Origin of the sequence: Pseudomonas sp. CJQ_9, from assembly GCF_043106615.1 — a bacterium.
In the GTDB taxonomy this organism is placed as follows: domain Bacteria; phylum Pseudomonadota; class Gammaproteobacteria; order Pseudomonadales; family Pseudomonadaceae; genus Aquipseudomonas; species Aquipseudomonas juntendi.
In genome coordinates, this window is the sequence record NZ_JBICMS010000031.1 from 1 (window position 1) to 56,456 (window position 56,456).

A 56,456-nucleotide genomic window follows, 5' to 3' on the forward strand; every position below is an offset into this window, starting at 1 on the left:
CCGACATCGATCGATAATGCCGGCCCGGCCCCGCAGAACTACCAGCCGCCCCCGCCCGTTGTAGGAGCGGGTTCACCCGCGAAAGGGCCGGCCCTGCGGACCGATTTCTGCCAGGCATTGTGCATTGTCGGCACCACCGTATTCGCGGGTGAACCCGCCCCGACATCGATCGACAATGCCGGCCCAACCCCGCAAAACTACCGGCCACCCCAGCCCGTTGTAGGAGCGGGTTTACCCGCGAAAGGGCCGGGCCTGCGGACCGATTTCTGCCAGGCATTGTGCATTGCCGGCGCCACCGTATTCGCGGGTGAACCCGCTCCTACATCGATCGATGATGCCGGCCCGGCCCCGCAGGGCTGCCGGCCACCCCAGCCCGTTGTAGGAGCGGGTTTACCCGCGAAAGGACCGGGCCTGCTAGCCGATTTCTGCCAGGTATTGTGCGTTGCCGGCACCACCGTATTCGCGGGTGAACCCGCTCCTACATCGATCAATGATGCCGGCCCGGCCCCGCAGGGCTACCGGCCACCCCGCCTGCTGTAGGAGCGGTCTTCAGTCGCGAATTGGGCGCGCAGTGCCCCAGGTATTTTTCGTGGTTAGACTGAGGCCCTGGGGCCGCTGCGCGGCCCTTTCGCCACACAAGGCCGCTCCTTCAGAATCAGTCGCGCAGATCCGACTCATGAATCGGGTTGGCCCGGCTGGTAGCGCGCTGGTACTGCGCCGGCCAGGTGGCCTTGTTACCGCCCAGGTCGTCGTCGGCATGCAGCGGCCAGTAAGGGTCGCGCAGCAGTTCGCGGGCAAGGAAGATGAGGTCGGCCTGGCCGGTACGCAGGATATGCTCGGCTTGCGCCGGTTCGGTGATCATGCCCACGGTGCCGGTGGCAATTTCAGACTCTTTGCGCACGCGCTCGGCGAAACGGGTCTGGTAGCCGGGGCCGGTAGGTATTTCGGCGTTTACCGAAGTGCCGCCAGAGGACACGTCGATCAAATCGACGCCCAGGTTACGCAGGCGCCGGGCCAGTTCGACGGTTTCATCCGGGTTCCAGCCGTCTTCCACCCAATCGGTTGCCGATACCCGCACGAACAGGGGCAATTCGGCAGGCCATACCTTGCGCACCGCTTCCACCACTTGCAGGGTCAGGCGGATGCGGTTTTCGAAGCAACTGCCGTATTCGTCACGCCGCTGGTTGCTCAGCGGTGACAGGAACTGGTGCAGCAGGTAGCCATGGGCGGCGTGAACCTCGAGCACTTTGAAGCCGGCCTGCAACGCGCGCTCGGCTGAGGCAACGAAGGCACCGACCACCTCCTGGATATCGCCCGGGGTCAGCTCGCGTGGCGCTGTATGTTGCGGGTCGAAGGCAATCTTCGAGGGCCCCACCGGCTGCCAGCCACCCTCCTCGGGTTTGACGCTGCCGTGCTTGCCCAGCCAGGGGCGGTAGGTGCTGGCCTTGCGCCCGGCGTGCGCCAGCTGGATGCCGGGCACGGCGCCCTGGGCGGTGATGAAGCGGGTGATGCGTTGCAGCGGGGCGATCTGTGCGTCCTCCCACAACCCAAGGTCTTCGGCGGTGATGCGGCCATCGGCGGTAACCGCCACGGCCTCGGTGATCACCAGGCCCGCGCCACCCACGGCGCGGCTGCCCAGGTGAACGAGGTGCCAGTCGTTGGCCAGGCCATCGACTGCAGAATACTGGCACATCGGCGAAACGGCGATGCGGTTGGGCAACGTCAGTTGACGCAGGGTGTAAGGCTCGAGCAGCAGGCTCATGAGGGCACCTCCCAAGAACTCCAATGGTGATCCGGCCCGGACACTCAATAGCACGTCCCTGGCCTGGGTCCGGTCATACTTCAGACTAGACCAGAATGTCTGGGGGGAAGGTTCCATGGGATTTTGGGCAAGTTGTTCACAGACACCTGTGGCCAGCCGCTGCCGCCTTCATGGGGCGCACCTCAGGATTGCGGTCAACGCGGCTCCATGTGGGCAATCATCAACTGCACACTTTCATTGCCACGAAACTCGTTCACATCCAGCTTGTACGCCAACTCGACCCAGCGCACCGTCGGGTTCGGCCATATTTCACGGTCGATGCCGAAGGCAATGCCATCCAGCCGCACCGAGCCACACTCGCTCTTCAGTACCACTTTCAAGTGCCGTTCGCCCACCACGCGCTGCTCCACCAATTGGAACACGCCATGAAACAGCGGCTCAGGGAAATGCTGGCCCCATGGCCCGGCATTGCGTAGCGCCTTGGCCAGATCGAGGTGGAATTCTTCCACCGCCAGGCTGCCATCGGACAGCAAGCGCCCGGTCAGGTCGTCTTCACGCAGCTGGCGCCGTACCTCTTCGTCGAAGGCTTCGGCAAAGGCCGCGAAATTTCCCTCTGGCAACGACAAGCCAGCGGCCATGGCGTGGCCGCCGAACTTGCTGATCAATTGCGGGTGGCGCGCCGCCACGGCATCCAGCGCATCGCGAATATGGAACCCTGGCACAGAACGCGCCGAGCCCTTCAGCATGCCAGCGCCCGCATCGGCGAAGGCAATGGTCGGCCGGTGGTAACGCTCCTTCAGCCGCGACGCCAGGATACCGATCACGCCCTGGTGCCAGTCGGCATCGAACAGGCACAAGCCGTAAGGCATCGACTCGACCGGCAGGTCCTTGAGCTGGGCCAACGCCTCGCGCTGCATGCCTTGCTCGATGGACTTGCGGTCCTGGTTCAGGTCATCCAGCTGCTGCGCCATGTCCTGGGCCAGCGCCGGGTCTTCGCACAGCAGGCATTCGATGCCCAGGCTCATGTCGTCCAGGCGCCCGGCAGCATTCAGGCGTGGGCCAAGAATGAAACCCAGGTCGGTGGAGGTGATGCGCCGGTGATCGCGGCGGGCCACCTCAAGAATGGCCTTCAAGCCCGGGCGGGCACGGCCGGCACGGATGCGCTCCAGGCCCTGGTGCACCAGGATGCGGTTGTTGGCATCCAGCGGCACCACATCGGCCACACTGCCCAGGGCGACCAGGTCGAGCAGTTCACCGATGTTTGGCTGGGGTTGTGTCGCGTAGCGGCCCAGGCTGCGCAACCGCGCGCGCAGGGCCATCAGCACATAGAAGATGACCCCGACCCCGGCCAATGCCTTGCTCGGGAAGCTGCAACCCGGCTGGTTGGGGTTGATGATGGCGTCGGCATCGGGCAGCTGTTCGCCCGGCAGGTGATGGTCGGTCACCAGCACTTTCAGCCCAGCGGCCTTGGCAGCGGCCACCCCGTCGACACTGGAAATGCCGTTGTCCACGGTAATCAGCAACTGCGGCTGGCGCTGCAGGGCAACTTCGACGATTTCCGGGGTCAGGCCGTAACCGTATTCAAAACGGTTGGGCACAAGGTAGTCGACATGGGCAGCCCCCAGCAAACGCAAGCCCAGCACCCCAACCGTACTTGCGGTGGCACCGTCGGCGTCGAAGTCGCCGACAATGAGAATGCGCTGGCGCTGGTCTATGGCAGCGACCAGCAGGTCGACGCCGGCCTCGATGCCCTTGAGCTGCTGGTAGGGCAACAGCCGCGCAAGGCTTTTGTCCAGCTCGGCCTCGCTTAGCACGCCGCGTGCGGCATACAAACGGGTGAGCAAGGGTGGCAGGTTACCCAGAAAAGGCAGGGGCGCAGGCAGGGGGCGAGGTTCGATACGCATGGGTTGCTTCAGCCACGCTCACCCAGTAACCACTGCAGTTGCACTTCGTGCTGGCCACGGTCGTCGGTGACGAAGACCGTACCTTCGCTGATCATCACATCCCACTTGATGGCGCGCGGCATGTCGGCGGCCAGGGTTTCCAGCACCTCCTGCGGCACTGCGGCGATGTTCAGGTTCTTGAGGTTCCTGACCGCGCTGACCACCTTGCCTTCCCACACGCGCAGGCTGCCATAGGCCAGCAGGCTGGTGCGTTCGGTGCGCCGCGAGCACCAGGTCAGGCGCTCGGCATCGGGTTGGCCCACTTCGATCCAGTGCAGCACGCGGTCGTCCAGGCTCTTTTCCCACAGTGCCGGCTCATCCACATCCGACAGGCCACGGCCGAACGACAGGTTCTCGTTGTACCAGAGCGCGTAGGCCAACAACCGCACCGCCATGCGCTCTTCGGTTTCCGAGGGGTGGCGCGCGATGGTCTGCTTGACGCTTTCGTAGACGTTACGGTCAAGATCGGTGAGATTCAGTTCGAACTTGTAGGTGGTGGACGGCTGGGCCATGGTCGACGGGCTTCGTGCAAAAGAAAAGTCGCACAGTCTAACCCATCCGCACTCGCCATGCGCCGCAGCAGTACCCGGCGAAACCGCCGTGTGATAAAACCACCGCTCTGCCCAACTGCCACGGATGCCTCATGTCGACGCCCAGCAAACCCCTCGCCGGCCTCAAAGTTGTCGAACTCGGCACACTGATCGCCGGGCCATTCGCCTCTCGCATCTGCGCCGAATTCGGTGCTGAGGTGGTCAAGGTCGAATCGCCCGATGGCGGCGACCCGCTGCGCAAGTGGCGCAAGCTGTACGAAGGCACCTCCCTGTGGTGGTTCGTGCAGGCGCGCAACAAAAAGTCGCTGACCCTCAACCTGAAGCACCCCGAAGGCCGTGAGGTATTGCAAAGGCTGCTGTCCGACGCCGATATCCTGATCGAGAATTTCCGCCCGGGCGTGCTCGAAAAACTTGGCCTGGGCTGGGATGTGCTGCATGCGCTCAACCCGGGGCTGGTCATGGTGCGCCTGTCGGGCTTTGGCCAGACCGGGCCGATGAAGGACCAACCAGGTTTTGGTGCCGTAGGCGAGTCGATGGGCGGCCTGCGCTACATCACCGGCTTCGACGACCGGCCGCCGGTGCGCACCGGCATTTCGATCGGCGACTCGATCGCCGCCTTGTGGGGCGTTATCGGTGCGCTGATGGCGCTGCGCCACAGGGAGGTCAACGGCGGCCAGGGCCAGGTGGTGGACGTCGCGCTGTACGAAGCCATCTTCGCCATGATGGAAAGCATGGTCCCGGAATTCGATGTATTCGGTTTTATCCGTGAACGCACCGGCAACATCATGCCCGGCATTACCCCCTCCTCCATCCACACCAGCGCCGACGGCAAGCATGTACAGATCGGCGCCAACGGCGATGCGATCTTCAAGCGCTTCATGCAGGCCATCGGGCGTGCCGACCTGGCCGACGACCCAGGCCTGGCCAGCAACGATGGCCGTGACCTTCGCCGTGATGAACTGTACGGGGTGATCGACCGCTGGGCCAACAGCCTGCCGCTGGACACGCTGATGCAGGTGCTGACCGCCGCCGAGGTCCCGGCCAGCCGGATCTACTCCGCCGAGGACATGTTCAGCGACCCGCAGTACCTGGCACGGGAAATGTTCCTCCAGGCCAAGCTGCCCGACGGCAAACCATTCAAGATGCCTGGCATCGTGCCCAAGCTGTCGGAAACCCCAGGTTCCAGCGAATGGGTAGGTCCGGCCCTGGGCGAGCACACCGAGGCACTGCTGGCCAGCCTTGGCTATGACGCGGCAGCCATCGCCAGCCTGCGCGCCGCAGGCACGGTCTGAACCAGGCGCAGCCCGGCCGCATGCGCGCCGCCCGCCACCTACGCCCGGTGGTCCTGCTTTGCGGGCTGATGGCCGCATTGCTGGTGCACCCTGCCAGTGCCAAGGAGCGCCTGACCTGGCTGGTGCGTGACCTGCCGCCATTCACCATTTTCGACGGCCCGGAGCAAGGCCGAGGGGTGATCGACCAACTGCTGCCCCTGTTGATTGCGCAGATGCCCGAGTACGATCACATCATCCAGCGCGTCAACCGTGCCCGCGGAATCCAGATGCTGCAGGACCGCAACACCTTCACCTGCGACCCGACGCTGCTGTGGACACCCCAACGTGAGGAATATGTGCGGTTCTCCCTGCCCTTCCTGGGCGTGCTCAGTGGCGGCCTGGTGGTCCGCAAGGAAAACCAGGCACTGCTGCGCCTCTATCTGCACGGCCAGCAGGTGGACCTGCATGGCGTGCTGAGCAACACCGCACTGAAACTGGGAGTCGTTGCCGAACGCAGTTATGGCGTGCAGATCGACAGCATTCTGCATCAGCTGCCAGACACTGCGCTCAGCCGCCATTACGGTAACGAAGCCACCGCCAACCTGCTGCAGATGCAGCAGTTGGGGCGCCTGCGCCTGGTGCTCGGCTACTGGCCTGAGGTGCGTTACCTGATCCAGCAGCAAGGCGCCGCGCTGGCCGATTATCAGTTCTATCCAGTGCAGGGGGTGGAGCGCTACCAGTTTCTGCACGTGGGGTGCTCGGACAGCGAACTGGGGCGCGCTGCAGTGGCGCATATCGACCAGTTGCTGCCTGCGTTGCGACGGGACGTGCTGCCTGGGCTGTATGCCCACTGGCTGGATCCGATCTCGCGCAAGAACTACCTGGAAGAAAGCCAGCGGTTCTTTGAAGCACATTAAACGCCTGCACCGGCCCTATCGCCGGCAAACTAGCCGTTATAGGCAATGCATCACTTATTGATCTAGCAGGGACTTTGTGGGAGCGGGCATGCCCGCGAAAAATCCAGCGCGGTGGCTGGCACCGGCTACGCCGGTGTTCGCTGGCACGCCCGCTCCCACACAGGCCGCGTCGCGCTTACGAATTGAGTCCGCGGCGACAGGGCCGGTAGAGAACCCAGAAAAAAGAAACCCCGGGCGCTGGGGAAGGACGCCCGGGGTCAAGCGAAAGCCCTTGAGGACTTCCCGTGGCAGCTTTGCCAACGCCGGAGCAAAGCGCTGGCTGGCTGCCCCTACTGTGTCAGATGAATCCTTTAGGCAAAGGTTCCCTGCGGTTGCTGGCGTTGTTGCAGCGCAGCGATCACGCAAGGCTGCAACCGCCCTTCGGCGATCTGCAGGTCACGGTGCAAACCGTCCACCAGGTCGATCAACAGCCGGTGTTCCTGTAACTGGCGCTCGCTGACAGTACGCTGCAAGGTCACCCCTGTGAGGCCGCCTTGAACCGTGAGCTGGCGATTACCGTTGGCATCGGCAACGCCGAGGTGGGTCTGATAAGGGCTCAGTGCATCGTTGAGCAGGCTGCAGATTCTTTCCATCCGGTTCACTCGCTGCGTGGTGGGATATAGAGCAACTGACCCGCGCGAACAGCGGAAAGTTCGCCATGCTGTGGCTGTTGACCGAATGCCCGCGCTAGAGGCGTGGCTGCAGCGTTTGCAGGGCGCGCTGCAGGCGCGGCATCGACAACGGCCAGGGCAGCTCGGCGAGTACCCATAGGCCTTGCTTGCGCGCCTCTTGGGCCAGGTCGAAACGCTGCGGCGCAGGCTGGCCGACGAACAACAGGGCACGGGCCTGGGGCGGCCGGGCAAGCAAGGCACGGCCGGCCCTGGTTGGCATGGCATGGTCGAGGATCAGCAGATCCGGGCGGCGTTCGGCGCCAAGGCCGGCATCCAGTTCAGCCGTGGTCGCGCTGATGCGCACAGCGAACACGCCTTGGGCGTTGAGGGCCTGGTGCAGCAGGATCTGGTGCGATGGGCGTGCTTGATGAATCAACACGACGGTCTGGTGCATGAGCCGCTCCTGATGGGAGGACCGGCTAATTTAGGCGCTGGTGAATGCCGCCTGAATAGGATGATTCTGATTAAGCTGCGGGAACTGGCTATACCGCGTCAGCTAAAGCCAACGCGGTCGCCTGCAGGAGCGGGCTTGTATCGCGATGGGGCTGCGCAGCAGCCCCAGGCACACCCATTACAATGGCTTGCCGCGGTTGCCATGCTGGCTGACAAAGCCCTGTACCGCTTTCAGGTCATTGGCCAGTACCGTGCAACGCTCTTCACGGCTGAACAGGTCGCTGAGGTGCGCCGGCAGCTCGAGTGCCTTGCCCACACCGGCCTTTTCTACCGCTTCAGGGAACTTGACCGGGTGCGCGGTACCCAGCACCACCATCGGCGTGTCCAGGCTGCGGCGGCACTCACGGGCGGCCTTGACGCCGATCGCGGTGTGCGGGTCGAGGACCTCGCCCGTGGCGGCGAACACCTCGGCGATGGTTTCGCAAGTCTGCTCGTCGCTGACGGCCAACGAATCGAACAGCTTGCGGGCTTCGGTCCAGCGGTCCTGCTCGACGCTGAAGCCGCCACCCTGCTTGAAGTTGGCCATCAGTTCGGCAATGGCGCCACCGTTGCGGCCGTGCAGGTCGAACAGCAGGCGCTCGAAGTTGGACGACACCATGATGTCCATCGACGGCGACAAGGTAGCGTGCAGGGTTTCCTTGACGTACTGGTTGCCGCTCATGAAGCGGTGCAGGATGTCGTTGCGGTTGGTGGCGACGATCAGCTGGCTGACCGGCAGGCCCATGTTGCGCGCCAGGTAGCCGGCAAAAATGTCGCCAAAGTTGCCGGTCGGCACCGAGAACGCCACGGAACGCGACGGCCCACCCAACTGCAGGGCGGCATGGAAGTAGTAGACGATCTGGGCCATGATGCGCGCCCAGTTGATCGAGTTCACGGCCACCAGGCGGGTGCCCTTGAGGAACGACTGGTCGGCGAAGCTGGCCTTGACCATTTCCTGGCAATCGTCGAAGTTGCCTTCGATGGCGATGTTGTGGATGTTGTCACCGAAAATGGTGGTCATCTGCCGGCGCTGTACTTCCGACACGCGCTGGTGCGGGTGCAGGATGAAGATGTCGACGTTGTCGCAACGGCGGCAGCCTTCGATGGCCGCGGAGCCGGTGTCACCACTGGTGGCGCCGATGATCACCACGCGCTCGTTGCGCTTGGCCAGCACGTGGTCGAGCAGGCGCCCGAGCAGTTGCAAGGCAAAGTCCTTGAACGCCAGGGTTGGGCCGTGGAACAGCTCGAGTACCCATTCGTTGCTGTTCAGCTGGCGCAGCGGGGCCACCGCTGCGTGGGCGAACTCGCCGTAGGTTTCTTCGAGGATCTTCTTGAAGTCGGCGTCGGCGATGCTGCCTTCAACGAACGGGCGCATGACCCGGAAGGCCAGTTCGTGGTACGGCAGGCCGGCCCACGAAGCGATTTCTTCCTGGGTGAAACGTGGCAGGTTTTCCGGCACATACAGGCCGCCGTCACTGGCCAGGCCAGCCAGCAGCACGTCTTCGAAATTCAGGGCCGGTGCCTGGCCGCGGGTACTGATATAGCGCATGGGTGCAAACCTTTGATTTGAGCGGCAAGCTGCGAGCGGCAAGCTACAAGAAAAGCCGGCTGGCCTTGCTCTTGTGCTCTGCATCTCGCTGTTGCCGCGAATTTACTCTGTTCGAAGCCTCAAAACTGCACTGCCCTCACTTGCACCTTGCAGCTTGAGGCTTGCCGCTTAGTTGAGCTGCTCGACGCGAATGCGCACAACCTTGCCGACCACGTCCTGCAGGGCTTCCAGGGCGACGATGGCGTCATTGATGCGCTGCTCGACCACACCGTGGGTGACCAGGATCATCGGTACCAGGCCGTCCTGTTCCTCGGCTTCCTTCTGCATGATCGACTCGATGTTGATACCACGCTCGGAAAGGATGCTGGCGACCTGGGCCAGCACGCCTGGGTGATCCTTGGCCTGGATACGCAGGTAGTAGGCGCTCTCGCAGGCTTCGATCGGCAGGATCGGGTGGGCCGACAGCGAATCGGGCTGGAAGGCCAGGTGCGGTACGCGGTTTTCCGGGTCGGAGGTCATGGCACGAACCACGTCGACCAGGTCGCCAACCACCGACGAGGCGGTTGGCTCCATGCCGGCACCGGCACCGTAATACAGGGTCGAACCGGCGGCGTCACCGTTGACCATCACGGCGTTCATCACGCCGTTGACGTTGGCGATCAGGCGGTCGGCAGGGATCAAGGTCGGGTGCACGCGCAACTCGATGCCTTCAGCGGTGCGCCGAGCCACGCCCAGGTGCTTGATGCGGTAGCCGAGGGCCTCGGCGTAGTTCACGTCAGCGGTGGTCAGCTGGGTGATGCCTTCGGTGTAGGCCTTGTCGAACTGCAGCGGAATACCGAACGCGATGGAGGCGAGGATGGTCAGCTTGTGCGCAGCATCGATGCCTTCGACGTCGAAGGTAGGGTCGGCTTCGGCGTAGCCCAGCGCCTGGGCTTCGGCTAGCACGTCGGGGAAGGCCCGGCCCTTCTCGCGCATTTCGGTGAGGATGAAGTTGCCGGTACCGTTGATGATGCCGGCCAGCCAGTTGATGCGGTTGGCTGACAGGCCTTCACGAATGGCCTTGATCACCGGGATACCGCCGGCCACGGCCGCTTCGAAGGCGACGATCACGCCTTTTTCGCGGGCCTTAGCAAAGATTTCGTTGCCGTGCACGGCGATCAGCGCCTTGTTGGCGGTGACCACGTGCTTGCCGTTCTCGATGGCCTTGAGCACCAGGTCGCGGGCAATGGTGTAGCCGCCAATCAGCTCGATGACGATGTCGATCTCGGGGTTGCTCGCAACGTCGAACACATCAGCGGTAATGGGGGTACCGGTAATCTGGCAGTTCGGGTTCTGCGAGCGCATGGCGATCTGTGCCACTTCAATACCGCGCCCGGCACGACGGGCAATCTCCTCGGCGTTGCGCTGAAGTACATTGAAGGTTCCGCCACCGACGGTCCCCAACCCACAGATGCCTACTTTGACCGGTTTCACTGTGAACTCCCCATTGAACGGCCGGCACCTTGCCGACCGTGAAACATGCCGTCACCCCATGACGACGGCGTACTGAATTGGATTACTTGGCCAGTGCCAGCTTGGCGACCTGTGGTGCCGGCTGGTAGCCCGGAATGACCTGGCCGCTTTCCAGCACGATGGCCGGCGTGCCGTTGACACCGATCGACTGGCCCAGCTGGAACTGCTTGCCGACCGGGTTGGCGCACTTGGCCGCCTTGATTTCCTCGCCTTCGACCATTTTGTCCATCGCCGCGCGGCGGTCGCTGGAGCACCACACCGCCTGCAATTGCTGGTCACCCGGCGAACCGAGGCCCTGGCGCGGGAAGGCGACATAGCGCACTTCGATACCGCGGCGGTTCAGTTCAGGCACTTCGGCGTGCAGCTTGTGGCAGTACGGGCAAGTGGTGTCGGTGAAAACAGTGATATGCGACTTGGTTTCGCCCTTGGCAGGATAAACCACCATCTCGGCGGCTGGAATGCCGTTGATGAGCTTGGCAACGCCTTGGCGTTCGGTTTTTTCGGTAAGGTTGACCGGCTTGCCGTTCTGGATCTGGAACAGATACCCCTGCATCACGAACTGGCCATCGGCGCTGGCGTAGAGCACCCGGCCGCCCTGCAGCTTGACTTCGTACAGGCCGTTCAGCGGGCTGCTGGCCACGCTTTCCACGGGTACTTCCAGCTCAAGGTTTTGCAGTGATTTACGGATGGCCTGCTCGGCACCGGGATTGCTGTCGGTTGCCGCGGCAAGCGCAAAGGTACTGGCCAGCGCCAACGCGGCGGCGGCGAAAAACTGGGTCACGCGCATGGGAACTCCTGAAGGCGGACAGGGACCGGAGGGCGCCACCGGCGAAAAAGAGCGGTGAGCGTGCGGCCCTTGGTGCAAACCGCCCAAGCCTACCACATCACGCTGCTGGTGAAGGGCCTGGCAAGGACCGGTCGGCGGAACATGAAAAACATTCATCCACGCGGGTGGTGCTGGGCGTGCAACTGTTGCAGGCGAGCCTTGGCCACATGGGTGTAGATCTGCGTGGTCGACAGGTCGCTGTGGCCCAACAGCATCTGCACCACGCGCAGGTCGGCGCCATGGTTGAGCAAATGGGTGGCAAACGCATGGCGCAGCGTATGCGGGGACAACGGCTTGTCGATACCGGCCACACGGGCATGGTGCTTGATGCGGTGCCAGAAGGTCTGGCGGGTCATCTGCTCGCCGCGAAGGCTGGGGAACAGCACATCACTAGGGCGGCCATTGAGCAGTTCGGCACGGCCATCGCGCAGGTAGCGCTCCAGCCATACCACGGCTTCTTCGCCCATGGGAACCAGGCGCTCTTTGCTGCCTTTGCCCATGACCCGCAGCACGCCCTGACGCAGGTTGACCTGGTCGAGGGCCAGGCTGACCAGTTCGGTGACGCGCAGACCACAAGCGTACAGCACTTCGAGCATGGCGCGGTCACGCTGACCGATGGCCTCGCCCAGGTCCGGGGCCTGCAGCAAGGCTTCGACGTCAGCTTCCGACAGCGACTTGGGCAAAGGCTTGCCCAGTTGCGGCATGTCGACCTGCAGGGTCGGGTCGATGGCCACCAGCTTTTCCCGCAACAGGTAACGGAAGAAGCCGCGCAGGCCGGAGATGAAACGTGCTGTCGAGCGCGGCTTGTAGCCTTGCTCCAGGCGCCAGGCCAGGTGGTCGAGAATCAGGTCGCGGCCAGCGTCGGGCAGCGCCACGGAGCGCTCATGCAGCCAGCCGTTGAACAGGGCCAGGTCACTGCGGTAGGACACGCGGGTGTTATCGGACAGGCCTTTCTCGAGCCACAGGGCGTCGAGGAACTGGTCGATCAGGGGGTGGTCTAGGGCGGGCATTCAGGGCTGCTGGGTGTTGGAGATGGGGCTAGTGTTTCACAGCAGCCTGGGGGTTGTCTGTACCGGCCTCTTCGCGGGCGCGCCCGCTCCCACAGGGCCTGCACAGGCTTTGAATGCTTTGCATGGCTTGTAGAAGCGGGCGCGCCGGCGGAAGGGCTAGCGCAGGAGAACTCAGGCCTGGGGCAAAACCGGCACCGGGCGCTTGTCCTCGTCGATCGCGACAAAGCTGAACACCCCGTGGATCGCACGCTCACGGCCGTCCAGGTACATGTTTTCTACGAACACATCCACTTGCACCTGCAAACTGGTGTTGCCGACCTTGATCACCGTGCCCACCAACTCGACGATCGAGCCCGCCGGGATCGGGTGCTTGAAGTCGATGCGGTCGGTGGACACGGTCACCAGCGGCAGGCGGCAGAAGCGCGTGGCGGCGATGAACGACACCTCGTCCATCCAGGCCAGCGCGGTACCGCCGAACAGGGTGTTGTGGTGGTTGGTGGTGTTGGGGAACACCGCCTTGGTCACGCGGGTAACCGACAGCTCGGTGCGGCGCTGAATTTCCTGGTCTCGGGTAGTCATCGCAATTCGATCTTCTGAAGGTTGAAAAAGCAAAAAAGCAGCCCGAAGGCTGCTTTTCTCTCGCTAGGCGGCCTCGGCCACCGGGCAAACTGTACTCAGGACAGTTTTTCCTTGATGCGAGCGGCTTTGCCGGACAGGTCGCGCAGGTAGTACAGCTTGGCTTTACGCACGTCACCACGACGTTTCACGGCCAGGCTATCGATTTGCGGGCTGTAGGTCTGGAAGGTACGTTCTACACCAACGCCGCTGGAGATCTTGCGCACGGTGAAGGCGCTGTTCAGACCGCGGTTACGCTTGGCGATAACGACGCCTTCAAACGCCTGCAGACGGGAACGCTCACCTTCCTTCACTTTAACCTGAACGACAACGGTGTCGCCTGGTGCGAAGGTCGGGATTTCCTTGCTCATCTGCTCGGCTTCGAGCTGCTGGATGATCTTGTTGGTCATGCTGTGCTCCTAAGATGGATACGCGATCCACCATCGATACGTTTAACTATCGTCCCGCTCGCGGAGATATTCCTCGAGCAGCTTCTTCTCTTCTCCAGAAAGCGAGCGACTTTCCAGAAGATCGGCGCGTCGTTCGAAGGTCCTACCAAGGGACTGCTTCATCCTCCAACGCCGGATGTGTGCATGGTTGCCACTTAGCAACACGTCGGGAACACGCTGATCCGCATACACCTCAGGCCGGGTGTAATGCGGGCAATCAAGCAGACCGTCGGTAAAGGAATCCTCTTCCGCCGAGTCCACATGCCCTAAAGCTCCGGGCAGCAGCCGCGTAACCGCATCGATCAGTACCATGGCCGGCAGCTCGCCACCGGAAAGCACATAGTCACCAATCGACCACTCCTCATCGACATGAGCCTCGATAAAGCGCTCGTCGATGCCCTCATAACGACCGGCGATCAGGATCAACGACTCCTGTTCGGCCAGGCCTTTGACCGCTTGCTGAGTTAGCTTGCGGCCTTGTGGCGAAAGGTAGATCACCTTCGCCGCAGCTCCGGTTGCTTGCCTGGCGCTAACCAGTGCATCTTCCAGAGGCTTGATTTTCATCACCATGCCCGGACCACCGCCAAACGGCCGATCATCTACCGTATGGTGACGATCTGTGGTGTAGTCCCGCGGGTTCCAGCAAGTCACCTGAAGCAACCCTTGTTTCACCGCGCGGCTGGTAATGCCGTACTCCGTGATGGCCGAGAACATCTCGGGGAACAACGTAATGACATCTACGCGAAGGTTACCCATCGTTTAGAAATCCGCGTCCCACTCAACCCGCATCGTGCCTGCTTCCAGGTCGATTGCCAGCACGCACTGCTCCGTATAGGGCAACAGCCGCTCGCGATCATCCAGGCTGCCCGCACAGGGCTTGACCACCATTACATCGTTCGCGCCAGTCTCCAACAGGTGATCGACCTTGCCGAACAGGTGTTCGTCCTGGTTGATGACCTTCAGACCCACCAACTGGTACCAGTAGTACTCGTCGGCAGCCAGGTTGGGCAAAAGGCTCCGCGCAATGCAGATTTCGTAACCGCTCAGAAGCCGGGCTTCATCACGATCATCGAGGCCTTTCAGTTTCACGACCAGGCCCTTTTGGGAGCCACGACCGCTGACCAGCTCGACCTGCTTTACCTTGCCTTCGTGCCGAAGCGTCCAGCGCGGATAATCCAACAGGTTTTCAATCGGATCGGTAAAGGAATACACCTTCACCTCGCCGCGAACGCCGTGAACCGAAAAAATCTTGCCAACGACGATGAGGTCGTCAGCCTTTTCTGGCGTCGCGTTCATACGTTTCAGGCAGCGGCCTTGGCAGCGTCCTTCAGCAGCTGAGCAACGCGCTCAGACGGCTGTGCGCCCTGGCTCAGCCAGTAGGTGACGCGCTCCTGGTTGACCGACAGCTTGACTTCGGCGCCCGATGCGATCGGGTTGAAGAAGCCAACGCGCTCAACGAAACGGCCGTCACGGGCGTTACGCGAGTTGGTCACGGTCAGGTGGTAGAATGGGCGCTTTTTCGAGCCGCCACGGGCCAGACGAATGGTTACCATGTGAACATCGTTCCTATAGTCGGTGTTGCAGTTTTTACTGCAAATCTGAATGCCAAATAGGCACACGGGTGCCCAAAAGGCCGCATATTCTCGGGGAATACACGGACATTTGCAAATGACTTTTTCGGCAAGGCACCGCCCCGCCGTCCAGATTTGCCGGTTGCGCCGCGAAATTCGCGGCCGTTGCCCCGCCATGGCGGGGATTCTGGGCGCCTGCCCGACGAAAGGCAGGCACCCGGAATACGTGTTACAGCTTGGGCATGCCGCCGCCCGGGAGCATACCGCCCAGGCCGCGCATCATCTTGGCCATGCCGCCCTTGGCAGAGAACTTCTTCATCATCTTCTGCATCTGCTTGTGCTGCTTGATCAGCCGGCCGATGTCCTGCACCTGGGTACCGGAACCCAGCGCGATACGGCGCTTGCGCGAACCGCTGATCAGGTCAGGGTCGCGGCGCTCGGCCGGGGTCATGGAGTTGATGATCGCTTCCATCTGCTTGAACTGCTTCTCGGCCGCGCCCTGGGCGTTGCCCATCTGCGACAGGTTGACCCCGCCGATGCTCGGCAGCTTGTCCATCAGGCCACCCAGGCCGCCCATGTTCTTCATTTGCTGCAGCTGGTCGCGGAAGTCTTCGAGGTCGAAGCCCTTGCCCTTCTTCAGCTTCTTGGCCAGCTTGTCGGCCTTGGCCTTGTCGATGGTCTGCTCGGCCTGCTCGATCAGGCTGAGCACATCGCCCATGCCCAGGATGCGCGAGGCCACGCGGTCGGGGTGGAACGGCTCGAGGGCCTCGGTTTTTTCACCCATACCGATGAACTTGATCGGCTTGCCGGTGATGGCACGCACCGACAGCGCAGCACCGCCACGGGCGTCACCGTCGACCTTGGTCAATACCACGCCGGTCAGCGGCAGCGCCTCGCCAAAGGCCTTGGCGGTGTTGGCGGCGTCCTGGCCGGTCATGGCGTCGACCACGAACAGGGTTTCGATCGGCTTGACCGCAGCGTGCAGCGCCTTGATCTCGGCCATCATGTCGGCATCGATGTGCAGGCGGCCGGCGGTGTCGACGATGACCACGTCGATGAACTTGAGCTTGGCTTCGCGGATGGCCGCTTCGGCAATGGCCACCGGCTTCTGGCTGATGTCGGACGGGAAGAAGGTGACACCGATGTCGTTGGCCAGGGTTTCCAGCTGCTTGATCGCCGCTGGGCGATAGACGTCGGCGGACACCACCATCACGCTCTTTTTCTTGCGCTCCTTGAGGAAGCGCGCCAGCTTGCCAGCGGTGGTGGTCTTGCCGGCACCCTGCAAACCGGCCATCAGTACCACGGCAGGCGGGGCGGCATTGAGCGCCAGGTCTTCGTTGGCCGCGCCCATGAGGCTTTCCAGCTCGGCCTGCACGATCTTGACGAACGCCTGGCCAGGGGTGAGGCTGCGCGACACCTCGGTGCCGACCGCACGGTCCTTGACGCTGTTGACGAAATCCTTGACCACCGGCAGGGCGACGTCGGCCTCGAGCAGGGCCATGCGCACTTCGCGCAGCGTATCCTTGATGTTGTCTTCAGTCAGCTTGGCCTTGCCGGTGACGTGGCGCAGCGTCTGTGACAGGCGGTCGGTCAGGTTTTCGAACATGGTGATCCTTTCAGGCCCAGTAAAGCCGAGGTTTGTCAGGCGCCTGCAGGGAAAAGCATACCCGCCAGGCACAGCAAGGCGGCGATTATAGCGAAGTGCGGCGGCGGCGCCCACCTTGGCTTCCGAGCGGCAAGCGGCAAGCGGCAAGCTACAAGCTACAAGCTACAAGCTACAAGCTACAAGCTACAAGCTACAAGCAAGAGCCGAGGCGCGGGATGGCTGCTTTTTCTTGAAGCTTGCCGCTTAAAGCTTGCAGCTTAAAGCTTGCAGCTTCCAGCTTGCAGCTCACTATGCCAAACTCCGTCTCTTTAAGGCTCGCCAATCAGGACTTATGTTCTCCTCACCCAGCCTCGTTCCCAACCTGATCGCCGCCGGCCTTTATATAGCAGCGGCCATCTACCAGGGCTCATACCTCGCCCAAGGCCGCAAGGCCGACAAGCGCCTGCTTGGCCTGCTCGGTGCCGTTGCGGTGCTGGCCCAGGCCGGCGCACTGTTCTTTCAGCTGATCACCCCACTGGGCCTGAGCCTGGACTTCTTCAGCGCAGCCAGCCTGATCGCCGTGGCAGTGATTGCCCTGACCCTGCTCGCCTGCCTGCGCATACCGGTGGAAAACCTGCTGGTGCTGCTGTTCCCGCTGGGCGCGGTAACGGCCTTGCTGGCGCAGTTCGCGCCACCCGGCACGGTGCCACTGATCGACGAAGAGCCGGGCATTCTTGCGCACATCCTGTTGTCGATCCTGGCCTATGGGCTATTCACCATTGCCGTGTTCCAGTCGCTGCTACTGCTACTGCAGGACCACCAGTTGAAGAACAAGCACCCGTCGGGGCTGATCCGCAACTTCCCGCCGCTGCAAACCATGGAAAGCCTGTTGTTCGGCTTCCTCTGGGCCGGCTGGTGCCTGCTGTCGCTGTCGCTGATCTCCGGCTGGCTGTTCCTCGAAAACCTGTTCGCCCAGCACCTGGTGCACAAGACCTTGCTGGCCTGCGTTGCCTGGGTCGTGTTCAGCGTGCTGCTGTGGGGGCGAACCCGCCTGGGTTGGCGCGGCCACAAGGCCATTCGCTGGACGCTGGCCGGTTTCTGCCTGCTGATGCTGGCCTATTTCGGCAGCAAGCTGGTTCGCGAATTCATTCTGCATATCTGACGGCCACCCATGGACACCCTGCCGTACGCACCGCTACTGGTCACGCTGGCATTGGCGCTGCTCTGGGCAGCGCTGTTCACTGCTGTGGACGTTGCGCGCCTGCAACTCACTGGCGCGCTACGCAGTGGCGATGACGGCCAGCCAGCGTTGCCCGCACAGGCGCTGGTGCTGTGCGCCAGCCTTGGCAAACTGCTGGTCCTGGGGCTGGCGTGCCTGATCGGGCAGCGCTACGACGGGGAACACGGCTTCTGGCTGGCCGGGCTGGCCGCTGCCGTGGCCTTGCTGGTGTTTGCCGAGTTTCTGCCGCGGCGCCTGGCGCGGCGCAACCCGCAAGCACTGGCCAGCCTTGGCATAAGCCTGCTGAAAGCGCCGTTGACGCTGCTGCAGCCGTTCGCCTGCCTGCTCGACGGCTGCGCCAAACTGATCTTGCGCCCGTTTCGCGCGCAACCGGCCGCAGTGCCCCTGCACCCGCAGGAAGATGACGACCTGGATGATGATGAGCGCCACGAAGCGCCCCGCCACGGCCTGCTCGACGGCCTGCAGGCGCTGGACAAGGTCACCGTCAATGACATCCTGGTGCCGCGCAGCGAAGTGGACGGCATTAACCTCGACGAGCCGATCGAGCGCATCATCGAACAGCTGATCGTCAGCCGCCACACCCGCCTGCCGGTGTACCACAACGACATCAACCAGGTTGAGGCGATCCTCAACACCAAGCTGATCAGCCATTTGCTGCTCAAGGCCGAGTTGACTTTGGAGGCGCTGCACGGGGCCTGCTACGAGCCGTATTTCGTGCCCGAAAGCACACCGCTGCAAATGCAGCTGCTGAACTTCCATAAGCAGCAACGGCGCCTGGGTGTGGTGGTGGACGAGTACGGCGAAGTCCTGGGTATCGTCACCCTGGAAGACATTCTCGAAGAAATCGTCGGCGAGTTCGAAGACGAACAGAGCCTGGAAAACCCGCACGTGCATCCGCAGCCCGATGGCACATTCGTCATCGACGGCACTGCCTCGCTGCGTGAAATCAACCGCAGCCTTGGCTGGCACCTGCCCTGCGACGGCGGGCCGAAAACCCTGAACGGCCTGGTGACCGAAGCACTGGAAAGCATTCCCGAAAGTGCCGTTTGCCTGAAGATCGGCCGCTATCGCCTGGAGATCCTCGAAACCGAGGACAATTGTGCCAGCAAAGTACTGGTGTGGACCCTGGCGCGCTAGCTATACTCGTCCCACGCTTACCCAGCCCCGCCGCCACGCCTGCTACCCGCACCCGGCGTTTCACGGCCAGTCCGCCCCACTGACACGCCCCGCGGTCCTGCTTCCACACCCTGAACAGTGCCCGCCCCCGCCCCTATCCCCCTTGGGCTATCGTCAGTCGGGCGCACACAACAACAAAACGCTCCGGCGCCCGCGCCGCCGTGCCTGCCTTTGCAGCGCACCCGTCGTGGACCAAGCCCATGGAGCCGGACCAGACTGTTAGGGACCTATTTAATGACAAGCAGCACGTATGCCCAAGCCCCTGCGGCGCCGGTCAACTCGCCCGCGCGGGTCGCCACTGCCAGCTTCATTGGCACCGCCATCGAGTTCTACGACTTCTACGTTTACGCCACGGCGGCCGCCCTGGTCATCGGCCCGGTGTTTTTCCCCTCCGGCTCGGGCGCCGCACAGATGCTGGCGGCCTTCCTGACCTTTGGCATTGCCTTTCTTGCCCGGCCGCTGGGCTCGGCACTGTTCGGTCATTTTGGCGACCGGATCGGCCGCAAATCGACCCTGGTCGCCTCGTTGCTGCTGATGGGTGTGTCTACCACGGCCATCGGCGTGCTGCCGGGCTACGACAGCATCGGTGTATGGGCACCGATCATCCTTTGCCTACTGCGTTTCGGCCAAGGCCTGGGCTTGGGCGGCGAATGGGGCGGTGCGGCGCTGCTGGCTACTGAAAACGCCCCGGAGGGCAAGCGCGCCTGGTTCGGCATGTTTCCGCAATTGGGGCCATCGATCGGCTTCCTGGCGGCCAATGGCCTGTTTCTGACCCTGGCCCTGACCCTGAGCGACGAGCAGTTCCGTGAGTGGGGCTGGCGTATCCCGTTCCTGCTCAGCGCCGCCCTGGTGCTGGTAGGCCTGTATGTGCGCCTGAAGCTGGAGGAAAGCCCCGTGTTCGCCAAGGCTGTTGCCCGCCATGAGCGGGTGAAAATGCCGGTGGTCGACCTGTTCGCCAGGCACTGGCGCCCTACCCTGCTGGGCGCTGCCGCCATGGTGGTGTGCTATGCGCTGTTCTATATCTCGACCGTGTTCTCGCTGAGTTACGGCGTGACCACGCTGGGGTACAGCCGGGAGACGTTCCTCGGCCTGCTGTGCTTTGCAGTGGTATTCATGGCGCTTGCGACGCCGCTGTCGGCCTGGCTCAGCGACCGCTACGGGCGCAAGCCGGTGCTGATCGTCGGCGGCCTGCTGGCGGTGGCGTCGGGCTTTACCATGGAGCCTTTGCTGACCTCGGGCTCTACCGCCGGCGTGGCACTGTTCCTGGCCATCGAGCTGTTCCTGATGGGCGTGACCTTTGCACCGATGGGGGCTTTGCTACCGGAGCTGTTCCCAACCCATGTGCGATACACCGGCGCTTCGGCGGCGTATAACCTGGGTGGGATTGTCGGCGCCTCGGCGGCCCCGTTCTTCGCCCAGAAGCTGGTGAGCATGGGCGGTTTGAGCTGGGTGGGGGGCTACGTGTCGGCAGCCGCAGTGATCAGCTTGATCGCTGTGCTGTGCCTGAAAGAGACCCGCAATACACAGCTGTGAGTCTCAAGCTGCAAGCTACAAGCTACAAGCTACAAGCTACAAGCTACAAGCTGCAAGCGACGCGCATTCTCTTGCAGCTTGAAGCTTGAAGCTTGAAGCTTGAAGCTTCCAGCTTAGAACTCGACCTTGACAGCCTGCGAAGCGCGGGTCGCCTTGGCCCGCGCCGCTTCAACCGACTCGTCGCGCGCCAGGCACACACCCATGCGGCGGGTACCGTTGATTTCCGGCTTGCCGAACAGGCGGATGGCAGTATCCGGCTCGCTCAAGGCTGCACCCAGGTCGGCGAAGCTGGTCTGCTGCGACTGCCCCTGCGGCAAGATCACCGCCGAGGCCGAAGGGCCGAACTGGCGCACCACCGGAATCGGCAGCCCGAGAATGGCACGGGCGTGCAGGGCGAACTGCGACAGGTCCTGGGAAATCAGGGTCACAAGGCCGGTGTCATGCGGGCGCGGCGAGACTTCGCTGAACCACACCTGGTCGCCTTTCACGAATAGCTCCACGCCAAACAGGCCCCGGCCGCCCAGCGCATCGGTGACCGCCTTGGCCACGCGCTGCGACTCGGCCAATGCTTTCTCGCTCATGGCCTGGGGCTGCCAGGACTCCTGGTAGTCGCCCTTCTCCTGGCGGTGGCCGACCGGTTCGAGGAAGGTGGTGCCCCCTACATGACGCACGGTCAGCAGGGTGATTTCGTAGTCGAAGTCGATGAAGCCCTCGACGATCACGCGGCCCTTGCCGGCGCGGCCGCCTTCCTGGGCATAGTCCCAGGCCTTCTGCAGGTCGGCGTCGCTGCGCAGCAGGCTCTGGCCCTTGCCCGACGAGCTCATGACCGGCTTGACCACGCACGGGTAGCCTACATCGGCCACGCCTTTGGCGAAGTCTTCGTAGGTGTCGGCGAAATGGTACGGCGAAGTTGGCAACTCCAGCTCTTCGGCGGCCAGGCGGCGGATACCTTCGCGGTTCATGGTCAGCTGGGTCGCGCGGGCGGTGGGCACCACGTTGAAGCCTTCGTTTTCCAGCTCGACCAGGGTGGCGGTGGCGATGGCTTCGATTTCCGGAACGATGTAGTGCGGCTTCTCGGCCTCGATCACGGCACGCAAGGCCACGCCATCGAGCATGTTGACCACGTGGCTGCGGTGCGCAACCTGCATGGCCGGGGCATTGGCATAGCGGTCGACGGCGATCACTTCGACGCCCAGGCGCTGCAGCTCGATCACCACTTCCTTGCCCAGCTCGCCACAGCCGCACAGCAATACACGGGTCGCAGTAGGCGACAAGGGGGTTCCGATACGGGTCATTTCAGGTCCTCGAAGGCATCCGGGGCCGCACCCGGCTTGGCGCGACCCGCTGAAAAAGGACCACTATTCTACACCATCAGCTGGCCGCAGCAGCCCGCCGGGCGCGAAATGCCATGGCCAGCCACACCGCGGTGACACCGGTGAACTTGGAGGCCATGGCCGTGCCGACCACAGCCGGGGCCAAGGCACCGATCATGCCGAAGAAGATGAAGGTGTCCACCGGAATGCTCAACGCCGAACTCAACCACAGGCGGTCACGCAGTGGCCGCCGGGTGACGCTGAACACCAGCCAGTCGATCAGTTCGGATATGAAGAACGCGGTGGCGCTGGCCAGGGCGATGGCCGGCTCCGAGGTCACATACGACAGCACCAGCGCCCCCAGCATGGCGACCAGGGCGCCGTGGCCGAAGCGGGTTTGCACCATGTCGCGCAGGATGAACACCAGGCCGCCCCAGGCGGACCAGATGATGTCCAGGTGCGGAGCACTGGAGAAAGCGTAGTTGATCAGCACTACGCTGCTGATATAGGCAAGCAGATAGAACATGGCGGGTAATCTGTGGGCAAGCCGTACAGATTACCGTCGAGCCGTTCGCGGGTAAACCCGCTCCTGAAGATGATCCGTAACCCTCGAGGCTCATGCTGTACCTGTGGGAGCGGGCGTGCCCGCGAACACCGGCGCAGCCGGTGCCATGTACCGCGGTGGCGGTTTCGCGGGCATGCCCGCTCCCACAGGGTTCTGCATCAGACTAGAGGATCAGGCCAGCCTCTACAGCCCGTTCATGGCAACGCTTGAGCACCGCGCGGCGCTCGTCATTGTCCATCCGCCCCCAGCGGCCGATCTCGGCCACGCTACGCTGGCAGCCAGTGCAGATGTCCTGCTCGTCCAACGCACAGATGCTCACGCAGGGCGAGGCCACCGGCCGTTCCACAACATTACTCATCGTCAATTACCAACTCCCGCGCATAACGCCGGGCATTGTGCACGTAATGGGCGGCGCTGGCTTCCAGAAGGCGCTTCTGCTGTTCGGTCAGCTCGCGCACCACCTTGCCCGGCGACCCCATCACCAGCGAACCGTCAGGAATTTCCTTGCCTTCGGGAATGAGCGCGTTGGCGCCAATGATGCAATGCTTGCCAATACGCGCGCCATTGAGGATCACCGCATTGATGCCGACCAGGCTGTAGTCACCGACCGTGCAGCCATGCAGCATGGCATTGTGACCGACGGTCACGCCCTTGCCCAAGGTCAGCGGCGACCCCATGTCGGTGTGCATCACCGTGCCGTCCTGCACGTTGCTGTCTTCGCCGATCTCGATCAGCTCGTTGTCGCCGCGCAGCACTGCGCCAAACCACACACTGGCATTGGCTTGCAGGCGCACGTTGCCGATCAGCGTGGCGTTAGGCGCGGCCCAACTGGTGGGGTGGCTCTCGACCCGCAGGTCGCCCAGGCGGTACTTCATGCTTGCTCCTCAGGCTGGAACGCAGACGACGGGGTTGGCCCCGCTCAGTTTTCGATGTACCGCTCAGGGGGTTGATGCAAGCTGATGCCGGCATCGAACAGCAGGTTGACCAGTTCGACGATCATGATCGCCGACAAGCCCCAGATCTTGTATTCGCCATAGCGATAGCTGGGTACATACCAGCTGCGGCCTTGGTAATCGATACGGTGGGTATGGTCACGCGGGTCCTGGCGGAAAAATTCCAGCGGCACGGTGAATACTGCCGCGATCTCGGCGTCGTTGGCGCGGTATTCGACGAAGTCGGGGATAACGCCGACGAATGGTGTCACTTTCAAGCCATGCAGTGAAATCAGCGGGCTGAGCGGGCCGACCACCTCCACCAGACCCGGCGGCAGGCCGATTTCTTCTTCGGCTTCGCGCAGCGCGGTGAACACCAGGTCCGGGTCTTCCGGGTCGCGGCGGCCTCCGGGAAAAGCCACTTCACCGCCATGGGTGGACAGCCCCTGGGCGCGCAGGGTCAAGACCAGTTCGGGCGCTTCGCTACGGGTAATGGGCAAAAGAACCGCCGCTTCGGGGAACCGCCGGTCGGTTTCCAGTGACGCGGGTTGGTGGTTGCTCATTCGGCGAAGTAGCTCGTCCAGCATTGCGCACGCTCGTATCCAAGGCCTGCCTTGCATGATGCACCAAAGCCGCGTGGCACCCAAGCCCCCGCGCTTGCGGCGCGCCTGCGGCCGCGCCAAGATAGCCCGGAACATAAAGGATAGTGCCATGAACTACTGCAGCGCGTGCGGCCACCCGGTCACCCTGCGGATCCCCGAAGGCGACAGCCGCCTGCGGTATGTCTGCGAGGCTTGCCAGACCATCCACTACCAGAACCCCAACGTCGTCGCCGGCGTGCTGCCCACCTGGGGCAGCCAGGTGCTGCTGTGCCGCCGCGCCATCGAGCCGCGCCGCGGTTTCTGGACCCTGCCCGCCGGTTTCATGGAGAACGGCGAAACCCTCGACCAGGCCGCCCGTCGCGAAACGGTGGAGGAAGCCTGCGCCCGGGTCGGCGCAACCAGCCTGTACCAGCTGTTCGACCTGCCGCACATCAACCAGGTGCATGTGTTCTTCCGCGCCGAACTGGCAGACCTGGATTTCGCTGTGGGCGTCGAGAGCCTGGAGGTGCGGCTGTTCGAGGAACACGAGATTCCCTGGGGTGAGCTGGCTTTCCGCACAGTCACGCGCACACTAGAATGCTACTATCGCGACCGCATCGGGGCGCACTACCCCATAGGCCATGAATACCTGCCGCCGATGCTCGTTTCACCCAATACCTAGACGCCTTCAGGGATACCGTTACATGCGCTGGTTGCTTGCCATTTTCTGCCTTTGCGTTACCTCGGTGTCCCAGGCGGCATTTACCGAGACCATCATTCGCAAGCCTGTGCAGGCCGCGCCATCCCCGTCGCCCTCGCAGCAGGCGATGCAACCGCTGATCGATAAGGTGCTGGTGATCAAGTCCGAGCGGCGCCTGCAATTGATCAGCCGTGGCGAGCCGCTGAAGACCTACCGCATTTCCCTGGGCAAGCAGCCCAAGGGCGCCAAGCAGCGCGAGGGCGACAAGAAGACCCCAGAGGGTCTGTACTGGCTGGACTGGCGCAAGCAGAGCGATCGCTTCAACCTGGCCATGCACATCAATTACCCGAACAGCAACGATGCCGCCCGCGCTACCCGTGAAGGCGTGAGTGCCGGCAGCATGATCATGATCCACGGCACACCGATCAACGATGAATACCCGGAATGGTATTTCCACACCCTGGACTGGACCGATGGCTGCATTGCCATGCGTAACCGTGACATGCAGGAGGTGTGGAACCTGGTACGCGATGGGACGTTGATCGAAATCCGGCCCTGAGCCCTACCAGCGCAGCCAGGCAATGCCGGGAGCCGGTTGCTTTAAAAGCTCGTTAACATTTCTGCCAACGAATCATCATATTTGCGCCTTATAGTCGCGGTTTGTTTCAACCCAGCGAGTACAAGGACACTCTGATGAGTCGAGATACCGGCGACAATCTGGACCGGAACCACAGCGGCAACCTGCCGATGGCCTCTGTCATGGACGTCTACCTCAGCCGCCGCAGTGTGATGCGCGGCAGCCTGGGCGCAGCCATCGCCATGATCGCCGGTACAGGCCTGGCAGGCTGCTTCGACAGCGGCGGCTCCGCCAACGATGATCCGCTCACCCAGCCGCCCGTTAGCGAGCCGGAAAAGCCGAAAATGGCGCTGGGTTTCCAGTCCATCCCCGGATCGCGCACCGACGCCTGCGCAGTCGCCGCCGGCTACAGCGCCTACGTGCTCGCCCCATGGGGTACGCCGCTGAACAGCAACGCCAAGCCGTGGCGAGCCGATGGCAGCAATACCTCGACCGATCAAGCCAACGCCATGGGCATGCACCATGACGGCATGCATTTCTTCCCCATCAACGGCAGCTCGGAAGACGGCCTGCTGGCGATCAACTTCGAGTACATCGACACTGCCGCCCTGCACCCGGCCGGCCCAACGACCGATATCAATGGCAAACGCCCGGCCGAAGAAGTGCGCAAGGAAATCAACGCCCACGGCGCTGGCGTGGTGCGCTTGCAGAAAACCGATGGCCGCTGGCAGGTGGTCGACAACGACCCGCTCAACCGCCGCTTCACCACCGCATCGCGCATGGCCATCAGCGGCCCGCTGCGTGGCACCGAACACGTCAAGACCAAGTACTCCCCCGCCGGCACCCACTGCCGAGGCACCAACAACAACTGCGGCAACGGCTATACGCCTTGGGGCACCTACCTCACCTGTGAAGAAAACTGGCCGGGCATTTTCGTCAACAAGGGCACCCGCCCTGAAGACCAGCAGCGCATTGGCGTGGGCACTTCCAGCGGCCAGTTCAAATGGGAAAGTGCAGCCGGCGACGCCGGCGAGGAAGCCGACGAGTTCGCCCGTTTCGACGTGACCGCCAAGGGCGCCAGCGCCACCGACGACTACCGCAACGAAGCCAGCACCTACGGCTACATCGTCGAGATCGACCCTTACGACAGCAGCACCCTCGCCACCAAACGTACCGCACTGGGCCGCTTCCGCCACGAAGGCTGCGCCCCGGGCCTGCCGGTGCCGGGCAAGCCACTGGTGTGGTACATGGGTGACGACTCCAACAACGAATACGTGTACAAGTGGGTGTCCAGCGCCGTGTGGGATGCCGCCGATGCCAACCCGGCCGACCGACTGGCCACTGGTGCCAAGTACCTGGACCAAGGCAAGCTGTACGTCGCCCGCTTCAATGCCGACGGCACTGGCGTCTGGCTGCTGCTGGACGTGACTACCCCCACCACTGGCGGGGGCACCTTGGGCGCGCTGTACGGTGACCTGCCGGGCATCCTGCTCAACACCCGGGGTGCCGGCGATGCCGTGGGCGCAACGCCAATGGACCGCCCGGAGTGGACCACGGTCAACCCGCTGAACGGCGACGTGTACCTGACCCTGACCAACAACAGTGCGCGCACCCCGGAGAAAGCCGATGCCGCCAACCCGCGCGGGCCGAACCGCCATGGCCATATCATCCGCTGGCACGACAGCGACGACCAGTTGAGCTTCGCCTGGGACATCTTCGTGTTTGGCGCCAACGCGGCCGGCACCGCCGACATCAACCGTTCCGGCCTCACCGAACTGAACCAGTTCGCCAGCCCGGACGGCATGAGCTTCGATAGCCGTGGCGTGCTGTGGTTCGAGACCGACAACGGCGAAAGCACTGTCACCGACTACACCAATGACCAGCTACTGGCGGTGATCCCCACCAACCTGGTGGACGCCGGCGGCAAACAGGTGCCGGTGAACGCGCAGAACCAGGTGGACCTGCGGCGCTTCTTCGTTGGCCCGAATGGTTGCGAAGTGACCGGGATTACCTTTACCCCGGACAACAAGACGCTGTTCGTCAACATTCAGCACCCAGGGAACTGGCCATGCACCGACAACGCTACGGATGTGACGCCAGCGGGTACCAAGGTACGGCCGCGGGCTGCGACGGTGGTGATTCAGCGGGTTGATGGCGGGGAGATCGGCACCGTCTGACCGGTGTGGTACAGCCAGCCTTGCGCTGGCTTTACTGGCCTGTTCGCGGGCACGCCCGCTCCCACAAGTTGTGTAACCCCTGTGGGAGCGGGCGTGCCCGCGAATAGCCCTGATGCGGTCTAGAACTCGGCGAGCCGCCACACCTCATAGGCTGGCGTCTCATACGGGTGGCTTTGCTTGAGCGCAGCGACGACCTGGGCTACCAGCTCGTCTGCCACCACCAGCTCCACCTTCCACTCTTCCACCACCTCGACCCGGCCAGTTTGCCCGAGAAACGGCTGGCTGCCGTCCAGCGGGCGAAACTGGCCCTGGCCCAGGGTTTGCCAGGCGCAGTGGTCATAGTCGCCGATGCGCCCGCCACCGGCGGCGAACACAGCGGCCTTGACCACGTCGACATGGCTGGCGGGGACGAAGAAGGCGAGCTTGTACACGCCTTAGTTCACCCACACCCGCGCATTGCGGAACATGCGCATCAGCGCGGCATCTTCGTGCCACTCGTCAGGGCGCCAGGAGTTCTGCACGGCGCGGAACACACGCTCCGGGTGCGGCATCATGATGGTCACGCGACCGTCGCGGCTGGTGAGGCCGGTGATACCGCGCGGCGAGCCGTTCGGGTTGGCCGGGTAGGCTTCGGTGACCTTGCCGTGGTTATCGACATAGCGCAGGGCCACGCAACCGGACATGTCGGCGGCCAGCAGCGCTTCTTCGCTGGCGAACTCGGCATGGCCTTCACCGTGGGCGATGGCGATCGGCATGCGCGAACCGGCCATGCCTTGCAGGAAGATCGAGTTGGACTTCTGCACTTCGACCATGGCCACGCGTGCCTCGAACTGCTCCGAGCGGTTGCGCACGAAGTGCGGCCAGTGCTCGGTGCCCGGGATCAGCTCGTGCAGGTTGGACATCATCTGGCAACCGTTGCACACGCCCAGGGCGAAGCTGTCTGTACGCTCGAAGAAGGCCTGGAAGGCATCACGGGCGCGACTGTTGAACAGCGCCGACTTGGCCCAGCCCTCACCGGCGCCCAGCACGTCACCGTAGGAGAAACCACCGCAGGCCACCAGGCCCTTGAAGGCCTCGAAGTCGACGCGGCCGGCAAGGATATCGCTCATGTGCACGTCGATGGCGGCGAAGCCGGCGCGGTCGAAGGCTGCAGCCATTTCAACCTGGCCGTTGACGCCCTGCTCACGCAGGATGGCCACTTGCGGGCGCACGCCTTTCTTGATGTACGGTGCGGCGATATCGTCGTTGACGTCGAAGCCCAGCTTGACCGACAGGCCCGGGTTGTCTTCCTCGAGCAGCAGGTCGAATTCCTGGTCGGCGCAGTCGGCGTTGTCGCGCAGGCGCTGGATCTGGTAGCTGGTCTCGGCCCACTGGCGCTGCAGCATGCGGCGGTCGTCGTCGAACAGCACTTCGCCATTGAGGCTGATGGACACTTCGGCGTTATTGACCGGCTTGCCGATCACCGCCACGCAACCTTCGCCCAGGCCAGCGGCGCTGAACTGTGCCAGTACGTCGGGGGTGGCGTCCTGGCGAACCTGGATGACCGCCCCCAGCTCTTCGTTGAACAGAATGGCCGCCACATCGGCCTTGCTGTCGGTCAGCGGGTCGAGGTGCAGGTCCAGGCCGCAGTGGCCAGCAAAGGCCATTTCCAGCACGGTGGCGGCCAGGCCACCGTCGGAACGGTCGTGGTAGGCCAGCAGGTGGCCATCTTCGTTCAGGCCCTGGATCACGGCGAAGAAGGCCTTGAGGTCTTCGGCATCGTCGACATCCGGTGCCTGGGCAGCGATCTTGCCGTAGGTCTGGGCCAGGATCGAGGCGCCCATACGGTTCTTGCCGCGGCCGAGGTCGACCAGGATCAGGTCGGTTTCACCCTTGTCCATGCGCAGTTGCGGGGTCAAGGTCTTGCGAATATCGGTGACCGGGGCGAAGCCGGTGATGATCAGCGACATCGGCGAGGTCACGCTCTTCTCGACGCCCTCGTCGCTCCACTTGGTTTTCATCGACATGGAGTCTTTGCCGACCGGAATGGTAATGCCCAGCTCCGGGCACAGCTCCATGCCGACCGCCTTGACGGTGTCGTACAAGCGCGCGTCTTCACCTGGGTGGCCGGCAGCGGACATCCAGTTGGCCGACAGCTTGACGTCGGACAGTTTTTCGATGCGCGATGCCGCCAGGTTGGTCAGCGTTTCGCCAATGGCCATGCGGCCGGATGCCGGGGCGTCCAGCAAGGCCAGCGGGGTTCGCTCGCCCATGGCCATGGCTTCACCGGTGTACACATCGAAGCTGGTGGCCGTGACGGCGCAGTCGGCAACCGGAACCTGCCACGGGCCGACCATCTGGTCGCGGGCAACCAGGCCGGTGATGGTGCGGTCGCCGATGGTGATCAGGAAGCTCTTGCTGGCCACTGCCGGGTGGTTCAGCACGCGCTGCACGGCGCTGTCCAGGTCCAGCTCGCTTGGGTCGAAATCATCGCCCAGCTCGGCTTCACGGGTGACCGAACGGTGCATGCGCGGCGGCTTGCCCAGCAGCACGTCGAGGGGCATGTCCACCGGGGTGTTGCCGAAGTGGCTGTCGCTGACGGTCAGGTGCTTTTCTTCGGTGGCTTCACCGACTACGGCAAACGGGCAACGCTCGCGCTCGCAAATGGCCTTGAAGCGCTCGAAGTCGACGGCACTGACGGCCAGCACGTAGCGCTCCTGCGACTCGTTGCTCCAGATTTCGTGCGGGGCCATGCCCGGCTCGTCGTTGGGCACGTTGCGCAGCTCGAAGCGGCCACCACGGCCGCCGTCGTTGACCAGCTCCGGGAAGGCATTGGAGATGCCGCCGGCGCCCACGTCGTGAATGAAGGCGATAGGGTTGGCATCGCCCAGTTGCCAGCAGCGGTCGATGACCTCCTGGCAACGGCGTTCCATTTCCGGGTTTTCGCGCTGTACCGAGGCGAAGTCCAGGTCAGCGGAGCTGGCGCCGGTGGCCACCGACGAAGCAGCGCCGCCGCCCAGGCCGATCAGCATGGCCGGGCCACCGAGCACGATCAGCTTGGCGCCGACCGTGATCTCGCCCTTCTGCACGTGGTCTTCCCGGATGTTGCCCATGCCGCCTGCGAGCATGATCGGCTTGTGATAACCGCGTACTTCTTCACCGTGCGGGGTGTTGATGGCCTGCTCGAAGGTACGGAAATAGCCGGTCAGCGCCGGGCGACCGAATTCGTTGTTGAAAGCAGCACCGCCCAATGGGCCTTCGATCATGATGTCGAGGGCGTCGACGATCCGCTCTGGCTTGCCGTAGGCCTGCTCCCAGGGCTGCTCGAAGCCCGGAATGCGCAGGTTGGACACGGTGAAACCGGTCAGGCCCGCCTTGGGCTTGGCGCCACGGCCAGTAGCACCTTCGTCACGGATTTCGCCACCCGAGCCGGTGGACGCACCGGAGAACGGGGCGATGGCGGTCGGGTGGTTGTGGGTTTCCACCTTCATGAGGATGTGCACCGGCTCCTGCACCGCGCCGTACTGGCGGGTTTCAGGGTTCGGGAAGAACCGGCCGGCAACGTTGCCGACGATCACCGAGGCGTTGTCCTTGTATGCAGACAGCACACCTTCGTTGTGCATCTGGTAGGTGTTCTTGATCATGCCGAACAGGCTTTTTTCCTGCGCCTGGCCGTCGATGTCCCAACTGGCGTTGAAGATCTTGTGGCGGCAGTGCTCGGAGTTGGCCTGGGCGAACATCATCAGTTCGATGTCGTTCGGGTTGCGCTTGAGGCCCTGGAAGGCATTGACCAGGTAGTCGATTTCGTCTTCGGCCAGGGCCAGGCCGAGGTCGATGTTGGCCTTGGCCAGCGCCTCGCGGCCGCCGCCGAGGATATCGACCGAGGTCATCGGCTTGGGCTGGGCGTGGCTGAACATGTCAGCGGCCTGCTCCAGCTGGCCGAGCACGCGCTGGGTCATGCGGTCGTGCAGCTCGGCGGCGATCAGGGCGGCGTCAGCGTCGCTCAGCTCGCCGGCAACGTAGTAGGCGATACCACGCTCCAGGCGCTGGATCGCCTGCAGGCCGCAGTTGTGAGCGATGTCGCTGGCCTTGCTGGCCCATGGCGAGATGGTGCCCAGGCGCGGTACGACCAGGAACAGGCGGCCGCTCGGCTCCTGTACCGGCACGCTCGGGCCGTACTTGAGCAGACGGCCCAGCACCTGCTGCTGGTCGGCGGTCAGTTCGCCTTCAACATCGGCGAAGTGGGCAAATTCGGCATACAAACCAGTAACAGCGGGGACTTTCTGGCTCAGTTGCTCGAGTAATTTACCGTGGCGAAAGGCAGAAAGGGCAGGAGCGCCGCGCAGGATCAACATCGTCGGGACAGCCTCAGGAAGGGGTGTGCTTAGAGGCCGTGCATTCTAGCCTAATTCGTTGGCTTTCGGCACCCGCTCTAAGCCATGGCTGCCGGGCGGCGGAACCGGACTTTGGGGTCAAAAAAAGCGACAAGCCGCAAGCTGCAAGCCACAAGAAAAAACATGCCCTGCCCGGCTGCTTTTTCTTGTGGCTTGCAGCTTGAAGCTTGCAGCACATAATCCGCTACCAGACAACCTAACAGTTGTCGAGATATGGTTGCGCCGGTCCTTTGCGTATACTGCAAGCTATGTTCGCCCACACTGCTTTGCGCCAGCGTTGCGCCAAATGGCTCCTCGCAACCGGACTCTTTCTGCTGCTCGGTGCCTGCGTTGAAAAACCCAGCACCCTCGAGCGCGTGAAGGAGGACGGCGTGCTGCGCGTGATCACCCGCAACAGCCCGGCCACCTACTTCCAGGACCGCAACGGCGAAACCGGCTTCGAGTACGAACTTGTCCAGCATTTCGCCGATGATCTCGGCGTAAAACTGCAGATCGAAACCGCCGACAACCTCGACGAACTATACGATTCGCTCGGCAAACCTGCCGGCCCGGTGCTGGCCGCGGCCGGCCTGGTCAGCAGTGAACGGCGCAAGGCCCAGGTGAAATACTCGCATCCCTACCTGGAAGTCACCCCGCAGGTGGTCTATCGCAACGGCCGCCCACGCCCGACCAACGCCAAGGGCCTGGTCGGCAAGAAAATCATGGTGCTCAAGGGCAGCAGCCATGCCGACCTTCTGGCCGAGCTGAAAAAGCAGAACCCGGGCCTGGAATATGAAGAGTCCGATGCGGTCGAGGTGGTCGACCTGCTGCGCATGGTCGATGAGGGCCAGATCGACCTGACCCTGGTCGACTCCAACGAACTGGCGATGAACCAGGTCTACTTCCCCAACGTGCGGGTTGCCTTCGATGTGGGCGATACCCGTGATCAACGCTGGGCAGTCGCGGCCGGTGAAGACAACAGCCTGCTCAACGAAATCAATGAATTTCTCGACAAGGCGCAGAAAAACGGCACCCTGCAGCGCCTGAAGGACCGCTACTACGGCCATGTCGATGTTCTGGGCTACGTGGGCGCCTACACCTTTGCCCAACACCTGCAGCAACGCCTGCCCAAGTACGAGAAGCACTTCAAGAGCTACGCCAAGGTCGAGCAGGTGGACTGGCGCCTGCTGGCGGCCATTGGTTACCAGGAATCGATGTGGCAGCCGGAGGTCACCTCCAAGACCGGCGTGCGCGGCCTGATGATGCTGACCCAGCGCACTGCCCAGGCGATGGGCGTATCCAACCGCCTGGACCCGCGGCAGAGCATCCAGGGGGGCGCCAAGTACTTCATGAAAATCAAGGAAGAGCTCGACGACAGCATCAAGGAGCCCGACCGCACCTGGTTCGCCCTGGCTGCCTACAACGTGGGCAGCGGCCACCTGGAAGACGCCCGTACCCTGGCCAAGCGCGAAAAGCTCAACCCGAACAAGTGGCTGGATGTGAAGAAGATGCTGCCGCGCCTGTCGCAGAAACAGTGGTACCGGCAGACCAAGTACGGCTATGCCCGCGGTGGCGAGCCTGTGCACTTCGTGGCCAACATCCGCCGCTACTACGACATCCTCACCTGGGTCACCCAGCCGCAGCTCGAAGGCCAGGTCGCCGAAGGCAACCTGCATGTGCCTGGTGTGAACAAGGACAAGCCGGCGGACCAGTCACCCCCGATGTGAGCCTGTGCGGCCTGTTCGCGGGCACACCACAAGCCTGAGGGGGTGGGATTCCTGTGGGAGCGGGCGTGCCCGCGAACAGGCCGGGCCAGGCTAGCCCTTGGCCCGGCGGGCCTTGAAGAAATCGCTGAGGATCTGCCCACACTCCTGCGCCAGCACCCCGCCCTCCACCATCACCCGGTGGTTGAGAAAGCCCTGGCCGAAGAACTGCCCCTGGCTTTGCACGATCCCCGCCTTGGGCTCCAGCGCGCCAAACACCACCCGCGTCACCCGTGAATGTACGATCAGGCCTGCACACATGCTGCACGGTTCCAGCGTGACGTACAGGGTGCTGCCTGGCAGGCGGTAGTTGCTGGCCGCCTTGGCCGCCGCCCGAATCGCCACCATCTCGGCATGGGCACTGGGGTCGCTGTCGATGATCGGCCGGTTGAAACCCTGGCCGATCACCTGGCCATGCTGCACCAGCACGGCCCCCACCGGTACCTCGCCCAGCGTTGCACCCTCGGCTGCCAGCGACAACGCCAGGCGCATGAATTCCTGATCGCGGCTGCGATCGATGATCTGCGGGCGCATCAGACCACCGCGATAGCGGCCATCAGGCCGGTTTCCATGTGGTCGATGACGTGGCAGTGGAACATCCAGGTGCCCGGGTTATCCGCCACAAGGGCCACCTGGGCGCGCTCGTTCTTGCCCAGCAGGTAGGTGTCGGTGAACCACGGTTCCTTGATGTCGTGCCGGTTGGAGGCGATCACCTTGAAACTCATGCCATGCAGGTGGATCGGGTGCTGGTACTGGGTCATGTTCTTCAACTCGAAGATGTAGCTTTTGCCTTTTTGCAGCGTGGCGATGGGGCGGTCGGCGCAGGTCTTGTCGGTGATGTCCCAGGCTTGGCCGTTGATTTGCCAAAGGCTCGGTGGCTTGTCCTGGTCGGAGGTGACCGAAACCTTCGCCGCCCATTCGAAATTGAAGTTGAGCTTTTCGGCATTCTCCAGGTCCGGTTCGGCTATCGGGTTGGCCGGCAGCGCTGGCGGCCAGTCCCCCGGGGCATCGGTACTGGCCACCGAGCGCAGGGTGCCCAGGCGCACGAAGCCATCGCGCAGGGAGATTTCCTCCCCCGCCTGGGGAATGCGGATAGCCAGGCAGATGCGCATGCCAGGGCCGAGCCAGTAGTCGTCCTCCAGGGGGCGAGGGGTCACCGGGTTACCATCGAGCGCGTAGATCCGGGCCTCGCAGTTGCCCTTGAGGTTCACCCGGTAAGTCCAGGTGTTGTCCAGGTTCAGCAGACGCACGCGCACCACCTGCCCGGCCGGCAGTTCGGTGACCGCGTCGGCCTGGCCATTGATGGTGATCAGGCGCCCGGCGGTGCCGTTGCGCGCGGCCTCGCGCGGGATACTGAACGGCAGCCAGCCACCCTCCTCGTCCACGTGCCAGTTCTTCAGGCTGAGTGTGCGCTCATGGCGGAAGCCGGTGGGCTCGCGCTCCTCGACGATCAGCGGGCCGACCAGGCCACGGCCCAGCTCTTCGGAACTGCTGACATGAGGGTGGTACCAGTAGCTGCCCGCATCCGGTACGCGGAACTTGTAGTCGAAGTACTCGCCTGGCTTGACCGGCAGTTGCGACACATAAGGCACGCCGTCCATTTCCAGCGGCAGGCGGATACCGTGCCAGTGGATGGTGGTTTCCACCGGCAGGTGGTTGATGAAGCGCACCCGCAGCCAGGTGCCTTGGCGCACACGCAATTCGGTGCCCGGTGCTGACGGTCCGAACGCCCAGGCCTCGGTCTTGAAGCCCGGCACCAGCTCGACGTCAAGCGGCGCGGCGATCAGCTCGTAGTCATGGCCGGCGTTGTCGTCCTCGACCTTGCCCAGCCAGTAACGCGCCGCGCCACCGGCGCCCAGGCCAACCACAACCAGGCCGGTCAGGCCCTTGAGCATTTGTCGACGGGTGAAGGACATTGGTGCGGGTACCTCGTGTTCGGTGCGATCAAGCTGCCAGCCTCGGCTGACGATGAAGGGCGAATACGATACACCTGCAAATGGGAAATATTAAGTGAAGTCTCTAGAGACCCTGGCGTTCCGCTTCCACGGCGCCGCCACACAACTGATTGAACCACTGCCGGTCATGGTCGCCAGGTTGGCGCATGGCAGCCTGCAGCAGTGCACCGTCCAGCCTGACGCGAAGGTTGTCGAGGCGCGCAGCCAGTGGCGGATGGGAGTCGAATGGATGGGGCATGGTCAGGCCCAGCACGTCCTCATCCAGGCGCAACGGCACGCGCTGCAAATGCCGGGGCAGCGCTGCCAGCAGGCCTTGGCCGCCGCACTCGTGCAGCAAGGCATCGACCACGCTGTCCAGGGCGATCGCCCGCAACAACGCCTGCATGAACAGCTCCGGTCCGGCCACTTCGGCACCGGCCCGGTCAGCCAGCAATTCCTGCTCACGCCCCCAGTGATGGACCGCGACCTGAAAGTGGTGCAGGAACTGACCGGCTGCCCATACCACCGGGCGAGCGACCCAGGCGGCGCCGCGCTCAGCGTCGACCAGGGTCGAGAACTGGGCGCACATCAAGCTGAAGCGTGCGTTGGTCGCACTGGCCTGCTCCGTGTCGCGGCTGCGAAAATGGCCAAGCTCATGGCCAATGATCGCGGCGGTTTCCCGCTGGCTCAAGGCGCCGAGACACGGTAACGACAGGTACAAGGTTCGGCCATTGAGTACCGACTTACAGGGCTGCAGCACGACTGGTACGCTGGTGACGAAAAAGCTTTGGTCGATGCCGACCACGATATTGTCCGGTACTGGCGCATGCAGCTGCGCAGCCAGGCCCTCGACCCATTGCCAGAGCGCCGGAGCCTCCTGCCGGTGAAGCTGTCGGCCGAGAAAGCTCGCGTTCGACGCCCCGATGCGCGGCCATTGCTGGCGCATTCGCCAGGCGGTACGCAGGCACACGAGCAGTAATGACGCCAGCGGCAGCACCACGATCAGCACGGTAAACCCGCCCTGTGCCGCATGGCTGAAGCCGGCGCTGACTTCATACAGCAGCAGAAGGCCGAGCGAGCCAGCCAGCAGCCCCATGTAGACGCTTAGCCAACGCCCCAGCACCCGCCAGCTGGCGGTCATGCGCTGGTGCAGGTAATGCGCCGAGCGCAAGGCCCGCCAGGCGTCGTACCTGAGCCTGAGCCAAGCGCCGATGCCAGCGACCAGCGCGCCCCATGCCAGCCAGCCGCCGACACCGGCCAGCGTTCTACGCACGCTAAGCCAGTGGCGGTCGGTATCGAGTTCATCCAACTGCCGTTGCAGCACTTCACGCGTGTCCAGCCGCCCAGCCAGCTCCTTGCGCGCCGCCCAAGGCAGTGTGCGCAACAAGTCCTCGCTGGGCGTTGCCAGCCACTGCCGGATGATCCCCGCCTGCTCTTGTGCCGTCTCGGCCCGCCATTGCTGCACGCAGCCCCAGCCGACCAGCAGCAGCGGCAACAGCAGCATGACCAGGCCCCAACCCAGGCGCCTCATTGCAGCGCCCCGCTATACATCTACCTGCATCAACTCCAGTTGCCGTTGGGCATGGGCCGCATTGCGGTAGGCCGCCAACAGCTCGAGCACTTCGTCGTTCCCCAGTTTGCGACCCTTCAAGGCCAGGCCGGCAGACATGATGCGAATCTGCGGTCGCGGCTTTTTCAGGGCCATCGCCTGGTTTCCGAAAAACTGCAGCTTGACCACGCGATGCTTAGGCAGCGCAGCTTCGCTGCTCATCTCCAGCGTCTGCACCATGACCAGGCCTTCGTCCTTGACCGCGATGTCCTCGACTTCAGCCATGTCGACAGGGGCGTCCAGGGTATCGACGAACAGCTGTCGGCGAGTCAGGCGCATGAACACCTGCGTGCCCGCGTTGCGGTGCTGCCAGGTCACCGCTGCCGCCATGCACACCACGAACAGCACCAGTGCGACCGCGCCCAGGCGTTGCGGGTTGAACGTGGTGACCAGCAGAATCAGGGCGCCCACCAGCAGTATCGGCCCCCAGACCTTGTAACGCCGGGAGTTGGTGAATTCGCTTTGCTCCGGGACGCGCTCGATTACCTGTTTGAGTTCGGCAACCACCCGCTCGCGCTGGGCGGCACGGGCTTGCTCATAGTCTTCGCCAAGCGCGCCGGAAAGGTCGGCCAGCGGATCGTCGGGTTTAGCCATGATCAGATGTGCTCCCCGTTCACTGCTGCTTGGCCAGGTAATCGGTCAGAAAAGCCTGCGCATCACCTTGGCGCGACAGACCCTCGGAGTAGCCAACCGGCAACGGTTGCGGCTCACCTGGCAGGTAGAGCTCGCCGCCCCAGCCGCCCTGCACGATCAACACGACAAACTTGTTGCCATCGACCGTCGTCCAGTAGCGGGTGTCCTTGGCGGTTTTCTCGACCTGCATTTTCTGAATGCGCATGTTCCAGTCGTGATCGACACCTTCGACCTGGACCAGCGCCTCATTGGCGGCCCGCTCGCCAATGCGCAGCGTCCATACCTTGACGCCCTCGGTGCCCATATAGGCCTTGACCTGTTCGGCTACTGCAGGCCGTTGTTCGGCGTGTGCCTGGCCTAGCCAAAGCGTGAGCGATGCCACCAGCAAGGCAGCCCATTTACGATAAGCGAACATTTTTTCCACCATGATGCGAAACGATCGATCATTGAAGACAGCTACGCCGGCACTGCCAACCCCTGTGGCCGGTTCGCACAAAAGATGGGCCGCCGCGCACAATGGCTGTTGCCAAAAATGTGCGCGCGTTACCATTTACGCTCATGCCGCCGCCAACCAAGGACGTAGCGCCCATGCGATCGACCAGCCCCTACCTGGACACCTCCTTTTCCTTCGACAGCCCCGGCTCGCTCGCCGACGCCGGCGTGCTGGACAGCGGCAAGGCGCAGATCATGGGGCGTGCAACCGGGCATTATCGGGCGCAGACCGTGCACGCGGGGCTGCAGTACTTCGATTGCAACCTGCAGTTTCCCGAACCGTTGCAAATCGACAAACTGCTGCCGCAAAGCCTGTGCATCGTCCACGTGTTCGACGGTGCCTGGCAGCACAAGGTCGACGGCACGCTCAACCATTACGCCCCCGGCCACTTGCACCTGCTGGGCCTGGGCGAAAGCCTGGAAGCGCAGGACCAGTTGCCTGCAGACAGCCATGCGCGCATGGCTGGCGTGCGCATTGCCGGCGACTACCTGCATGAGCTGGCGCGGGACGATGCGCAATTGCTACCCCTGCTGGCCTTGACCGCAGACGGCATGCGCTTCGATCAACTCCCCCAATGCCCCGCCGTCAGCCGCTTGCTGCAGCAGCTGTACCTGTCACCCTATACCGGTGGGCTACGGCGCCTGCATTGCGAAAGCCTGAGCGTGGCCGTGGTGCTGGAGCTGGCGCGCCACTTGATAGGCCCTGCACAGGGCAAGAAAAACCCGGACCGCGGGCTGCGCGACCTGGCCATCGAAGCGCGGCGCCTGCTCGACACCCAACTGGCCACCCCACCCACCGCCGCCAGCCTTGCACGCCAACTGGGCGTGGGCGAGACCACCTTGCGCCGGGCGTTCCGCGACGAATTCGGCCGGCCAATGCTGCAGTACGTGCGCCAGCAACGCCTGGAGCAGGCCCGCACCCTGCTGCTGGAAAGGCGCTGGCACGTGTCGCAGGTGGCCTACCAGGTCGGTTATGCCAACCCTGCCAATTTCTGCCATGCCTACAAGGCCTATTTCGGCCACCCGCCTGGCAGCGAATAGCAGGTTTTCCCAGGCAAAAGAAAAGGGCCTGCAATGCGGCCCTTTTCGTTCAACGCCAGAGAGGGATCATTCCCACTCTATTATAAATAACAGCAGGAAACCTATAAAAACATGGTACTTACCAACGCGATGCATTCTAGTACCATGAAAAACACCATTAAACTATCCTTTAGTGGAGAGCATCCATCTAATGTCATTTTTGAGCCTCGGTGAATCGCCCCGCGTCTGAAAAGCTCAACAAGCGTGCCGATCCCACGCGCCTCGATGCCTCATTAAAGTGATAATGGGGATGAATGATGGCATTCTGTATCCCTTTTCTCCTTGTCCGATCTCAATCAGTAAGGACGTGGAATCGCATCTCAGAACCACTATTGAAAAAGGATTTTTAATGAGCCTTCCTTTTGTAGACACGTTCGTCCCCCCTTACCAGAAATGGGAAATGAGGCGTCCCTCCTTTGAGGAAATGCTGTCATCCGGCAATCCGCACATGTGGATAAGGGTCAGATTAGAGGCGACCGTCGCGAACGCTCACGACGCCGCCACCTACATGGGCCGCGTCGGTGCCGACAACGGCCTTGGGGATTCCATCAACAGAGCACTGGATAACAGTGTCGCCTATAAGCATTGGCGGCAAGCTATGCCATCCAAAACTCCTGATGCACTGTCGCAATATCAGAAGTCGTACCCAAATTGCGACTTTGCACAGGTCTCAGCAGAGATCGAAGGAATCGGGCAGGTGCTTAGTGAAGGTCAATGCCTCTTTCATGCAGGGTTGTGGCCGGGGGGCGACAGATTGACCACAGATCGCCCTCTATCTTCGTCATTTTGCCCCCAAGTTGCGCTGCGGAACGCAGACCATAAGGGCAAGGGATACGACGCAGGCCGTATTGATCTGTTCGTACTAAGAGCGACCAACCCGAGGACCAATGTCTTCGCATATAAGCGCAAAGGCACGAACCTCGGCCATGAGAACGAGGTCTTGTTTGCCGCAGGCGCGAATCTAACGCTGACATCGAGCGAATTGGTCAATGTCGACTACACCGCAGGGAAGTATGGACTCCCTAACAAGCAAATATCGGTTCGAGTACTCGCCATCGACATCTCATAGTCAATCTTCGAAGTAACGCACTTCGTGTTTACCTGCGCATGGAGCAGTGTTGTTGCATGAGAAGCACCGCTTCCCATCTGCAACCGATAGCCGCCAGGTCTCTGACGGCCTGCTGATCAAGCTCGATAGACAGGAATAAATCTGAAAAAGGGAATAGTCTGTGAAAAAGATCCTGTGGGTGAAGTTTGGTTGGTCAGAATACTATCGCGGCGGACCGGTCGACGGTAATTTTGGGTGGCTCAACGAAAACAAGGGCAAAAAAAACGAAGGACGGGGACACGAGGCGTTCAACTTCAACCCTGGGCCTGATGGAACCTACTATTGTTATGTTCCGCCCCAAGCAAGCGAGTATGCACCGTCAAACGACGATCCAAATGGCTGGACAGTGATTTGCCTCGCAAAAAACCCAAAGCATACTGGCGTCCATGTTGTCGGTTGGTACGAAAATGCTACCCTACATGGCGAATGGCTTGATCCTCCAGAAAGCCTGATCAAGAAGCGAGGGGATGCTGCGCACCCGGCCTATGACTGGTCGTACTGCATTTCTAGTAAGACCGCATACTTCGTTCCACCTGAGTACCGAACTATGCCTTTCTCGGACCCATCCGTAAGGCAGGGCAAATATTCCTTTCTAGAAGGGCCAGACGTAAACACCAATAAGAATAAAATTCGTGTACTGAAACTTCTCAACAGTCGTCTGAAAATGATGACCCAATTTGCTATTCAGAACCCTAGCGAGGGCTCGTTACCCGATCCCGAACTCGACGCAGCCGATCCTCTAAAGGGATTCGGTACACCAGAGCATCGGAAAAAGGTGGAATTTGCAGCAGAATGCGCCGTCATTGAGCATTACAAAACTAAAGGGTACACCTGCGAACGCGTTACTCACCTACCCTGTGGGTATGACTTTGTTTTTACCAAAGGCAAATCGGTGCGGCACGTCGAGGTAAAAGGCACATCCAGTCCCACCCCCCAATTCTTTATTACTCGGAATGAGTATGGGAAAGGTCTACAATCCAATCCAGCATGGCGTCTTGCTATGGTTACCTCTGCACTTTCCGAAGCCCCAAGCATAACTGAATATGATGCTCTCGGGCTGAAGCGAGCGTTCGACCTGGAACCTTACGTATACATCGGAAAATTCATACCAAAGTCGGAGAGCTAGTCTATTGACCTTACTAATATAGCCCATACGCTATATTAATGAAGAGCCCATACTAGTTAAATAATATGCTCGCCGGAGCATCCCGATGCCATGTCAGCAATCCCAAATTTGACATGGTACCGATGTCCTGTTTCCAGTGAACGTGTTGGCTTGGCTTGGCTTGGCTTGGCTTGGCTTGGCTTGGCTTGGCTTGGCTTGGCTTGGCTTGGCTTGGCTTGGCTTGGCTTGCGAAGCGTGAAGGTTGAGCAGCCCGCGTCAAGATGCATGAGTCCAGAGTATCGAGGAAAATCTATCCACCCCATTCACCCGCTTACCCCAACAGAGCAAGAGCAATCCCAGCTGGTGAATCGTAAGAGTAAGGCGCATGCGGCTTCGTTAGCACCGCCCTCCTCCAGCGAGGGTGGATTGCTATTGGTTAGGCCGCCCATTTCTAGAGCTGAGCAAGCATTAGCTTGTGCGCGGCCTTTCATGTTGGCGTATCCTTACCCACAGGTACGTGCTGGCCATCATGCACTGACCGAAACACCCTGTATTCTGCTCCCAGGGTGCTGCATTCAGCGTATTTTGGCTAGCGTAGAAATGAAAATAGCACCGTCTGTCGGAAAGATGCCAGCCAAGGGATCAACGATCGCTGACGTGGTGTAAGAGGTCCAAAAGTGTTCACTACAAGAGATGCAGCGAGACTGTTCTCCAGCAAACGGCTCACGGAAGTGGCATCCGGAAATTTCGACTTTCTTTTGAAGGTTGCCACCCATTTTAGAGGTGAGCTCAGAGAAGAGTTTACGGCCGCAGAAGTATTTGAACACTCATACTCAGCCCTCTCAAGAGAATATAGGACTGAGTATTTTTTTAAAAACATTGTCGCCGAGCGATTGCTTTTGGGGAGGCACTCCCTTAATACAGCAACTGTATTGCCAGAATTCAGAGTTGGCCGAAACAAGGCCGATTGCGTTATTTTAAACGGCAGTTCTACATGCTACGAAATAAAATCAGACTTCGACAATCTAGATCGTCTTCCCGAGCAACTAGCCTCCTACAAGAAATTATTTGACAAAGTTTATGTTGTCGTAGGGAAATCGCACTTATCAAAAGTATTGAGCTCTATCGATAGCGACGTGGGAATTCTGGAGTTAACCCCTAGAAAAAACCTCCGGACAATCCGAGAAGCAGTGACATCAACAGAGCCGGTGGACATCTCAATTCTAATGCGCTCACTTCGCGTGCATGAATATCGAGATATTGTATCGGCGCTTTCAGATCAAAGCTTAGATTACCCAAACACAGAAATCTTTTCTGCATGTGAAAACATTTTGCAGAAATTACCCTCTGTTGATGTCCGAAGAGCATTTTGCACAACTCTTAAAAAAAGCAGAAAGATTGAAAAAGATTTCATCCTATCTCTTCCGCGTTCCTTATTGATGGCAGGAATTGGATTTAAACTACGAACTGATCACAGGCGAAGCCTGGCAGAAAACCTAAACAAGACCTTTAGTAAGGACACTACATGTACTACCCAATATTACGGGGCAAGCAATTTGAACTGATAGCTCTGAGAGAGCTAGCAGAAACAATTTCTCCTGAGCTCATCCGCCCTGTTATTGAGCCTGTACGGGGGAACCTTGCCCCTCTACATAAAACAATAGAAGCATTACACAAGTCAGGAATCAAGCCGCTTGTGATTATAAACCCTAGCATTGGGGACTTTTCTAAAAGCGAAAAAATCGTACTTGAAATCGCAGGAGATCGAGACTCGTTTGTTCCCTGTATCAAAGCAAAAAGTATCGCAGACCTCTCTATCTTACCAGATTTTGGTTTCTCCCTGTCTGACAGCGCAATTTTGATAGATGGAGGTATCGACAAAGAATTTGTCGAAAAACTTAGCTCCGCGTCCTGCGTTCTTGTTAACAAAGAAAAAATCCATCCCGGCGCGCTGTCTTTATTGAAAAATGTTGTTCTATTTGGCGATTTTTTTGATAAAAAAATCCGAAATGCCGATTACGAGGACAAGTCCTTTTACTCATCATTACACACCGAATGGAAATCCTACTCAAACGCCATTGGTTTTGGTGATTATACAATTCTAAGCGAGGAATATAGTGAGGCCGGTGGTCCCGCATATGTGGTAACTATCCACCTAAGCTATATTAATCGAGTCGAATTTGACGCCATGTACGTTCGTCATTTCTCCTCATTCAACGATGACTCACCCGCCAACCCGGGCGGCAAGTTTAAATCGGCGCTTGAAAAACTTTGGGAATTCTCCACCGCAAACCCTGGGATATTCAATAAAACGCAAGGCTTTCAAGAACTTGTATCACTAAGAGGCAATCCGTTCCCTGGGCTAGGTCAAGTAAAAAAATACTCAATTAAGCATCATATTGAAACCACTTGCGATTTCGTCAGAGGTGAGTGATGCCTAGATGCTGCGTTCAGTGTTTTCATGACTCCGTGATAGTTGCCAAAATAAACGCAGAGGGCGAGATAAGTCGATGCAGTTACTGTGGCACGAGCCAGGTTTCCTGTATCGACCCCGCTGGCCTAGCTGACAAGCTGGAACTATTCACCTACGGTTTACGCGAGGATGAAAATGGGATTCCTTTCTCTGAGGTCTTAAAATCCTATGGCGTTTTGAGTAACGGGATTCGACAGACAGAGATACTCGTTAACGATATTTTTGGGAACAACACAGCAGAAAAGCGCTTTGCGTTTGATTTCGATGTCGCTAGCTATACCGATCAATGGGAAGATTTCAAGATCGAGTTGAAGCACAAAAATCGATTTTTTCCAAAGGCCACTATACACTCCTCACTATTTAGCAGATTAACACCCGGCAGTAATGAAGGTGTGCTATTCCAGCTTTTAGAACAGCTTAAAATCCCGGTCGATATTAGGGAAAGTTTCTTCAGGGCACGAATATCAGAAACACCCTTGGATGCAAATCAGATGGGCTGCCCTCCACGCGAGATAGTGACAGGAGGCCGAGCGAATCCGCTGGGAATTCCATATTTATATGTAGCGGACAGCCTGATTACTTGTATAAGCGAGGTGCGCCCAAGCAATTCAAGCGGTGTATATGTTGCGCAGATGACTCCTGTGCGCGAGCTGTCGGTCCTTGATTTGACAACACCAAGAAAACACTGCTCCGCCTCAGCTTTCGGGGAGGAACAACTATCAGCTGTATTAGGATTTCTTGGACTACTTGAACTGTTCTCCAACGAGCTTTCTAAGCCTATCAGACCTGAAAACAGCAATCTGGACTACATCCCCACTCAGTTTTTATGCGAATTCATCAAAAGCGAAGCAAAATTTGATGGCATTGTCTTTAACAGCTCGTTCGGCCAAGGCAAAAACTATGTATTCTTCGATGGAGAATCATTAACTCCAGCACCCCCAATAAAATACATCGTAAACAAGACAGTTCATCATTACGAGCAGGCCTAATCACGAAACGCATGAATTACTAAAAAGCCCGCTACTGCGGGCTTTTTGGAGTTAGCCAGCCACACCATTACACATAACCACAAACAACGCAATAAAACCAAACAACAAGCAGCAAAGCCTCTAGCCCTATAAAAACGCAGCTCTATCCAAAGACTCAAGTATCTAGCATATCCCACTCGTCACCGAGAACCCAACGGATCGCCGACAACTTTCCGTTGATCATTCCCCATTCAAAATCAGTCCAAGGACCAAGCTCTTCCTCCCCGAGGTCCTCCTCAGCCCGCTTCATAGCGGCGATCATTCCCTCCCAGATTGAGTCCACGAGCAAGCCTCGCCGCTCCACGGGACTGGCCGCATCCCAAATTTCTCTCGATACAATTTTATCTTCACCGTCTTCAACGCGAGCAATGATTCCCCATTTCCTGTTGTACCAGACCTGTGTTGTAAGCTTGTTTTCAGCATCCAACAATTCAGAAAGTTGTCGAGGATCCTGGCTATACTCTCGTTCAAATCTAGTTTCTTCCACCAGCTCGCTAGCAAATTCGCTAAGTAAAATACTAAGGTTGGTTTCATATCGGGACGTCGCGCCATCAAAAATGGATGCTAGATCAGGGTGCGGTACACGGGTATCAGCCCCTTTTTGACTGAAGTCATGAATATTGTGGGTGACGAATGCGAACACATCCCCTTCTTCACGCGCAGACAGGGCATCAATGTAGGTTTCGATGATGATCGCATCGCCAATTCCATTCATCTGCCGATGGAATGGGGCGATTTTTGAGATCGCTCGATCTGCCGCACGTACTTTAATCTTGTCGCTGACTGGGATTGACCTGCATTTGCCGAAAAGCCCTTCGATCAACTCAACCGCTTCATTTACCGCTTCTCCGCCAGTCGCTACCCGGTGATCAACCTCATTGAGCTGTCTCAACGTCGCATCCCGCCCTTCCTCGGGAGCGAATTGGAGAATTGCCTCTCTTACCCGCTTAAAATGACTGGAAAGGCTGGCTCGGCTCGCAGCCATCACTCTATCTCGGTTCCGTTCAAATTCCTCAAGAATGATTTGAGGCATTACGAGCACCGCTTCTTCCGCTTCGACCATTGCAACAAGTGCGTCCAGCAAAGGAAGGTGCCTATGGTCCTTGGTGAGGTCAAGCCATACCGACGTATCTATCAATAGATGAAGACTCATTCAGTGCCCTTCTCGCAAACGATCCATGTAAGAGAGGAGTCAACGTCATGGACACCTCTTAATTGGCGAAACAACACAGCTATTTCATCACAAGCACCGTCTTTGCCGAGTTCATCCAGCAAAGCTTGGCCGTAAGCTGGGTTGTCCCGGAAATATGCAGCCATCACTTCGTCATGTGCCTTGTCTCTCATTTAGCGCCTGGCCTCCATCGGCATCGTGCGGTTCTGGCCGATCAGTATTGAGGATCGGCTAGAAAAGCAGATTTCAAGGCTCCAAAATACATTGAAAGAGAAATTTTTCACACATCATGGCCCCAAGCTCACAAATTGCGCATCTTGCTGCTCTACAGCTAGATCCGAGGGCCCGTTACCAATATCGGCCTTCTGCACCGCCGAGGATGAGCCATTCCTTTGGTGCCCTCTGACATTGCTAGTGCTCCTGTTGTTGCTTTCCGCTCTTACACGCGGCAGCGGCTGCGGGCCTCGCAGAGCAAGGTGCCGTTGAGCCGAAGGCGAATAAGGGGCGGTGTTGGATGGGGACGGGCTTGCCCGTACCCGTACAACACACATCTTGCCGTCTATTCCTATGCGCTTCTATGCAACTGGAGCAGAGATGCCATTTGCATTTCGTCTAATCGCGTAGATTCGCGTAGGTTCGCATACATCCGCATAGCGTCGCATTAATAAATGGTTTCAATCGCATAGAGTCGCGCAGAATCGCATAAAGCCGTCACAGTGAACGAGGTCAATTGAATTATCTAGCCTCTGGCACCAATACAGACTGTTTAGCGGCGAGCGCTGCTAATGTGCAAAGCATGCACCTTGAAAATTACGCACCTCGAATGAGAGCATTCATAGGCTTACGCACTTTAACCGAAGAAAATCATCAGAAATATCGGAGCAATCAATGGCACGCAAAACTCTCGCTGAGCGCCGTTCTGACGCCATTTCCGAACTGGAAACCGCTAAAGCACGACTGGCAAAACTCGACAATGAGGCCGCTGAGAGAATCGGCAGAATTGCAATAAAGTCAGGATTGGTTAATCTGAAGCTTACGGACGATCAGGTCCGGGAAGAATTCGACCGCATAGTGGAAAAGATCTGTAAGGGGAATTGACCATGAAGACAGCTCACCGCATCAGCGCATTTGCCAGTCGACTCGATGAATTGCAAGCCTGCCTCGGTCGAGCCAGTAACCGGGCTGCAGAAAATGTTACCGAAGCCCAGCGCATCGCGGCTGAGCTGGCTTTATCCCTCGAAGACTGGCATCTCGACGCGCTGCGCATACCTAAGGCGGAGCGTGCGCCCTACCGAGCACAGAATCCATATTATTCAGCACATTGACTCTGCCGCTCTCGTTAAAAAGTCCACTCCGGTGGACTTTTTTGTGTCCGCAAAACGTATAAAACCGGACAAACCTAACCCCTCCCCTCCTCACAACTAACGCCTTATAAATCAGACCGATAGTTATTATTTCTCGCCCAGATACCGGACAGTTTACGGACAGACCACGAAAACTTTATGCGGATAGCATAGTTATCCGCATATTTTAAACAGGCCAATATCGGTAAATAATCGAGCCACCAAGGTTAGAAATGAGGTATTCGGCATGAAAAGGGAATTACTCATAAAAGCGTCGTCCCGTGTACGCAAAGCCGGGCGTCATGCGGTTTTGAGCATTGCGATGGTCGGAACCAGCTTAGTTGGCGGGACCTTATCCGTTGCACCTGCCACGGCTTACGCCATCTACTGCGAAAATTGTTCCACGTTCTATCAGCAAATGTTTGAGTACGCTGAGGCGGTTAACACGGCTCTGAACACCGCCGAGCAACTGCAAACCCAGGTGCAGCAGTATCAAAGCATGATCACGCAGGGCACAGGCTTGCCTGATTCGATGTTCGGCAGTATCGCGGCCGATCTTAAAAACGTGATGAACGTCTACGACCGCTCGCAGGCGTTGGGCCGTCAAATCCAGAACATGGATTCGCAGTTCAACACGGCTTTCCCCGGTTTCAATTCGTACCTGAATCAAGCTGCCAACTCGGCTGAATCACCGGCACAAGATCGCTATCAGACGTGGTCTGAGCAAGGCCGCGACAACGTGAAAGCTGCGCTAAAAGCGGCGAACCTCAATACCAGCACCTTTGAGTCTGAGGGCGAGCAGCTTGACCGCATGATGACCCGTTCACAGTCGGCTGTGGGCCGGATGCAAGCACTTCAGGCGGGCAACGAAATAGCCTCACAGAACGTACAGCAGTTGCAAAAGCTGCGCGATCTGGTGGCTACGCAAATCAACATGCAGGGCAACTATCTGGCTCAGCAGGGTGACCGTGCAGCAGCCAGCGAAGCTACCGAACAGCAGTTTGAAGCGCGCAAAAATACACGCGGCGGCGTGAAGGGGTACTGAGAATGACTGTTTCGAAATGGCTCATCGCGTTGATCTGCTCCGGCTCTGCACTAATCGGTTCTATGGTCACCGTGGCGGTTCAACGCAACAGCGAATGTACATCGGCGGCGGAGCAGCAACAGCAACAGCGCGATGCTGATGCCTCGTTTGAAGCGCGCCCGAACACTCGCGGCGGCGTTAAGGGGTACTAGCTATGGATCATCGCCTACTGTTCTTCCTCGTCTTGGCGAGTGTATTCGTGAGCGGAGATGCTATGGCCGCGACCGACCTTTCCCATGCTGACACTTCGGTCCAAGGCCTACTCGACCTCGTTTTACAGCAGTCGCACCAGTGGTCAGGAAAGCTGTATGACTACGCGATCAGATTATTCTGGCTGTTGGCCTCGATTCAGTTCATCTGGACGTTCATGCCTCTGGTCATGAAGCAAGCCGACTTCGGCGAGATTGTCGGAGAGCTGCTGCGCTTCGTCCTGGTGGTCGGTTTCTTCCTTGCCGTTATGAAGTACTCGGTGGAGTGGTCATCTGCCATTGTCGATAGTTTCCGCGATGCTGCGGCATCCGCTAGCGGCCTCGGACGCGCATTAGAACCCGGCGATATGCTGGCGGTCGCACTGGATTTTGGCCGCACCATGGTGAAGGGCATATCAGTGTTTTCTCCGGCCAAAGGACTTCTGATCGCAGTTTGCGCAATCCTTGTGTTGGCGTGTTTCGCCTTCATCGCTGCATTCATGTTCGTAACGCTCGTAGAGTCTTACGTCATCATCAATGCTTCGGTGCTGTTCTTTGGCTTTGGCGGGTCACAATGGACGCGTGATTTTGCAATCGCCCCAATGCGCTTCACCGTCGCAATCGGAGCCAAGCTGTTCGTCTTAACGCTGATCGTCGGCTTGATCGTTCAGTCGGCCAAGCAGTGGTTGGCCGCCTACACCAATGACGAAGCCTCGTTGATGACGATGGTTGGTCTGGCCTTGGTGTGCTGCTATCTGACAAAGACCATTCCTGACCTCATCGGCGGCATGATAAGTGGCACCTCGATGGGTGGTGGATCAGCCATCGGTGGTATGGCGGCGGCTGGTGCTGCCGGCGCAGCGGCGGCAATCGCAACCATCGCCACCGCCGGGGCGGCCGCTCCTGCCGCAGCCGGTGCTCTCGGCGCTGCTGGCAGCAGTGGTGCTGCCGGTGCAGCGGGTGCCGGTGGCATCAGCAACGGCGGTCTGGCAGGAGCTATCAACTCCAGCTTTGCCGGTGCAACCTCCGCCGGTGGTGCCGCTTCGTCTGTAAGTGGCGCTACGTCCTCCGGCGTGGGGGCCAGCACTGGCGGCGGCGCAGCGACCAAGGGGGCAAGCTCCGCAGGTGCAAAGACTGGCGGTGGTGTAGCTTCCCCATCGGCTACACCCAGCAACGGCGTCCAACAGGCCGCTAAGCAGGCCGGGAAGGCCGCGCAGAGCGGCGGTGACAATGATCAAAAAGCGACACCAAAAAGTGGAGCTGTCAGCTCCGGCAGCGCACTATCCCAAGCGGCCAATGGTGGAGCAAAAGCACTCGGCGTGATCGCCTCGCTGTCAGTGCCCGGCATGGAGAATGCGCACTCAGCGTCTCTTGGTGCTGGTGTTCCAACATCAGCTCTCGGCGAAGCCAGATCGACCACAAGCGCAGAACCGCCCGTGGAAACGGTAGGCGCGGAGTCAAACGTCATCCGACCTGATGCCAACACCAGCACCAATCCCGGTCGCGTCGACGCTTCGAGCATGACCTCGAGCAACGACCAACAGGAGAAATAACCATGAATGACATTCTGATGTTCGCTGGATTCGTAGTACTCGCCTCGACCTTGGCCATCGGTATGTGGGCGCTCGGCCGGTGGCTGCGTAGCAAGGGCTACGGGGCGCAGCTGGATAATTTGAATCGCTTATTCACGGCCTTACAGCTTCGGGTCAGGCCGCTTGCTCTGTCGGCCTCCTATCGCATGTTTGCGGGAACGCGGACCTTGAGTCGTCTACCTCTGCTGGGAAGCAAGAATAGCGCTGCTCTGAGCCATCAAGTGATGATTGCCATCCAGGCTGCGCAGGAAGCACAGAAGCGAGAAAACCCCGGCAATCGCTGATCGCTGGCCAGCCTCCCAAACACCCCGCCTCAGTGCGGGGATTAATTTTCTGCATCTAGCCTCTTCTGCCTCATAAGGAGTCCTGGAGGATCGCGGGAGCACTTTCATCATGAACACGGACAACGGCCGTTTACAGTTCGGGGCTTCATGATTAGTAATACGCACGGACTTTGAACAGCCTGATACTCCCCCTTAAAGGCCCTGAGCTGCGTTCTCAGCGACTCTATCGGTCCTTCACAAGCGGGCAAGTGGGATCACTACTTTGTTGCCGCATCAGTAGGGTAAGCAGCCTGGACTAATCCTAGAGCCGTTTTTCCATAACGATGGTGCGTTCAGCCCCATGAAACTCGTCGCGGATTTTCTGATAGCCCAACGTGGCATAAAACTTTTCAGCTGTAATCGACGACGGCACACGTACAACTCCAATTCCAGCGCTGGCAGCAGTTGCATGAATGACATCCATCAAATGCCTACCGATACCGCCTTTTTGGTGAGCCGGGTCAACGAAAACACTTCTGACCACGTCACCGTCGAGACCGGCAGTACCAATAATGTTTTCGCCCAGCAAGGCGACGAAAACCCTGCGCTTAGCAAGTTGTGTGGTGATGGATTCAGGAGAAAAGCTTTGCTCAACCTGAGCGATCACATCAGGCGGGTAGTCTTGTGAGTTTGACTCACGCAGGGCAGCTAGAACTACATGACTAATCGCTGCTGCATCTCTGCTCGTGGCAGGACGAACGTGACATTCCATGCTGAGACCTCAATCCTAAAGGGGTACAGATTAGCCCAGCGCAATGTCCCAGGTGCTCGAAGTGGTGTGTGTTCGACGGAACCGCCCTTTCTTTTGGTGCCCAACGGCCGCAGGCCGAGTAGCAAGGCCGGACCGCGCCTAAGCGCGGGCTGCGCCGCGCAGAACTGAATATCCTGAATATCCTGCCAACTCCGAGCGGGTGTGCGACGTTTCGGGCGGGTGTGCGACGCTCTCGGGCGGATGTGCAACGCTATCGGGCGGGTATACGACGCTTCAAGCTTCACCAGTACCTTTTTTCTTTACCCTCACGCCGTCCAGAAGCAGGCCTAACGCTTTCAATTCGGCGGCGTCTTCCCTCAACCTGTACCGCGCATCGCGCATCGCCTTACTCTGCACCGCACCGGCGACAGCCACGATGACGGTGTCAAGATACCAACCACCTGACGGCTCGAACTTGTGGCTCAAAACGTGCCGCGCAACCGCTTGGCTGATGCCATGCTGGAGGCGGGCAATGGGTGCCGGGTCGTAGTACAAACTCAAATCATGCTCAAGTAGCATCACTAGTGCTACGCCAAGCCGCACCCTCCACAGATATCGCTCTCCCCTTGTCAGCGGATCAAGCCGCGTCATCGGAGAAGGGATAACGTGATCGATCAATCCGCCGATTATTGGGAAATCGAATTGTGGCGTTTCGATTGTGATCGTCGCGGCTCGCAGTTCGGTCAAAAGCTTTTCGATCTGTGTAAAGCTGTAGCGACTGTCAGACAGTGTTTTTCTCACCCGAGCGGGGTCAACCAGAAGCTCTACACCGCCATCAGAAACATCGCGTCGCCGCTCCGCGCAATACAAGATCGCTTCGACTATATCGGCGTGTCTCTGGCCTAGTCTGCCTGTCACACGGCAGCGACCGAATGACGTATCGGCCCAGTCACTTTCCCGTAATCGAGGGCGCTGGCTAGGTTGATAGAGCATCACGCGCGCCTGCGCGCTTGTACTGGTGGGGGTCACCGCATTACCACCGCTCATCGTCGCCCCCATTGACGATGTGCAGAGCTCCTCCCTTCTTCGTCTCCAGCAGTTCCACTGGCACAAGGACGCCGCCGTCATGGCGCTTGTACCATTGATCGACTGGGGTGGCGTCGTAGTTCTGTTTGCTAACACCGAAGCGGACAAACAAGCTCCTTCGGTCATTGCCGATGGGCTGTCGATCATAGGCGCGGTCGCTGAGGGTCTTGGCCTGTTCCTCTGTCATTTTGGCGACGAAGCCGCACCAACGGGCGTTGTCGATCAGGGCGGAGGCGCCCCGCGCCGCCTGCTGCTGGTCAGTCTGCCCCTCACGGGCACTCCCCTTGCTGACGTGATGCAAGTACAGGACGGATGCCCCAGTGCTCGTCGCGGCGCACTCCAGCGTGGCGACAAGTCGTGCCATATCGCCGTTGCTGTTCTCGTCCCTATCGTGAATCCGGCTTAGAGTATCCAGTACGATCAAGCGGGCACCGGCGCAGAATTCGATAACGCGGGCAAGATGCTGGTCATCCATCACGTTCATCCGTTTGCCCATGATGGGCTGGATGATCAGGTTCTCCGCGATGGCTTCACGTGCCTGCTGATTCAGGTGCTGGCCGATGGCATGGATTCGGCGGACCAGTGCGACTTCTGGGTCTTCTCCAGCAAAATACACCACGCGGCCAGCGCATGCGGGACCGAGCCCGACTAGATCACCACCGGCAACGCTGCACGCGATGGCCATTGCGGCCTCCAGCGCCCAAAAGCTCTTTCCTGTAGCTCCCGGCGCCACCAATGCGCCTACCGTTCCAGCGAGGAAGCCCGGCCAAATAAAGTCTAGAGTGGGCGGTTCGTTCTCGAACGCAGCCCGCAAATCAATCGCCACAGCTCAGGCCCCCATTCCGGGGCGAGGGGCCGAGCCAGAAAGCTTGCATGTATCAATCCACGCCTCCACCTCGGCCAAATCCCACACAACCTTGCGACTACTCACCGCGATGCGCTGAGGGAATTTCCCTTGCTTCTCGAAGTTGTAAATCGTGCGCTCACACAGCGGGATCATTGCCAGCAGTTGCTTCTTGCTGATCAAGACCTTGCTCGTTTTTTGCGATTCTTTATCCACAAGGAATACCCCTTCCGTCATCGTCCGAGGCCCAAGTATTGCCCCACGATTCCGGTATTTTCCAGCAAAAACAGAGGTATTTTTTCAACATTTTCAACAAGTTAGCGTCCATTAACTTATCGTTTTGCGGACAGTCCGGGCGACATAAATAGCTGATTTTGTTGAAGTAGATTTAGGCTAGGTTTCCTCATTTCGTTTTTCCCGAAACTCATGTGTTCTCGGACAAAAAAAATTCCACCGAAGTGGGAATATCGTGGAGTAACGTCAGCTGAGAAGTCTCAAATCACCCTTTGGGTCTGGGCTTTTTGGTGGTCCACTCGTCGATCATATCCGCCCAGTCTTGGAGCATCGCGCGACGCTGATCCCGGTACTCGGCTTTGTTGTACACGGCTCGCACACCCTTCTGCTCGTGCGCGAGGCACTTCTCGATCCAGTCGGAGTTGTAGCCCGCCTCATGCAACAGCGTGCTAGCCGTACGTCGCAGGTCGTGGGGACCGAACTTGTCTAGGGGCACCCCTTCTTTTTGGGCAAGGCGATAGGTCAGCGTCAGTACCTGGTTAATCGTGGCCGCACTCATTGGCAAATCAGAGTCGTAGCGTGACGGCAAAACGTAGTCTGAACCTCCTGCCAAGGTTTTCAACGCGATGAAGAAATCCAATGCCTGCTGGGACAGAAACACCAAATGAGGGTTACGACGCTTCATCCGCTCTTTGGGGATCGTCCACAGCGCCTCGCTGAAATTGATCTCACTCCACGTCGCGTTGGTCAGTTCGCTCTTGCGCACCATTGTCAGCAGAAGGAGTTTGGCCGCTGCGCGAACCGAAGTCGCAGTGCCGATTCTGTCCATGTACTGGTACATCAGCGCAATTTCATCGGGCGTCAACGCACGGTCGCGCGGCTCAAATTTCGCGATGCTGGCAGGCCGTACCAGATCGGCAGGGTTTTCAACCTTCTGGCCACGCTCAATGGCCCAACGGAAGACTTGCAGCACGATCTCCCGTGAGTGGACGGCGGTTGCAGGGGCACCCCGCTCCACTATGGCATCCGTCAGCGCACGCAGATCCTCATGGGTGATTTCGACCAGCTTCTGATTGCCAAATTTCGGCTTCAATTCACGCTCGTAGACTGATCGACGCATGTCTCGCGTCGAGTCCGCCATCTGGTAACCGCGCAGCCATTTTTCAGCCCAAGCGTCAAAAGTCTCAGCACCCTTCGTGCGCGCCTTCGCACGCGCTTTTTCCTTAGCTGGAGACTTGCCAGCGGCGACCATCTTCTTCGCCTCCCCTAGCCGCTCGCGAGCCTCTGCCAGAGTGATCCCCCCTAAGCCGTAACGACCGAAGGTGATGGTCTCCTGCCGGCCGTTGATGGAGTAGTTGTAGCGAAAGGAGATTGAGCCGGCTGGGGTGACGGCCACGTACAAGCCGTCACGGTCAATCACCTTGTAGAGCTTGTCCTGGGGCTTGAGATTTCGAAGCTTGGTATCGGTGAGCATGGCTTCCACTATTTCCATGAAAAAATACCATGCCCTGAAAAGCGCGGGAAAATGGGGTCCATCCCCAGTAAAACCGGGCCTTTAGGCCAACTCGATACCATGCCAACTCCGGAACAAGAGACATGGTATTGAGTGTCACGCATGGCATTAGATGCAGTCAGTACCCCGTACCATGCCACATAAACACCGTGCTTGGCGATGCAGAACGCTACCCGAATTTGCCAGCCCCAAAAAGCCAAAAGCCCGCAATTACGCGGGCTTCAGGGCATTTTCTGCTAGATCGTGCCGGGCAGTGCCAGACGCGGGATCATTCCCACTCAATCGTCGCCGGCGGCTTGCTCGACACGTCATAGGTCACGCGCGAGATGCCGTCGATTTCATTGATGATACGGCCACTGACGGTTTCCAGCAGCTCGTACGGCAGGTGTGCCCAACGCGCGGTCATGAAGTCCACGGTCTCGACGGCACGCAGGGCCACGACCCAGGCGTAGCGACGGCCGTCGCCGACGACGCCGACCGACTTGACCGGCTGGAACACCACGAAGGCCTGGCTGGTCTTGTGGTACCAGTCGGCTTTGCGCAGCTCTTCGATGAAGATGTGGTCGGCACGACGCAGGATGTCGGCGTATTCCTTCTTCACTTCACCAAGGATACGCACACCCAGGCCTGGGCCCGGGAACGGGTGGCGGTAGACCATGTCGTACGGCAGGCCCAGTTCCAGGCCGATCTTGCGCACTTCGTCCTTGAACAGTTCACGCAGCGGCTCGACCAGCTTGAGGTTCATTTCCTCCGGCAGGCCACCGACGTTGTGGTGCGACTTGATCACGTGGGCCTTGCCGCTCTTGGCGCCAGCCGACTCGATCACGTCCGGGTAGATGGTGCCCTGGGCAAGGAACTGGATGTTTTCCAGCTTGCTGGCCTCGGCATCGAACACGTCGATGAAGGTGCGGCCGATGATCTTGCGCTTCTTCTCCGGGTCGGCTTCGCCTTCCAGGTTGTCGAGGAACTGCTTTTCAGCGTCGGCGCGAATGACCTTGACGCCCATGTTCTCCTTGAACATGGCCATCACCTGGTCACCTTCGTGCAGGCGCAGCAGGCCGTTGTCGACAAATACGCAGGTCAGCTGGTCGCCGATGGCGCGGTGCAGCAGCGCGGCAACCACCGAGCTGTCGACGCCGCCAGACAGACCCAGCAGGACGTTGGCCGAACCCACTTGTGCACGCACCTGGGCGATGGCGTCGTCAACGATGTTGGACGGGGTCCACAGGGCCTCGCAGCCACAGATGTCCTGCACGAAGCGGGACAGGATGCGACCGCCCTGCTTGGTGTGGGTCACTTCCGGGTGGAACTGC

Annotated in this window: 55 protein-coding genes (1 of these 55 running past the window's edge); 20 read left to right on the plus strand and 35 right to left on the minus strand. The window is 60.2% G+C overall.

Annotation, left to right across the window (positions count from 1 at the left end):
- Positions 1–655 precede the first annotated feature (655 nt).
- The 3 genes from ACF8SD_RS05145 to ACF8SD_RS05155 all read right to left on the minus strand — a co-directional run bounded on the left by ACF8SD_RS05145 (position 656) and on the right by ACF8SD_RS05155 (position 4,217).
- Positions 656–1,762: an NADH:flavin oxidoreductase/NADH oxidase gene (locus ACF8SD_RS05145; protein WP_173887750.1), complete on the minus strand. Its 1,107-nt coding sequence runs from the start codon at positions 1,760–1,762 to the stop codon at positions 656–658.
- A gap of 194 nt (positions 1,763–1,956) precedes the next feature.
- Entirely contained in the window at positions 1,957–3,666 is a 1,710-nt protein-coding gene (recJ, locus tag ACF8SD_RS05150) for a single-stranded-DNA-specific exonuclease RecJ (RefSeq protein ID WP_173887749.1), read from the minus strand.
- A gap of 8 nt (positions 3,667–3,674) precedes the next feature.
- A complete protein-coding gene (locus ACF8SD_RS05155) occupies positions 3,675–4,217 on the minus strand; it encodes a YaeQ family protein (protein WP_173887748.1) in 543 nt (180 codons plus the stop codon).
- 131 nt (positions 4,218–4,348) lie between these two features.
- Here ACF8SD_RS05155 and ACF8SD_RS05160 point away from each other — a divergent pair, with 131 nt between their 5' ends.
- A complete protein-coding gene (locus ACF8SD_RS05160; protein WP_173887747.1) occupies positions 4,349–5,548 on the plus strand; it encodes a CaiB/BaiF CoA-transferase family protein in 1,200 nt (399 codons plus the stop codon).
- Positions 5,549–5,568: 20 nt separating this feature from the next.
- Positions 5,569–6,444 carry a TIGR02285 family protein gene (locus ACF8SD_RS05165; protein ID WP_173887746.1) on the plus strand — a complete coding sequence of 292 codons (876 nt, stop codon included), beginning with the start codon at positions 5,569–5,571 and terminating at the stop codon, positions 6,442–6,444.
- Positions 6,445–6,794: 350 nt separating this feature from the next.
- Here the strand turns inward: ACF8SD_RS05165 and ACF8SD_RS05170 are convergent, their stop codons facing one another.
- The 12 genes from ACF8SD_RS05170 to ffh form a co-directional block, all read right to left on the minus strand.
- A complete protein-coding gene (locus tag ACF8SD_RS05170; RefSeq protein WP_009683450.1) occupies positions 6,795–7,076 on the minus strand; it encodes a DUF3509 domain-containing protein in 282 nt (93 codons plus the stop codon).
- 94 nt (positions 7,077–7,170) lie between these two features.
- A complete protein-coding gene (locus ACF8SD_RS05175) occupies positions 7,171–7,548 on the minus strand; it encodes a response regulator transcription factor (RefSeq protein ID WP_173887745.1) in 378 nt (125 codons plus the stop codon).
- 177 nt (positions 7,549–7,725) lie between these two features.
- The gene (gene thrC / locus ACF8SD_RS05180; RefSeq protein WP_392483986.1) at positions 7,726–9,135 is read right to left on the minus strand and encodes a threonine synthase; all 1,410 of its coding nucleotides are present in this window, start codon (positions 9,133–9,135) and stop codon (positions 7,726–7,728) included.
- A 168-nt stretch (positions 9,136–9,303) separates the two neighbouring features.
- Positions 9,304–10,608, minus strand: coding sequence for a homoserine dehydrogenase (locus tag ACF8SD_RS05185; protein WP_009683447.1), 1,305 nt, complete (start codon positions 10,606–10,608; stop codon positions 9,304–9,306).
- An 82-nt stretch (positions 10,609–10,690) separates the two neighbouring features.
- Positions 10,691–11,434, minus strand: coding sequence for a DsbC family protein (locus tag ACF8SD_RS05190; protein ID WP_392483987.1), 744 nt, complete (start codon positions 11,432–11,434; stop codon positions 10,691–10,693).
- 152 nt (positions 11,435–11,586) lie between these two features.
- Positions 11,587–12,483 (minus strand): site-specific tyrosine recombinase XerD, encoded by an 897-nt coding sequence (xerD, locus tag ACF8SD_RS05195; RefSeq protein WP_173887744.1) that lies wholly within the window; start codon positions 12,481–12,483, stop codon positions 11,587–11,589.
- 171 nt (positions 12,484–12,654) lie between these two features.
- Positions 12,655–13,062 carry an acyl-CoA thioesterase gene (locus tag ACF8SD_RS05200; protein WP_009683444.1) on the minus strand — a complete coding sequence of 136 codons (408 nt, stop codon included), beginning with the start codon at positions 13,060–13,062 and terminating at the stop codon, positions 12,655–12,657.
- Positions 13,063–13,157: 95 nt separating this feature from the next.
- A complete protein-coding gene (rplS, locus tag ACF8SD_RS05205; protein WP_003252148.1) occupies positions 13,158–13,508 on the minus strand; it encodes a 50S ribosomal protein L19 in 351 nt (116 codons plus the stop codon).
- Positions 13,509–13,550: 42 nt separating this feature from the next.
- Positions 13,551–14,303 (minus strand): tRNA (guanosine(37)-N1)-methyltransferase TrmD, encoded by a 753-nt coding sequence (gene trmD, locus ACF8SD_RS05210; protein WP_003252146.1) that lies wholly within the window; start codon positions 14,301–14,303, stop codon positions 13,551–13,553.
- A 3-nt stretch (positions 14,304–14,306) separates the two neighbouring features.
- Positions 14,307–14,843, minus strand: a complete 537-nt coding sequence (rimM, locus tag ACF8SD_RS05215) for a ribosome maturation factor RimM (RefSeq protein WP_009683442.1) — start codon at positions 14,841–14,843, stop codon at positions 14,307–14,309.
- Between the two features lie 5 nt (positions 14,844–14,848).
- Entirely contained in the window at positions 14,849–15,100 is a 252-nt protein-coding gene (rpsP, locus tag ACF8SD_RS05220) for a 30S ribosomal protein S16 (protein ID WP_008094480.1), read from the minus strand.
- 247 nt (positions 15,101–15,347) lie between these two features.
- Positions 15,348–16,724 (minus strand): signal recognition particle protein, encoded by a 1,377-nt coding sequence (gene ffh / locus ACF8SD_RS05225; RefSeq protein WP_009683441.1) that lies wholly within the window; start codon positions 16,722–16,724, stop codon positions 15,348–15,350.
- Between the two features lie 331 nt (positions 16,725–17,055).
- Here ffh and ACF8SD_RS05230 point away from each other — a divergent pair, with 331 nt between their 5' ends.
- The 3 genes from ACF8SD_RS05230 (at position 17,056) to ACF8SD_RS05240 (ending at position 20,652) form a co-directional block, all read left to right on the plus strand.
- Entirely contained in the window at positions 17,056–17,865 is an 810-nt protein-coding gene (locus ACF8SD_RS05230; protein WP_392483988.1) for an inner membrane protein YpjD, read from the plus strand.
- Between the two features lie 9 nt (positions 17,866–17,874).
- Positions 17,875–19,080: a transporter associated domain-containing protein gene (locus ACF8SD_RS05235; protein ID WP_392483989.1), complete on the plus strand. Its 1,206-nt coding sequence runs from the start codon at positions 17,875–17,877 to the stop codon at positions 19,078–19,080.
- A gap of 273 nt (positions 19,081–19,353) precedes the next feature.
- Entirely contained in the window at positions 19,354–20,652 is a 1,299-nt protein-coding gene (locus tag ACF8SD_RS05240) for an MFS transporter (protein ID WP_173887741.1), read from the plus strand.
- A gap of 113 nt (positions 20,653–20,765) precedes the next feature.
- On the opposite strand, the gene purT is transcribed toward ACF8SD_RS05240, so the two are convergent.
- The 5 genes from purT to ACF8SD_RS05265 form a co-directional block, all read right to left on the minus strand.
- Positions 20,766–21,947, minus strand: a complete 1,182-nt coding sequence (purT, locus tag ACF8SD_RS05245; protein ID WP_173887740.1) for a formate-dependent phosphoribosylglycinamide formyltransferase — start codon at positions 21,945–21,947, stop codon at positions 20,766–20,768.
- Between the two features lie 76 nt (positions 21,948–22,023).
- Positions 22,024–22,491 carry a VUT family protein gene (locus ACF8SD_RS05250; RefSeq protein WP_173887739.1) on the minus strand — a complete coding sequence of 156 codons (468 nt, stop codon included), beginning with the start codon at positions 22,489–22,491 and terminating at the stop codon, positions 22,024–22,026.
- Between the two features lie 202 nt (positions 22,492–22,693).
- Positions 22,694–22,888: a DUF1289 domain-containing protein gene (locus tag ACF8SD_RS05255; protein WP_054914026.1), complete on the minus strand. Its 195-nt coding sequence runs from the start codon at positions 22,886–22,888 to the stop codon at positions 22,694–22,696.
- Positions 22,881–23,405: a gamma carbonic anhydrase family protein gene (locus tag ACF8SD_RS05260; RefSeq protein ID WP_274411684.1), complete on the minus strand. Its 525-nt coding sequence runs from the start codon at positions 23,403–23,405 to the stop codon at positions 22,881–22,883. The genes ACF8SD_RS05255 and ACF8SD_RS05260 overlap by 8 nt, the downstream gene beginning before the upstream one ends.
- A gap of 44 nt (positions 23,406–23,449) precedes the next feature.
- Positions 23,450–24,049, minus strand: coding sequence for a CoA pyrophosphatase (locus ACF8SD_RS05265; protein WP_009683433.1), 600 nt, complete (start codon positions 24,047–24,049; stop codon positions 23,450–23,452).
- Between the two features lie 124 nt (positions 24,050–24,173).
- Here ACF8SD_RS05265 and ACF8SD_RS05270 point away from each other — a divergent pair, with 124 nt between their 5' ends.
- The 3 genes from ACF8SD_RS05270 to ACF8SD_RS05280 all read left to right on the plus strand — a co-directional run bounded on the left by ACF8SD_RS05270 (position 24,174) and on the right by ACF8SD_RS05280 (position 27,497).
- A complete protein-coding gene (locus tag ACF8SD_RS05270; RefSeq protein WP_029885510.1) occupies positions 24,174–24,725 on the plus strand; it encodes an NUDIX hydrolase in 552 nt (183 codons plus the stop codon).
- Positions 24,726–24,747: 22 nt separating this feature from the next.
- Positions 24,748–25,302, plus strand: a complete 555-nt coding sequence (locus tag ACF8SD_RS05275; protein ID WP_009683431.1) for a murein L,D-transpeptidase family protein — start codon at positions 24,748–24,750, stop codon at positions 25,300–25,302.
- Between the two features lie 134 nt (positions 25,303–25,436).
- Positions 25,437–27,497, plus strand: coding sequence for a PhoX family protein (locus ACF8SD_RS05280; protein WP_392483990.1), 2,061 nt, complete (start codon positions 25,437–25,439; stop codon positions 27,495–27,497).
- 119 nt (positions 27,498–27,616) lie between these two features.
- Here ACF8SD_RS05280 and ACF8SD_RS05285 read toward each other — a convergent pair whose 3' ends face one another.
- Positions 27,617–27,928 (minus strand): NGG1p interacting factor NIF3, encoded by a 312-nt coding sequence (locus ACF8SD_RS05285; protein ID WP_392483992.1) that lies wholly within the window; start codon positions 27,926–27,928, stop codon positions 27,617–27,619.
- Between the two features lie 3 nt (positions 27,929–27,931).
- Positions 27,932–31,831 (minus strand): phosphoribosylformylglycinamidine synthase, encoded by a 3,900-nt coding sequence (gene purL, locus ACF8SD_RS05290; protein WP_173887737.1) that lies wholly within the window; start codon positions 31,829–31,831, stop codon positions 27,932–27,934.
- A gap of 287 nt (positions 31,832–32,118) precedes the next feature.
- Here purL and mltF point away from each other — a divergent pair, with 287 nt between their 5' ends.
- Entirely contained in the window at positions 32,119–33,576 is a 1,458-nt protein-coding gene (gene mltF, locus ACF8SD_RS05295) for a membrane-bound lytic murein transglycosylase MltF (protein WP_173887736.1), read from the plus strand.
- A 90-nt stretch (positions 33,577–33,666) separates the two neighbouring features.
- On the opposite strand, the gene tadA is transcribed toward mltF, so the two are convergent.
- The 5 genes from tadA to ACF8SD_RS05320 form a co-directional block, all read right to left on the minus strand.
- Positions 33,667–34,146 (minus strand): tRNA adenosine(34) deaminase TadA, encoded by a 480-nt coding sequence (gene tadA / locus ACF8SD_RS05300; protein ID WP_173887735.1) that lies wholly within the window; start codon positions 34,144–34,146, stop codon positions 33,667–33,669.
- A complete protein-coding gene (locus ACF8SD_RS05305; protein WP_173887734.1) occupies positions 34,146–35,528 on the minus strand; it encodes a multicopper oxidase family protein in 1,383 nt (460 codons plus the stop codon). Before ACF8SD_RS05305 ends, tadA begins: the two co-directional genes overlap by 1 nt.
- A 103-nt stretch (positions 35,529–35,631) precedes the next feature.
- A complete protein-coding gene (locus ACF8SD_RS05310) occupies positions 35,632–37,077 on the minus strand; it encodes a M48 family metallopeptidase (RefSeq protein ID WP_392483993.1) in 1,446 nt (481 codons plus the stop codon).
- A gap of 12 nt (positions 37,078–37,089) precedes the next feature.
- Positions 37,090–37,749: a hypothetical protein gene (locus ACF8SD_RS05315; RefSeq protein ID WP_125854972.1), complete on the minus strand. Its 660-nt coding sequence runs from the start codon at positions 37,747–37,749 to the stop codon at positions 37,090–37,092.
- A 19-nt stretch (positions 37,750–37,768) separates the two neighbouring features.
- On the minus strand, positions 37,769–38,203 hold the full coding sequence (locus ACF8SD_RS05320; protein WP_054881723.1) for a hypothetical protein: 435 nt from the start codon (positions 38,201–38,203) through the stop codon (positions 37,769–37,771).
- A 173-nt stretch (positions 38,204–38,376) separates the two neighbouring features.
- Here ACF8SD_RS05320 and ACF8SD_RS05325 point away from each other — a divergent pair, with 173 nt between their 5' ends.
- The 6 genes from ACF8SD_RS05325 (at position 38,377) to ACF8SD_RS05350 (ending at position 45,035) form a co-directional block, all read left to right on the plus strand.
- The gene (locus ACF8SD_RS05325; protein ID WP_392483994.1) at positions 38,377–39,321 is read left to right on the plus strand and encodes a helix-turn-helix transcriptional regulator; all 945 of its coding nucleotides are present in this window, start codon (positions 38,377–38,379) and stop codon (positions 39,319–39,321) included.
- 289 nt (positions 39,322–39,610) lie between these two features.
- Entirely contained in the window at positions 39,611–40,429 is an 819-nt protein-coding gene (locus tag ACF8SD_RS05330; RefSeq protein WP_392483995.1) for a hypothetical protein, read from the plus strand.
- A gap of 160 nt (positions 40,430–40,589) precedes the next feature.
- Entirely contained in the window at positions 40,590–41,594 is a 1,005-nt protein-coding gene (locus ACF8SD_RS05335) for a protein NO VEIN domain-containing protein (protein ID WP_392483996.1), read from the plus strand.
- 656 nt (positions 41,595–42,250) lie between these two features.
- Positions 42,251–43,138, plus strand: a complete 888-nt coding sequence (locus ACF8SD_RS05340; protein WP_331844005.1) for a sce7726 family protein — start codon at positions 42,251–42,253, stop codon at positions 43,136–43,138.
- A complete protein-coding gene (locus tag ACF8SD_RS05345; protein WP_331844004.1) occupies positions 43,099–44,007 on the plus strand; it encodes a sce7725 family protein in 909 nt (302 codons plus the stop codon). The genes ACF8SD_RS05340 and ACF8SD_RS05345 overlap by 40 nt, the downstream gene beginning before the upstream one ends.
- 35 nt (positions 44,008–44,042) lie before the next feature.
- Positions 44,043–45,035: an RES domain-containing protein gene (locus ACF8SD_RS05350; RefSeq protein ID WP_331844003.1), complete on the plus strand. Its 993-nt coding sequence runs from the start codon at positions 44,043–44,045 to the stop codon at positions 45,033–45,035.
- 154 nt (positions 45,036–45,189) lie between these two features.
- Here ACF8SD_RS05350 and ACF8SD_RS05355 read toward each other — a convergent pair whose 3' ends face one another.
- Positions 45,190–46,227 carry a PIN domain-containing protein gene (locus ACF8SD_RS05355; protein WP_392483997.1) on the minus strand — a complete coding sequence of 346 codons (1,038 nt, stop codon included), beginning with the start codon at positions 46,225–46,227 and terminating at the stop codon, positions 45,190–45,192.
- Positions 46,224–46,418 (minus strand): hypothetical protein, encoded by a 195-nt coding sequence (locus ACF8SD_RS05360; protein ID WP_331844001.1) that lies wholly within the window; start codon positions 46,416–46,418, stop codon positions 46,224–46,226. Before ACF8SD_RS05360 ends, ACF8SD_RS05355 begins: the two co-directional genes overlap by 4 nt.
- A gap of 715 nt (positions 46,419–47,133) precedes the next feature.
- On the opposite strand from ACF8SD_RS05360, the gene ACF8SD_RS05365 reads away from it, so the two are divergent.
- From ACF8SD_RS05365 to ACF8SD_RS05385, 5 genes are all read left to right on the plus strand, one after another.
- Entirely contained in the window at positions 47,134–47,343 is a 210-nt protein-coding gene (locus tag ACF8SD_RS05365; RefSeq protein WP_331844000.1) for a TraC family protein, read from the plus strand.
- Between the two features lie 2 nt (positions 47,344–47,345).
- The gene (locus tag ACF8SD_RS05370) at positions 47,346–47,570 is read left to right on the plus strand and encodes a hypothetical protein (protein ID WP_331843999.1); all 225 of its coding nucleotides are present in this window, start codon (positions 47,346–47,348) and stop codon (positions 47,568–47,570) included.
- A gap of 265 nt (positions 47,571–47,835) precedes the next feature.
- Entirely contained in the window at positions 47,836–48,633 is a 798-nt protein-coding gene (gene trbJ / locus ACF8SD_RS05375) for a P-type conjugative transfer protein TrbJ (protein WP_392483998.1), read from the plus strand.
- A 193-nt stretch (positions 48,634–48,826) separates the two neighbouring features.
- On the plus strand, positions 48,827–50,413 hold the full coding sequence (gene trbL / locus ACF8SD_RS05380; protein WP_392483999.1) for a P-type conjugative transfer protein TrbL: 1,587 nt from the start codon (positions 48,827–48,829) through the stop codon (positions 50,411–50,413).
- A 2-nt stretch (positions 50,414–50,415) separates the two neighbouring features.
- Positions 50,416–50,736, plus strand: coding sequence for a hypothetical protein (locus ACF8SD_RS05385; RefSeq protein WP_392484000.1), 321 nt, complete (start codon positions 50,416–50,418; stop codon positions 50,734–50,736).
- Between the two features lie 301 nt (positions 50,737–51,037).
- On the opposite strand, the gene ACF8SD_RS05390 is transcribed toward ACF8SD_RS05385, so the two are convergent.
- The 6 genes from ACF8SD_RS05390 to guaA all read right to left on the minus strand — a co-directional run.
- Positions 51,038–51,487, minus strand: a complete 450-nt coding sequence (locus tag ACF8SD_RS05390; RefSeq protein WP_085616738.1) for a GNAT family N-acetyltransferase — start codon at positions 51,485–51,487, stop codon at positions 51,038–51,040.
- A gap of 273 nt (positions 51,488–51,760) precedes the next feature.
- Positions 51,761–52,513, minus strand: coding sequence for an ABC transporter ATPase (locus tag ACF8SD_RS05395; protein WP_392484001.1), 753 nt, complete (start codon positions 52,511–52,513; stop codon positions 51,761–51,763).
- The gene (locus ACF8SD_RS05400; RefSeq protein WP_392484002.1) at positions 52,500–53,378 is read right to left on the minus strand and encodes a helicase RepA family protein; all 879 of its coding nucleotides are present in this window, start codon (positions 53,376–53,378) and stop codon (positions 52,500–52,502) included. Before ACF8SD_RS05400 ends, ACF8SD_RS05395 begins: the two co-directional genes overlap by 14 nt.
- 3 nt (positions 53,379–53,381) lie before the next feature.
- Positions 53,382–53,612, minus strand: a complete 231-nt coding sequence (locus ACF8SD_RS05405; RefSeq protein ID WP_392484003.1) for a helix-turn-helix transcriptional regulator — start codon at positions 53,610–53,612, stop codon at positions 53,382–53,384.
- Between the two features lie 283 nt (positions 53,613–53,895).
- The gene (locus ACF8SD_RS05410; protein WP_331843870.1) at positions 53,896–55,104 is read right to left on the minus strand and encodes a tyrosine-type recombinase/integrase; all 1,209 of its coding nucleotides are present in this window, start codon (positions 55,102–55,104) and stop codon (positions 53,896–53,898) included.
- A gap of 307 nt (positions 55,105–55,411) precedes the next feature.
- A protein-coding gene (gene guaA / locus ACF8SD_RS05415) for a glutamine-hydrolyzing GMP synthase (RefSeq protein ID WP_173887725.1) crosses the window boundary here: on the minus strand, positions 55,412–56,456 show its 3' portion. The gene runs 533 nt beyond the window's last position; the window shows 1,045 of its 1,578 coding nt (coding positions 534–1,578); its start codon lies off the right edge, out of view; it ends in the stop codon at positions 55,412–55,414.

Bases quoted from the DNA above. Each gene is read 5' to 3' on its own strand.
- tadA (WP_173887735.1), bottom strand. From the start codon at position 34,146: ATGCGCCCGCAGATCATCGATCGCAGCCGCGATCAGGAATTCATGCGC.
- ACF8SD_RS05170 (WP_009683450.1), bottom strand. From the start codon at position 7,076: ATGGAAAGAATCTGCAGCCTGCTCAACGATGCACTGAGCCCTTATCAG.
- ACF8SD_RS05235 (WP_392483989.1), top strand. From the start codon at position 17,875: ATGGACACCCTGCCGTACGCACCGCTACTGGTCACGCTGGCATTGGCG.
- purL (WP_173887737.1), bottom strand. From the start codon at position 31,831: ATGTTGATCCTGCGCGGCGCTCCTGCCCTTTCTGCCTTTCGCCACGGT.
- ACF8SD_RS05345 (WP_331844004.1), top strand. From the start codon at position 43,099: ATGTACTACCCAATATTACGGGGCAAGCAATTTGAACTGATAGCTCTG.
- ACF8SD_RS05145 (WP_173887750.1), bottom strand. From the start codon at position 1,762: ATGAGCCTGCTGCTCGAGCCTTACACCCTGCGTCAACTGACGTTGCCC.
- trmD (WP_003252146.1), bottom strand. From the start codon at position 14,303: ATGGGTAACCTTCGCGTAGATGTCATTACGTTGTTCCCCGAGATGTTC.
- trbJ (WP_392483998.1), top strand. From the start codon at position 47,836: ATGAAAAGGGAATTACTCATAAAAGCGTCGTCCCGTGTACGCAAAGCC.
- ACF8SD_RS05155 (WP_173887748.1), bottom strand. From the start codon at position 4,217: ATGGCCCAGCCGTCCACCACCTACAAGTTCGAACTGAATCTCACCGAT.
- ACF8SD_RS05165 (WP_173887746.1), top strand. From the start codon at position 5,569: ATGCGCGCCGCCCGCCACCTACGCCCGGTGGTCCTGCTTTGCGGGCTG.
- ACF8SD_RS05175 (WP_173887745.1), bottom strand. From the start codon at position 7,548: ATGCACCAGACCGTCGTGTTGATTCATCAAGCACGCCCATCGCACCAG.
- ACF8SD_RS05280 (WP_392483990.1), top strand. From the start codon at position 25,437: ATGAGTCGAGATACCGGCGACAATCTGGACCGGAACCACAGCGGCAAC.
- ACF8SD_RS05275 (WP_009683431.1), top strand. From the start codon at position 24,748: ATGCGCTGGTTGCTTGCCATTTTCTGCCTTTGCGTTACCTCGGTGTCC.
- ACF8SD_RS05330 (WP_392483995.1), top strand. From the start codon at position 39,611: ATGAATGATGGCATTCTGTATCCCTTTTCTCCTTGTCCGATCTCAATC.
- ACF8SD_RS05410 (WP_331843870.1), bottom strand. From the start codon at position 55,104: ATGCTCACCGATACCAAGCTTCGAAATCTCAAGCCCCAGGACAAGCTC.
- mltF (WP_173887736.1), top strand. From the start codon at position 32,119: ATGTTCGCCCACACTGCTTTGCGCCAGCGTTGCGCCAAATGGCTCCTC.
- ACF8SD_RS05250 (WP_173887739.1), bottom strand. From the start codon at position 22,491: ATGTTCTATCTGCTTGCCTATATCAGCAGCGTAGTGCTGATCAACTAC.
- ACF8SD_RS05390 (WP_085616738.1), bottom strand. From the start codon at position 51,487: ATGGAATGTCACGTTCGTCCTGCCACGAGCAGAGATGCAGCAGCGATT.
- ACF8SD_RS05160 (WP_173887747.1), top strand. From the start codon at position 4,349: ATGTCGACGCCCAGCAAACCCCTCGCCGGCCTCAAAGTTGTCGAACTC.
- ACF8SD_RS05265 (WP_009683433.1), bottom strand. From the start codon at position 24,049: ATGCTGGACGAGCTACTTCGCCGAATGAGCAACCACCAACCCGCGTCA.
- xerD (WP_173887744.1), bottom strand. From the start codon at position 12,483: ATGCCCGCCCTAGACCACCCCCTGATCGACCAGTTCCTCGACGCCCTG.
- thrC (WP_392483986.1), bottom strand. From the start codon at position 9,135: ATGCGCTATATCAGTACCCGCGGCCAGGCACCGGCCCTGAATTTCGAA.
- ACF8SD_RS05305 (WP_173887734.1), bottom strand. From the start codon at position 35,528: ATGTCCTTCACCCGTCGACAAATGCTCAAGGGCCTGACCGGCCTGGTT.
- ACF8SD_RS05370 (WP_331843999.1), top strand. From the start codon at position 47,346: ATGAAGACAGCTCACCGCATCAGCGCATTTGCCAGTCGACTCGATGAA.
- rplS (WP_003252148.1), bottom strand. From the start codon at position 13,508: ATGACCAACAAGATCATCCAGCAGCTCGAAGCCGAGCAGATGAGCAAG.
- ffh (WP_009683441.1), bottom strand. From the start codon at position 16,724: ATGTTCGAAAACCTGACCGACCGCCTGTCACAGACGCTGCGCCACGTC.
- ACF8SD_RS05395 (WP_392484001.1), bottom strand. From the start codon at position 52,513: ATGAGCGGTGGTAATGCGGTGACCCCCACCAGTACAAGCGCGCAGGCG.
- ACF8SD_RS05385 (WP_392484000.1), top strand. From the start codon at position 50,416: ATGAATGACATTCTGATGTTCGCTGGATTCGTAGTACTCGCCTCGACC.
- ACF8SD_RS05270 (WP_029885510.1), top strand. From the start codon at position 24,174: ATGAACTACTGCAGCGCGTGCGGCCACCCGGTCACCCTGCGGATCCCC.
- ACF8SD_RS05360 (WP_331844001.1), bottom strand. From the start codon at position 46,418: ATGAGAGACAAGGCACATGACGAAGTGATGGCTGCATATTTCCGGGAC.
- ACF8SD_RS05315 (WP_125854972.1), bottom strand. From the start codon at position 37,749: ATGGCTAAACCCGACGATCCGCTGGCCGACCTTTCCGGCGCGCTTGGC.
- ACF8SD_RS05325 (WP_392483994.1), top strand. From the start codon at position 38,377: ATGCGATCGACCAGCCCCTACCTGGACACCTCCTTTTCCTTCGACAGC.
- trbL (WP_392483999.1), top strand. From the start codon at position 48,827: ATGGATCATCGCCTACTGTTCTTCCTCGTCTTGGCGAGTGTATTCGTG.
- ACF8SD_RS05255 (WP_054914026.1), bottom strand. From the start codon at position 22,888: ATGAGTAATGTTGTGGAACGGCCGGTGGCCTCGCCCTGCGTGAGCATC.
- ACF8SD_RS05240 (WP_173887741.1), top strand. From the start codon at position 19,354: ATGACAAGCAGCACGTATGCCCAAGCCCCTGCGGCGCCGGTCAACTCG.
- ACF8SD_RS05310 (WP_392483993.1), bottom strand. From the start codon at position 37,077: ATGAGGCGCCTGGGTTGGGGCCTGGTCATGCTGCTGTTGCCGCTGCTG.
- rpsP (WP_008094480.1), bottom strand. From the start codon at position 15,100: ATGGTAACCATTCGTCTGGCCCGTGGCGGCTCGAAAAAGCGCCCATTC.
- purT (WP_173887740.1), bottom strand. From the start codon at position 21,947: ATGACCCGTATCGGAACCCCCTTGTCGCCTACTGCGACCCGTGTATTG.
- ACF8SD_RS05365 (WP_331844000.1), top strand. From the start codon at position 47,134: ATGGCACGCAAAACTCTCGCTGAGCGCCGTTCTGACGCCATTTCCGAA.
- ACF8SD_RS05190 (WP_392483987.1), bottom strand. From the start codon at position 11,434: ATGCGCGTGACCCAGTTTTTCGCCGCCGCCGCGTTGGCGCTGGCCAGT.
- ACF8SD_RS05320 (WP_054881723.1), bottom strand. From the start codon at position 38,203: ATGTTCGCTTATCGTAAATGGGCTGCCTTGCTGGTGGCATCGCTCACG.
- recJ (WP_173887749.1), bottom strand. From the start codon at position 3,666: ATGCGTATCGAACCTCGCCCCCTGCCTGCGCCCCTGCCTTTTCTGGGT.
- rimM (WP_009683442.1), bottom strand. From the start codon at position 14,843: ATGAACGCGACGCCAGAAAAGGCTGACGACCTCATCGTCGTTGGCAAG.
- ACF8SD_RS05260 (WP_274411684.1), bottom strand. From the start codon at position 23,405: ATGAAGTACCGCCTGGGCGACCTGCGGGTCGAGAGCCACCCCACCAGT.
- ACF8SD_RS05200 (WP_009683444.1), bottom strand. From the start codon at position 13,062: ATGACTACCCGAGACCAGGAAATTCAGCGCCGCACCGAGCTGTCGGTT.
- ACF8SD_RS05355 (WP_392483997.1), bottom strand. From the start codon at position 46,227: ATGAGTCTTCATCTATTGATAGATACGTCGGTATGGCTTGACCTCACC.
- ACF8SD_RS05230 (WP_392483988.1), top strand. From the start codon at position 17,056: ATGTTCTCCTCACCCAGCCTCGTTCCCAACCTGATCGCCGCCGGCCTT.